We start from the raw sequence: 55913 nt of genomic DNA on the forward strand, positions 1-55913 counted from the left end.
ACCAGGTCCGGTCCATGGCGGCGATGTGCGCCTTCAGGCGCGGCCAGGTCGGCAGACCCAGCTCGCGTGCAATGACCAGCTGCGCCTCGCTCAAGCGCAGGGCTGCGTCCGGTGGCGCGGCCTGCTCATGATCCGGCCATCGGGGATGATGAATCCGAAAGCGGTGCCAAGCGCCGGCGTCGCCGGTCCGCAGTCCCTTGAGCAGCTCCTTCGCGCGTTTGCGCTGCTGCTCGAGGTTCAGGCGGAACGGGGAGGCGGCGCGCCGGGCTCCGGACGCAGGTGCGGTGCTGGATGGATCGGACAAGGCAAGCCCCTTCCTCGTGTCTGCGTCCGCCGATCAGACCGGAAAGGGTGGATGGAAAACCGGGCCGCTCTTCATGAACGTGGGCGCAGCCCTTCCCGCGGACACGGAGGCTCCGAGCAAGCCTGCCCCGCAGCCCAACAAACAATGCCCGGGCAGTCAAGAAGGGCAGGTCTGGCCAGGAGCCGCCTTCAGCAGCGCCATGCCATGTCACACGCGGCCCGCTCGCCTCGTCACTGCTGGATCGGCGGCGGCAGGCGGGCGATGATGCGGCACATGACGATACAGGACGGCGCGACGGTACTGTTCGAGGCGCACCGGCGGCGGCTGGTGCGGCTGGCCTACCGGATGCTGGGCTCGGCGGCCGAGGCCGAGGACATTGTGCAGGATGCCTGGCTGCGCTGGCAGCAGGTGGAGCCAGGGACGGTGCGGGAGCCCGGCGCGTATCTCACCCGCACCGTCACCCGGCTGTGCCTGGATGCGCTGAAATCGGCGCGGGCCCGGCGGGAGACCTATGTGGGGAGCTGGCTGCCGGAGCCGATCGTCGAGGAGCCGGAGGAAGCGGTGGCGGCCGACGAGCTGACACTCTCGCTGATGCTGGCACTGGAACGGCTCTCGCCGCTGGAGCGCGCGGCCTTCCTCCTCCACGACGTGTTCGACGTGGCGCTGGACGAGATCGCCCGCACGCTGGGGCGCGAGCCGGCGGCGGTGCGGCAACTGGCGGTGCGCGCGCGGCGCCACGTCCAGGCGGCACGCCCGCGCTTCCCGGTGACGCGCGAGGAGGGCAGCCGGATCGCAAAAGCCTTCTTCACCGCCGTGCAGAGCGGCGACCTGGCCACCCTGCAGTCCATGCTGGCGGAGGACGTGGTGCTGCGCTCGGACGGCGGCGGCAAGGTGCTGGCCTTCCTCAATCCGGTGGCCGGCATGGCGCGGGTGCTGCGGCTGTACCGCGGCCTTTACCGCAAGTACGGCGCACATTCGGGGACGTGGCTGCGGCCGGCCTGGATCGACGGCCTGCCGGGTTATCTCAGCCGCGAGCGCGGCGGCGTGCTGCAGACCACGGCGCTGGCGATCGAGGGTGGCCGGATCGCCGAGATCTACATCACCCGCAACCCGGACAAGCTGGGGGAGGTGGTGAAGCTGCTCGAAACGGGGGCGGGGCCGAACGCGGCGGCATGAGGATTGGCAGGCACGCCCGCCCTTTCCGGGTGGCGTGCCTGCCGGATCCACACGACCGCCGCCTCGGGCGATCGCGGCTGGGGGCTCATGTCGGCCGGGTTGCGGGGAAGGGCTGTGCCGACCGGGCAGGGTGTAACGCGAGATCTGTTACTTGGTTCCGTAGAAGCTGTACTCGCCGGGACTGTCCAGGTCGGAGCGGGTGGCAAAGGAACCGCTCATGCGCATGGGCCGGCCTACCTGCTGCTGGGAAACATTCGCCCGGTAGAACTGGCTCGCCTCCTTGGCGGCATTGCGATAGCGGTGGAAGGTGACGGTGCCGGCACCCAGGCAATAGGAGCCCTGGATCTGGGCGCCGAAAATGGTGCCGGTGATCCGCTTGCAGGTGCCGGCCCCCGCCTGGGAGATCACCAGCTGGCCGGAGGTCTGGTTGGCGACGACGCTCCAGGTGCCGGCGATGCTCGACGGCCAGCCGTCCGCCAGGGCGCCGCTGGCCCATCCGACCGTCGCGGCGCAGGCAAGTGTCGCGGCGATGTGTCGAATTCTGCTGCTGATCATGTACTTCATGGCACGCTCCTCATCAAAGTCATGGCGATGGCGTAGGTGCCTCCATGCACGCTTTGACCAATGAAGCTCGTGCTCGGCTTCTTCATGCCAGGGTTTTGGCAGTGCCTAATCTATCACATGTTCGTGTGCGCGGATGTGACGGAGATCACCTCGGCAAGTATAGTCGGAAATTGTTCTTGCGGTAATTGAAGTGGTGGCCGGGGTGGTTCCCGGCCATTCCCTCAGGCAAAGGGCACGCCGGTCAGGCGAGGGCGATGGTCCGGTCGGTGAAGACCAGGAACTCGATCTGGTGCAGGACGTCGGTGCCATCGCCGCCGGCCAGGTGTGCGACCCTCCAGCCACCATCGGCCTGCTGGCTCACCGCGTAGTCGGCGAAGGCACCGGAGAACAGGGCGGCGTCGCTGCCCTCGCCGCCATCCAGCACGTCGTCGCCCGCCCCGCCGATCAGGCCATCGTCGCCGGCACCACCGATCAGCTGGTCCTGGCCGTCGCCGCCGAAGAGCACGTCCTCGCCATCCTGGCCAGCCAGCACGTCGTCGCCCTCGCCGCCATGCAGCTCGTCGTCGCCGCTGCCGCCGGACAGGCGGTCGCTGCCGTCGTCGCCGAACAACATGTCGTCGCCGGCACCGCCATTCAGATAGTCGCTGCCGCCGTCGCCGGTGAGGATGTCGTGGCCGTCGCCACCAGCCAGTCGGTCGCGGCCATCGCCGCCATAGAGGCGGTCCTGGCCGTCGCCGCCGATCAGATAGTCGTTGCCCACCTCGCCATAGAGCTCGTCATGGCCGCTGCCGCCATGCAGCCAGTCATGGCCGGCGCCGCCATTGAGATAGTCGTCACCGGATCCGCCCACGAGGCGGTCATCGCCGTCGCCGCCGAACAGGATGTCGAGGCCCCGGCCGCCATCCAGGAGATCGTCGCCGTCACCACCGTTCAGCCGGTCGTCGCCGGCCTCGCCGGCCATGACGTCGTCGCCCTCTTCAGCGAGGAAGACCGCCTGGCCGTCCGCATCGGTCCCGAACCCGATCACATCGTCACCGGCATCGCCCAGGATCGTGTCGGCCACCTTCGTGCCACGCAGGAGGTCGCCTTCTTCCGTCCCAGAAATCATGTTCATGATGCGTCCTCCCCTGGCGTGCCGTGGCGCGAACGGGCCGAATCCCTGGCGGTTCCATTGCCACTCGTCCGATCTTGTTCAAATAAAACATGAATGCGGCTACATGTATCTTCCATGTGGGTGTAGGCGGGCATGGCTGTCAGCGTTCCAGCGCTGGGGCTTGTCTCGATCGGTGACGGGATTGTCCAGTCCCTGATCAATTCGCAGCAGGCCGGGCGGCGCCGTCGTTTCGGGGTCGTGCGCAAGCAGGGAGCCGCCGGACCCTCGTCCAGCATGCAGCCGCGGGCTGGCCCGTGATATAGTCCCGGCCCGGCATGGGGCTGCCGGAGCCAGGGGAGGCGGCATGGACATCGGCGTCTGGCTGGATGGCCTTGGCCTCGGGCATTACGGACCTGCCTTCCATGACGCCGCGATCGACGTCGAGACGCTGGTCGAGCTGCGCGACGAGCATTTGCGAGAACTGGGCCTGCCGCTCGGCCACCGGATGAAGCTCCTCAAGGCCATCGCGCAGCTGCGTGATGCGGCGGTGGTGCCGGCATCCCCTCCAGCGCCGGCGGCGGCAGGGCCGGATGTCGTCGTTGCCGGCCCGCAGGCCGAGCGCCGGCAGCTCACCGTGATGTTCGTGGACTTGGCGGGATCGACCGAGCTCAGCTGCCGGCTCGATGCCGAGGACATGCGTGAGGTCATCCGCAGCTATCAGGACGCCGTGGCGGGCGAGGTGGTGCGCTTCGGCGGCCATGTCGGCAAGTTCATGGGCGATGGCGTGCTGGCCTATTTCGGTTGGCCAAGGGCGCATGAAGATGCCGCGGAGCGCGCGGTGCAGGCGGGTCTCGCCATTGCCAGCGTGGTCTCGGCGCTCCGGGCACCGGGCGGGCAGCCGCTCGCCGCCCGCGTCGGCATCGCCACCGGCGTGGTCGTGGTCGGTGACCTGATCGGGCAGGGAACGTCTCGCGAGGAGGCGGTGGTCGGCGAGACGCCGAACCTCGCCGCGAGGCTGCAGGCGAGCGCGCCGCCCGGGAAGGTGGTGATCGCAGCCAGGACCAGATGGCTCCTGGGCAACCGCTTCCAGCTGGCGGGGTTGGGCATGGTCACGCTGAAGGGCCTGCCGGAGCCGGTACCCTGCTGGCAGGTAGAGGCGGACCGGAGCGCCATCACCAGGTTCGAGGCGCGGCAGGCGGTGCGGCTGGCACCAATGGTCGGCCGCGACCAGGAACTGGCACTCCTGCTCGACCGCTGGGAGCGCGCCCGAATGGGCGAGGGGCAGGCCATCATGGTGCTGGGCGAGGCGGGCATCGGCAAGTCGCGGCTCGCCGTGGCCCTGGCCGGTGCCCTGGTGGGGCAGGATCATCTCGCCCTGCGCTACCAGTGCTCGCCCCAGCACAAGGACAGCCCGCTCTGGCCGGTGGCGGAGCAGCTTCGCTGGTCGGCCAGGTTTGCCCGGCAAAGCGACGAGCAGGGGCGGCTCGCCAGCCTGGAAGCCCTGCTCCGGCGTGCCGTTCCCGATCCGGGCGAGGCGCTACCCCTCCTGGCCGAACTGCTGGGCATCGTCTCGAACGATGCTCCGGTCATGCTGACCGCCCAGCAGAAGCGCAGCCGCATGCTGACCGCACTGGTCGACCAGCTGCTGGGGCTTGCGCGGCAAAGGCCGGTGCTGCTCCTGTTCGAGGACGTGCACTGGATCGATCCGACGACGCTGGATCTCGCCGAGCAGGTGCTGGGTGCCATCAGCGAGGCGCGGGTACTGGTGCTGCTGACCAGTCGGACCGAAGGACAGCCGGTGCTGGCTGGTCACCCGCATCTGACGCGCATCACCCTCAGCCGGCTGGACCGGGAAGCCGCCCGGGCAATCGTGACGGGCCTCGCCGCGGACCGGCCACTGGATGATGGCGTCTGCTCCGCGATCCTGGCGCGCGCCGAGGGCGTGCCGCTGTTCCTAGAGGAGGTCACCCGGGCGATGCTGGACGGCGATGCCACCGCCGAGACCATTCCGGGATCGCTGCACGACTGGTTGATGGCGCGGCTGGACCGCTCGCCTGTGGCCCACCGGATCGCCCAGGTCGCAGCCTGCATCGGCCGCGAGTTCGGGCACGACCTGCTGGCAGCGGTGGCCGATGTCCCCGAGCCGGAGCTGACCCGTGCGCTGAACGAGCTGATCCAGGCGGAGCTGGTGTTCCGTCGGGGGCAGGCACCGGATGCCATCTACAGCTTCAAGCATGCCCTGCTGCGCGATGCGGCACATGGCAGCCTGCTCAGGAGCCGGCGCCGTGCGGTCCATGCCCGGATCGCCCAGGTGCTGGTGGAGCAGTTCCCCGGGCTGGCGCAGGCAACGCCCGAGGTGATCGCGCGCCACTGGGCAGAAAGTGGGCAGATGGCGGAGGCGGCCGCCTGGCACCAGCGGGCCGGCGAGCAGGCCCTGGTCCGCTCCGCGACGCGGGAGGCGATGGCGCAGCTTCATGCCGGGCTGGAGGCGCTGCGCAGCCTGCCCGAGGGGGAGGAACGGCAGCGCCGCGAGCTGGAACTCCAGGCGGCACTGGGTGCGGCCCTGTTCGCGGCGAAGGGGCAGGCGGCCGGCGAGACCGCCATCGCCTATAAGCGCGCCCGCGAGCTGTGCCGGCGCCTGGGCGAGAGCCGTCGCCTCGTCCCGGTGCTGTTCGGGCTCTGGGCCTCGCACAACACCCGCGCGGAACTCACCCCGGCCGAGGCCATCGCGGGCGAGCTGCTGCAACTGGCGAAGGCGCAGGACGACCGGCTGGCCCAGCTTCTGGGGCTGCGGGCGCGCGGCACGACCCTCCTGTTCCTGGCGCGGTTGCAGGAGGCCCGCGCGCAGCTGGAGACGTTGCTGGAGCTGGCGGGAAGCGACGGCCCGTTCGGTGCGTCGCTCTATCCGACCGATCCGCGAGTGACCGGCCGGGGCTTCCTCGCCTGGATCCTGCTGATGATGGGACATTCCGACCAAGCCGTGCCGCTGGTCGAGCGCGCCCTGGCCGAGGCGCGCGCGCTCGGGCACCAGCCTACGCTGGCGGTGGTGCTGCAATGCCGATGCACGGTGGCGCAGTTCCTGGACGACCATCCTGCCGTGGCGCTGCACGCGGAAGCCATGCTTGGTGCCTGCGCCAGCCAGGGCTTCGCGTTCTGGTCGGCGATGGGCGAGATCTTCCGTGGCTGGGCGCTGGCACGCGGCGGCAACGTCGCGGCCGGAACCCGCCATATCCAGGCTGGCATCGCCGCGCACCAGGCCACCGAGGCGAAGCTGCTGTCACCGCACTATCTGGCCCTGCTGGCCGAGGTGCAGCTCGCCGCTGGCCGGGCGGACGAGGCGGGCGCCACCCTGGCATCGGCGCTCTCCGACTCGGCGCGCACCGGCGAATGCTGGTTCAACGCGGAGTTGCTCCGGCGCCAGGGCGAGTTGCTGGCTGGGAGCGACCTGATCCGGGCCGAGGACTGCCTGCGCCAGGCACTTCTGCTGGCGGGCAGCCAGGGGGTAAAGCTCTGGGAGCTGCGGGCAGCCACCTCGCTGGCGCAGTTCCGGGCCGGCCGTGACGGTCGCGACGGGCGCGACGCTGGCCGCGCTCTTCTGGCGCCGATCGTGGCGTCGTTCGGGGACGACCAGGAAATACCGGACCTGTGGCAGGCACGGGCGCTGCTCGACCGGCTGGCTTGACCCTGTTCCGTGCGCATCCGGATGGGATGCCCTCTGTCGGGATGGCTTCGCCGCGGCTAGGTTCCCTGCCCATGAGCACTGCATCCCGCCTCGTCCTGGTCGATGGTTCCGGCTACATCTTCCGGGCGTTCTTCGCGCTGCCGCCGATGACAAGGCCGGACGGCACGCCGGTCAATGCCGTGTTCGGCTTCGCGTCCATGCTGTTCAAGCTGATGACCGACCGGGCGGAGGACGACCTGCTGGTCGTGTTCGACCATTCGCGGCTGTCGTTCCGCAACGAGATGTACGACGCCTACAAGGCGAACCGGGCGGAGCCGCCCCCGGAGCTTCGGCCGCAGTTCTCGCTGGTGCGCGATGCGGCGCGGGCGTTCGGCCTGCCGGTGGTGGAGCTGGAAGGCTACGAGGCGGACGACCTGATCGCGTCCTATGCCAGGGCGGCCAGGGCGGAAGGGCGAGTGGTCGAGATCGTCAGCTCCGACAAGGACCTGATGCAGCTGGTCGCCGACGGCGTGTTCATGTTCGACCCGATGAAGAACAAGAACATCGGCCATGACGAGGTGGTCGAGCGGTTCGGTGTGGGCCCGGAGCGGGTGCGCGACGTGCTGGCGCTGGCGGGCGACACCTCGGACAACGTGCCGGGCGTGCCGGGCATCGGGGTGAAGACGGCGGCACAGCTGATCACCGAGTATGGCTCCCTGGAGGAACTGCTGGCGTCCACGGCGAAGATCAAGCAGCCCAAGCGGCGCGAGACGCTGGAAACCAACGCGGACAAGGCACGTCTGTCCTACGAGCTGGTGGGGCTGAAGCACGACGCGCCGCTGCCGCTGACCTTCGCCGAGATCGGCCGCGCCTCGATCGACCCCGGCACGCTGCTGCCCTTCCTCCAGGAGAACGGCTTCAAGACGCTGATCTCCCGGGTGGGCCTGCTGGCCGAGGCCGCGGCGGTGCACCAGGAGGTGGCGGTCAAGCGTGAGCTGCGCTACCGGGCGATCACCGACTTCACCGAGCTGGACGGGTTCCTGGCGCGGGCGAAGGCCGGCGGCTACCTGGCGATCGACACCGAGACCACCTCGCTCAGCATCATGGACGCGACCCTGGTCGGGCTGTCCATGGCGGTGGACGAGGAGGAGGGGGTCTATGTGCCCCTTTGCCACGAGGACGCGTTCGGCCAGCGCTGCGAGGGGCAGCTCGAGACGGATGCGGTGATCGACCGGCTCCGGCCGATCCTGGAGGATCCATCGATCCTCAAGATCGGGCACAACCTGAAATACGACATGGGTGTGCTGGCCAAGTACCGGACCACGATCAGCCCTTATGACGACACGCTGCTGATCAGCTACGTGCTGGACGGGGCCCGGCACGGCCATGGCATGGACGAGCTGGCCAAGCGCCATCTGGACCACGACACGATCAGCTACGATTCGCTGACCGGCACCGGCAAGTCGCGGATCGGCTTCGCCAAGGTCGAGGTCACGAAGGCCACCGACTATGCGGCCGAGGACGCGCTGGTCACCTATCGCCTCTGGAAAGTGCTGAAGAAGCGCCTGGTCGAGGAGAGGATGGTCCGGGTCTACGAGGAGCTGGACCGGCCGCTGCCGGCGGTGGTGGCGCAGATGGAACTGCACGGGGTGGCGGTCGACCGCGATCTGCTGCGGCGGATGTCCGGCGAGTTCGGCCAGCGCATGGCGGCCTACGAGGCCGAGGCGGCAAAGCTGGTGGGCCACAGCTTCAACATCGGCTCGCCCAAGCAGCTGGGCGAGGTGCTGTTCGACGAGATGGGCATTCCCGGCGGCAAGAAGGGCAAGGCCGGGGCCTATGTCACCGATGCGGACGTCCTGGAGCAGCTGGCCGAGCAGGGCCACGAGCTGCCGAAGGTGGTGCTGCAGTGGCGCCAGCTGCAGAAGCTGACCCGCACCTATACCGATGCGCTGATCGAGCAGATCAGCCCGGTCGATGGGCGGGTGCACACCTCCTACATGCTGGCGTCCACCTCGACCGGGCGGCTCAGCTCGACCGAGCCCAACCTGCAGAACATCCCGATCCGCACCGAGGAAGGGCGGCGGATCCGGGAGGCGTTCATCGCGGAGCCTGGCCACGTGCTGATGTCGGCCGACTATTCGCAGGTCGAGCTGCGCATCCTGGCGCACATGGCGGAGCTGGCGACGCTGAAGGAGGCGTTCGCCAACGGCATCGACATCCACCGGCTAACCGCAGCGCAGATGTTCGGCCTGCCGGTGGAGGAGGTGAGCGGCGACCTGCGCCGCAGCGCCAAGACCATCAATTACGGCATCGTGTACGGGATCGGCGCGTTCGGCCTGGCGCAGCGCCTGGGCATCCCGCACGCCCAAGCCAAGGACTATATCGAGCGCTATTTCGAGCAGTATCCGGGCATCCGCGAATACATGGACCAGACCAAGGCGGAGGCGCGCGAGAAGGGCTATGTGCTGACCGTAGACGGGCGGCGCTGCTGGGTGCCGGAGATCCTGTCCAAGCTGCCCTCCCGCCGGGCCTATGCCGAGCGCGCCGCGATCAACGCGCCGATCCAGGGGACGGCCGCCGACATCATGAAGCGGGCGATGCTGCGGCTGGCCAGACGGCTCGCCGATGAGCGGGCGGGCGCGCGCCTCCTGCTCCAGGTCCATGACGAGTTGCTGCTGGAGGTGCCGCAGAGCGAGGTCGAGCCGACAGCGGCGCTGGTGCGGGCGGCGATGGAGGGGGCGGCGTCGTTGAGCGTGCCGCTGGAGGTGGAGGTCGGCACCGGGCACAGCTGGGGGGCGGCGCACTAGACGGGCGTGACTGCCACCGGCTGCAGGCTTTGGCGCTCGCCGCAGGTTCTGCGGAGCTAGTGCCCGTCACTCCGCCGAACCCTGTCCAGCCGTGCGCCGGACAAGCTCACCTTGCGCCGACTTCGAATGCCGGGGTCCCCTTGGTCGTCTTTACGGTCCACGAGCCGCTCTGCCGGAATGAGCTTGCCGATGCGTAGGTGTCTTCCATGAACTGGAAGTAGACCATCTTGCCGTCACGGACCTTGGCGTGGATCGAGAAGGGCGAGGTGAAGACATGGCCTACTTCGACCGAGCGATAGGTGAACTTGCCGAAAATGGCGACATCCTCGGCTGAAGCCAGCTTGTCGGTGATCGTGAAGTCCTCGATCTGCCAATATTCTGCGACCCGAAGGAAGGTGCTGCTGTACGCGCCAGGGCCCGTGGCAGTCCCCGCCCACGGCTCGATCTTCTTCAGTTCGGGGTTGTCGAAGTTCAGCGATACGTAAACGGCGTCGGGCGCTACGAGGCGGGCGGCCGCAGCTTCGACCTTGTCCGGGGCCGTGTTGGCCAGGAAATCCATGACGACGGCCAGGGACGCGGCGGACTGATCCGGCGAACTCGTTGCCTGCGCTGCGGCAGGCGGGCCCATCGCAAGTGCAGCTGCGAGAACTGCCTTGGGAAGATCGAGAACCGTCATGTGCTTGTTCCTTGCGCTGTTCAGGTTTCTGTCTGCGGCGGTTCGGGACGGCGGGATCGTCCGGCCTCAGCCCTTGGCCGCTTTCTCGGCTGCCTTCTCGGGATTGAACCCGTCGAAACTGTCGAAGACGCCCATGAAGCCGGGCACCGTCGCCTCACGCGCCCAGTCGCGCTGAAGCTCGCAATACATCTGCACACGGCTGATGAGCCTCCCGCCAGCCTGCTCGATGCGACGCAGCGCCGCCTCGTGCGCGGCCAGCGAGGTGCCGCCCACCGCATCGACCGGCACATAGACCTCATAGCCTTCCTGGATTGCGTCGAGTGCCGGGAAGGTCAGGCACGCCTCGGTCCAGAGGGCGGTCATGATGAGCTTGCGCCGGCCGATCGCCTTGACCGCCTGCTTGAAGCCGGTGTCCTCCCAGCTGTTGATCGACGTGCGGTCGTAGGTCGGCAGGTGGCCGAGCACGTCCTGCAGTTCCTGGATCGGTGGCTTGTTGCGGCCGGTCGCGACATTGACGGTCGAGTGGACGATCGGAAGATTGTAGTTCACCGCCGCCTTCGCGGTGCTCACGATGTTGAACACCAGCTCTTCGCGGGGCATCGAGCGGATCGAGGAGACCTGGATCGGCTGATAGTCGATGATGATGAAAAGCGAATTCTCTGGCGTGAGCAGATGGTCGGTCTGCACGTTGCGGATCGTTTCACTGGCCATTGGTAGGCCTCCTGCCGTGATGGGACATATTGCGCTGGAGGCGGTCCGCAGCCTCGACCAGACGGGCGGGCGAGCGCGTGCCATCCTCGGGAAACTGGAAGCCGACCTTGTCCGGTCCGGCCCTTGTCGGGGTCGCAACCCATCGTGATTGCGTGGGCCAGAGATAAAAGCGCAACGATGATGTAGAAAGCTTGCCCGGTACGACGCAGCGTCCTACCGTCAGGACGATGCGGGACCTCAACGATCTCTACTACTTCGCGGCCGTGGTCGATCACGGCGGCTTCTCAGCGGCCGGGCGCGCGCTCGGCATCCAGAAATCGCGGCTGAGCCGCCGGGTCCTGCTCCTCGAAGAGCGCCTCGGCGTTCGCCTCCTCAACCGGTCGTCGCGCCGCTTCTCGGTGACCGAGATCGGGCGTGACTTCTACGAGCGCTGCGTCGCGATGATCGTCGAAGCAGAGGCGGCCGAACAGATCGCCGCGGCGATCCAGGTGGAGCCGCGGGGCCTGGTGCGGATGAGCTGTCCGACCGGGCTCCTGTCCTTTCAGTTCGGCGAGCTGATCGCCCGCTTCATGATGCAGAACCCTGCCATCCAGATACAGCTGGAGAGCACGAACCGCCGCGTCGATGTGATCGCCGAAGGGCTCGACCTGGCGATTCGCGTGCGGTTTCCGCCGTTGGAGCCGACCGACCTGGTCATGAGGCGACTGGACGAGAGCGTCCAGTGCCTCGTTGCGGCGCCTGGCCTGGCCGACCGCACCATCCAGTCGCCCACGGATCTCCGCATGCTGCCGAGCCTGGATCAGCAGTGGCCGCATCGGGACCATGTCTGGACCCTGCATCACGTTGATGGTCGGGTGGCGACGGTCCCGCACGCACCCCGCCTGGTCACGGACGACCTGTCGGTGCTGCGGAACGCGGCGATCGCAGGGGCGGGCGTCGTGCAGCTGCCGACCATCTTCGTCTGGGATGATATCCGTGCGACCCGGCTCGTCCACGTACTTCCCGACTGGCGACCACAGTCGGGAATCGTCCATGCGGTCTTCCCCTCCCGGCGTGGACTGCTTCCGTCCGTGCGGGCGCTGGTCGATTTCATGGTCCGCGAATGCGCCATCCAGCGGGCCCAGGCTGACCAGGTCGTGCCACCGATACCGACGTCGCCATGATCGTTTCACCCAGGAGCTGCGAGGCCGAGAACGAGGCTGCGCCTGGTTGTGGCGGCTGCTTGCTGGATCGGGGCGAATGATCTACATAATACATTAGTGTATATCCGTATTGGAGGCGAGCCATGCAGATCGCGCGCTGGGGCAACAGCCTGGCCGTCCGGCTGCCTGCCAAGCTGGTCGAGGAAATGGGGCTGAAGGAAGGCGACCAGATCGAGCTGACGAGGGTCGAGGGTGGCCTTGCCGTCTTCCGGCGTCTCAAGGCTGAGGAGGCATTGGAGCGCCTGATCCGGCTCGCTAAGGAGAAGCCGGCGTTGCCGGAGGACTACCGGTTTCGACCGGGACGAGGCGAATGCCCGGTAGTTTTGCCGACAGCAATGTCGTGCTCTACGCGCTCACCATCGGCTCGAAGGCGGAGCGGGCCTGGGAGATCCTACGGACCCGCCCGACCATCAACGTCCAGGTGCTGCACGTCCTGCGCCTCAAGCAGCGCCTGACCTGGGCCGAGATCGAGGAGCGCATGGGTCTGATCCGCGAGCTCCTGCCCGAGCGGGACCTGACCGTCCGGGTTCACGATCTTGGCCGCGCCATGGCGGCCCATCATGGGTTCAGGACGTATGATGCGATGATCGTCGCTGCCGCCCTGGATGCCGGCTGCGCTACCCTGTGGAGCGAGGACATGCAGGACGGGATGGTGGTTGTCGGGCAGTTGACCATCCGCAATCCGTTCCAGTGAACGGCTACCGCCGCTTCAGCCTCGCGCCGTCGTGTCGCGGGAGAAACGGCGACATAACATAGTATAATGGTTGAAAATCTCCCCGCATCCTTGGCAATACTCTTTGCCTGAGCCCGCCGCCGCAGGTGCCGCCATGGCCGAGACGCTGCTGGATGTCGTCGCCGAGAGTTCACCCTTGCCGCTCGCGGTGCTGGATCCGGCGGGGGGCGTGGTGCTCGCGAACCGGGCGCTGCGGCTGCTGGTGGACGAGGCGGTGCTCCACGGCCGGGTGGCGCTGGAGGAGCGGGACGGGCGCGTGCTGCTGCCGGCCCGCCATGGTGGTGCGGTGGCGCTAGAGGTGATCGAGCCGGCCGGGGGCGGGGGCAGGCGGGTGCTGCGCGGGGAGACGCGCCGCCCGCCTGCGGGCCTGCGTGAGGAAGCAGGGGGCTTTCAGTTCGCAGCCGGCGATGACCTGTCGCCGCTGGGGGAGCGGCTCCTGCATGCGGCGCGCAGAGCCGTGGAGCAGGACCGGGCGGTGGCGCTGCTGCTGCTGGAGCCGCTGGGCGTCGGGCTTCTGGCGGCCGCGTTCGGCCTTGCCGCGGCCGATGCCGTGCTCGCCAGGCTGGATGAGCGGCTGCGTGCCAGCCTGCGCACCGTCGACCATCTCCTACCGCAGGAGGACGGGCTGCGTGCGGTGGTGGCGGTGGTGAGCGGGGCCGAGGGGGCGCAGACGCTGGCGGCCCGGCTGTCGGCCGTGCTGGCGCAGCCGCTAGAGATGGCAGGTGCCGAGCGCTGGCTCGGCGTGCGCATCGGCTTGGCGCATGCCCGGGTACCCGACCTCACTGCAATGCTGCCGGCGGCGCGCGCGGCGCTGGCGCAGGCAACATCGGCCGACGAACGTTTCATTTCCCTGGCGAGCCGGGCCCTGTCGTAAGCACTGCCGGGCCGGCTTGTCGCCCCTTCAGCCCTGGGATACCTGTGCAGCATGAATGACCGGGTTCTGCTTCCCCTGATCGGCGTCACCGCCTGCCTGCGCGAGAGCGAGGACGGGCTCGGCAGCCATCAGGTCGGCGCCAAGTACACGAATGCGGTGGCCCAGGCCTGCCAGGCGATGCCGGTCGTGATCCCGGCGATCGGCCATGCCGCGGACGCCGACCTGCTGGTGGAGCGGCTGGACGGGCTGCTGCTCACCGGCAGCCCGAGCAATGTCGGGCCGGAGCATTATGCCGGGCCGCCGCCGCGCGAGGGCAACATCGCCGATGCCGCGCGTGACGCCACCACCCTGCCGCTGATCCGCCGGGCGATCGAGGCGGGCCTGCCGATCTTCGCGATCTGCCGGGGCTTCCAGGAGCTGAACGTGGCGCTGGGCGGCACGCTGCACCAGCACCTGCACGAGGTCGAGGGCCGCTTCGACCACCGCTCGCTAAAAGACCGGCCGCCGGCCATGCGCTACGACCCGCGCCACGAGATCCGGCTGACCCCGGGCGGCCTGCTCCAGCGGATCCTGGACGGTGCGGAGACGACCAGTGTGAACACGCTGCACGGCCAGGGTCTGGACCGGGTGGCGGCACGCCTGCGGGTCGAGGCGGTCGCCCCGGACGGCACGCCGGAGGCGGCGACCGTGCCGGACGCGCCGGGCTTCGTGCTGGGCGTGCAGTGGCATCCGGAATGGCGGGCGATGGAGAATCCGGACAGCGTCAGAATGTTCCGGGCGTTCGGGGATGCCTGCCGTGCCCGGGCGCAAACCAGGGTGCAGCATGGTCGATATCGCCGCGTGGCTTGAGGAACGGCACATCACCGAGGTCGAGTGCCTGATCGTCGACATCAACGGCATCGGCCGGGGCAAGGTGCTGCCGGCCTACAAGTTCCTGAAGTCGCTGGAAGACGACACGCTGCGCATCCCGGAAAGCGTGTTCATCCAGACCGTGACCGGCGACTATCCGGAAGAGGACGTGATCGACCCGGCCGACCGGGACGTGCGGATGCGGCCGGATCACGATTCCCTGCGCATGGTGCCCTGGTACGACGAGCCGACCGCGCAGGTGATCTGCGACGTTCATCACCATGACGGCCAGCCGGTGACGATCGCAGCCCGCCAGGTGCTGCGCCGGGTGGTGGGGCTCTACCAGGAGCGCGGCTGGAAACCGGTGGTGGCGCCGGAGCTGGAATTCTTCCTCACCAAGATCAACACCGACCCGGACTATCCGCTGGAGCCGCCGATCGGCCGCTCGCGCCGGCCCGAGACCGGGCGGCAGAGCTTCGGCATCGACGCGCTCAATGAGTTCGACCCGATCTTCGAGGACGTCTACGCTTGGTGCGAGGCGCAGGAGATCGACGTGGACGGCATGACCCATGAATCGGGCGCCGCCCAGATGGAGATCAACTTCGCCCATGGCGATCCCTTGGACCTCGCCGACGAGGCGTTCCTGTTCAAGCGCACGCTCCGCCATGCCGCGCTGAAGCACGACATCTACGCAACCTTCATGGCCAAGCCCATGGAGCGGGAGCCAGGCTCTTCCATGCATATCCACCAGTCGGTGGTGGACGTCCGGACCGGGCAGAACCTGTTCGCCGAGGGCGACGAGGGCTATGCCGACCTGTTCCTGGCGCACATCGCGGGCCTGCAGAAATACCTGCCGCAATGCATGCCGCTGCTGGCGCCCAACGTGAACAGCTACCGGCGGCTGCGCCGCTTCTCGACCGCGCCGATCAACGTCCACTGGGGTACCGAGAACCGCACGGTCGGCCTGCGCGTGCCGGCCAGCGCCCCGGAATCGCGGAGGATCGAGAACCGGATCGCGGGTGCCGACGCCAATCCCTATCTGGCGATCGCCGCGTCGCTGGCCTGCGGCTATCTCGGCATGGTCCAGGGGCTGGAGCCGACCAAGCCGATCACCGGCAGCGCCTACCGCCTGTCCCACTCGCTCCCCACCCAGCTGGGCGAGGGGCTGGAGAAGCTGGCGGCATCCAAGACGATGCGCGAGGTCTTAGGCGAGGAGTTCGTCGAGGTGATGCTGGCGGTCAAGGAGACCGAGCATGCCGCCTACCAGTCGGTGATCTCTTCCTGGGAGCGCGAGCACCTGCTGCTGAACGTGTAGGACGCGCGAGGGAGCGCGCCGCTGGAGGGGCGAAGCCGGTCCGGTGCGTCGGCAGCGGCGCGGGCGCTGGCTACTGGTCAGGGAAGGCCAGCTCGATGGAAGCCGGCGATCAATCGCTCGCGGGCCGGCTGCGCATACAGGGCTGCAAGGTCCTCCGATGCGAAGAAGGGATTGAGCCTCAGCACCCTGGCTGTGGCGTCCTGCGCCTGTGCCGTGCGGCCCAGTTCCGTGGCAGCGGCCGCCAGCACGGCCCAGGCCAGTATCCGGTCCGGCCTGCGGCCGATGTTGCGCTCCAGGATGCCCAGCGCGTCCTGAGGGCGGCCGGCGACGTAGTAGACGACGCCCAGTTCCATCCATGCGGGGTCATGGACCGGATCGAAGGATAGGGCAGCCTCGAACTCGCGGATCGCATCGTCCAGGTTGCCGCTGGCGAGGTAGATCGAACCCCGCTGAGCCCGGACGTCCGGATCGCCCGGATTGAGCTCGATGGCCCGGTCGATCTCGGCGGTCGCGAGGTCGAAACGGCCCTCATAGTCGTACAGCCAGCTGAGCAAGGCGTGCCCGCCTGCATCCTCGTCATCGAGCTCGACCGCCTTCTCCGCGAACTCCTTGGCGCTCTGCAGCGCCCTGGTCGGCCATTCGGTCCAGCCGAACAAGGCCGCATCGAGATAGGCCCGACCGAGGCCGGCCTGGGCGGTCGCATAAGCCGGATCCAATTCGATGGCCTTGCGAAAGAACTCGCGTGCCTCAGCGTTGCCACTGCGGGTGCGCCGCCCCAGCTGCTCGTGGCCGCGCAGGACATAGTCATAGGCGGCGAGATCGCCTGGCGGCTTGGCCAGGGCGCGCTCCTGCTCGGCCTTGGTTACCCGCATGGCCAAGGTACCGACCAGACGCTGGATGATCGCGTCCTGGACAGCGAACACATCGGCCAGGTTCTCCTCGTACCGCTCCGACCAGAGCAGGAGCCCGTCGCGCGTGTCGGTGAGCTGGACGCTGATCCGGACCCGCTGGTCGGCGCGGCGGACGCTGCCTTCGACGACATAGCGGGCACCCAGTTCCCGCTCGATTCGGGCCGGATCGGCGGCCTTATCCTTGTAGCTGAAGGTCGTGCCACGGCCGACCACGCCCAGGCTGGAGAAGCGGCCCAACGCCGCGATCAGGTCCTCGGTGATCCCGTCGCTCAGATACTCCTGGCTCGGGTCGCCGCTCTGGTTGGCGAACGGCAGGACCGCGATGACGGGCCTGGCGATGATGCCTGGACCGGCAGGCGCGGCACGCTCCTCCTGTCGGTCGCCCAAGGTTCGGCCGGCAAACCAGAGGCCGGCGCCGGCCAGGGCCAGGAGCAGCAGCAATGCGGTCGTGATCCGGGCCGGCCTGGCGTGCAGGAGCGGATGCTTCGGCCGCTCCGGCGAAGGGGCGCCGGACCCGTCCAGGCGCACGCGGAACGTGGCGATCGGCTCGGGAATGTTCTTGAACCGGTGCCTGCCCAGCGGCTCGAAGGCGAAGTCGAGCTTGCCGCGGACATGGTTGTGGACTGTCTGCGAGACCAGGATGCCGCCCGGCTCGGCAAGCTGCTGCAGGCGCGCCGCGATGTTGACGCCATCGCCATAGATGTCCGCGCCGTCGACGATCACGTCGCCGAGGTTGATGCCGACGCGGAACTCGAGCCGCTGATCGGGTGGGAGCGCAGCGTTGTGCCGGCGGAGAACCTGCTGGATGTCCACCGCGCAGTGGAGCGCCTCGACCACGCTCGGGAAGTCGGCCAGGACGCTGTCGCCGGCCGAGCCCACGACCCGACCGTCATGATTCATGACCAGCCGATCGATGATCTCGCGGCTGGAGCGCAGGCGCAGATGCGTGCCCGCCTCGTCCTCGTGCATCTGGCGCGAGAAGCCGGCCGCGTCGGCGCTCAGGATCGCGGCCAGCTTGCGCCGACGGCCGTGTGCTGCACCTTCAGGTGATGCGTCCGCGGGTCCAGCCACCATTCCGTGTCCCATCGACGGCGGTAGGCCCGTAGCGTCCCGCGCGGCCAAGGGGTAGAACGTGCGATGGACATAGTGAGGGTTTGCGGGAGGTGCCGCAATGAACCTCGACCTGAGCGTCACCCGTCGGATCCGGGGCGCCGCCGTCTGCGCCATCCTCCTGGCGGCCGCCACCGCCGCTGCGGGCGAGCGGATCAACAAGGACGCCGACAACCTCGCCATCCGCGGCTACGACACGGTCGCCTACTTCACTGACGGGCGGCTGGTCAGGGGCAAGCCCGAATTCGCCTATACCTGGCAGGATGCACGGTGGCAGTTCGCCAGTGCCGAGCATCGGGACCTGTTCGCGGGCGAACCCGACCGCTACGCCCCGCAGTTCGGCGGCTTCTGCACCGGAGGCGTGGGGCTGGGCCGGCTGGTGCCCATCGATCCCGACGCCTGGGTCATCGTCGACGGGCGGCTCTACCTTCACTACGACCGGGCGGGCCGGGACGAGACCTCGGCCCATCCCGAGGCCCAGATCGCCGCTGCCACGGAGCAGTGGAAGGAACTGGGCCGCACCCCATGAAGCAGAGGTAGGACGCGCAGCGCCGGCCGCCCGGCCAGGGAAGCGGCGCCGGTGCCATGATGAGCAGCCAGGTTCTACTCGACGGTCTCGCCGCTCCGGCAGATGGGGGAGTCCAGGTCGGCGAAGGTGCCGGCCTCGGCGGTCGAGGTCGGCCAAAGCGAGGGCAGGTCGAGGCCGGCGACGTCGCGCAGCTTGTCCCAGACCTGCTCGGCCGCAGTGCGGCGGGGCATGACGCGGATGTTGGCCATCATCCCGGCGTCCTCATGCTGCACCAGATGGCAGTGATAGACGAAGTCGCCGGCGATGATCGGGTTGGTGAACGGGATGATGATCTCGGCGAAGCCGGGCTTGCCGTTCTTCGCATAGGGGATGTTGACCACGTCGCGCAGGCCGCCGCCCAGCGTCTCGTCCGGGTCGCCGGAGAAGCGCTTGATCAGGAACTCCGTCTGGTGAAGGTGGAAGACGTGGTATTCCTGGGTGAAGTTGCGCACGATCCAGCGCTCGACCTGGCCCACCCGGGTAAGCGTGTCGATCCGGTCGTCCCGGTAGGTCTTCTTGTTGATGAAGAAGGTGTTGCCGTCGGCACTCTCGGAGAAGTCGACATAGCGGGTCCGGTCGACCTTCAGCTCGGCGATCTCGGCGGCGCTGGGCCGGATCAGGCCCGGGCGGGCCGGGCCCTCGTTCAGCCGCTTCAGGAAGCGCCTGGCATGCCGGGGCTCGCCCTCGACGATGAAGGTGCCGAGCTGGACCGCCGGGTTGGGGTCGCCCGCGGGCCCGGTGTCGACCTTGCGGTGGCGGAAGGCGTAGCGCCCGGCCTTGCCCGCCTCGACCACGATCGTGGCCCGCGCACCCGGCGGCAGGAAGACGTGGTCGAGCCGTACCGGCTTGGCGAGCAGGTTGCCGTCGCGCTCGAGCAGCCAGACCTTGTGGCCATCGAGCTGCATGTCGAAGAAGGCGTCCGCACCCAGATTGCCCAGCTGCCAGACCTGGAATTCGCCAGGGCGCGCGCGGATCGGCGGGTCGGCCAGGCCGTTCAGCGACTTGGCGCGGGCGTCGCCGTCCTTGAAGCCGGGGAAGGTGAAGTCCTTGAGGACCATGACCCGCCGGCGCAGCTTGGCCAATTCCGGGTACTGGGTCTCGAACGTGCCGTCCACGATCAGCATGCCGGAGATGCCGGAGCCGATCTGGTCGTCGACATAGTGATGGACGTGGGCGTGGTACCAGTGCAGGCCCAGCGGATGGTCGGGCGGCACGGCCACATCGTAGCGCAGGTCGCGGCCCGGGTTGATCCGCAGGAACACGTTGTCGCCGTTCGGGCGCCTGGGCGAGACGTCCATGCCGTGGAAGTGGATGTTGGTCGGCTGCGGCCGGGTGATGTTCACCTGCGACGGCCCGATCTCGTTGACCGCCTTGACCTGGATCGTGTCGCCCGGGCGGATGCGCAGGGTCGGCGCCAGGTAGCCGCCGTTGACCACGTTGGCGCGGACCTTGCGGCCGCGCACGGTGATCTCGGCTGGCCTGATCCTGAGGGTGGCGCGCAGCACCCCGTCCTTGCTGCGCAGTTCCGGCGGGTTGGGCAGGTCGTCGATCGCCTGGGTGGCCTGGACCCGGGCCGGCGCGGGCCCGGCCGACCGGGCCGGCAGTGCGCCGGACAGGAGCATGGCTGCCAGCGCGGCAGCACCGCCCAGGCCGCTGGCCAGTCGCGATCGAATCATCGACGTTCTCCGTCATCATGAGGCCTGCAGGCCGAAGTATCCGCGACCCTGCAAGGCGCGCCCACCTTCCCAGGCTCGAAGGTGCGGTGCGATCAAGAGCGCGTCAATCACGATCAGGACTGGCTCCGGTGCCGGGCGACGTTGTCGCAGACCACCGGCCGCATCCGGTCGTCGGAATGTTCGAATACTTCATGCTTTGGGACAGCTCGTTCTACTGGACAGTGACTGATACGCCCGGTGGCCGCATACCTGGCTAAGCGGAACAACGGTTGACGCTTCCTGATTGAGTAGGTGGCACGCTGCAGTAGTATCGGTACTTTCCATGACTATTTTTCTCGAATGAACGATCAGTATCCGGAAAACGTCTTGCGGGAGAACGGCTGTAATGCCTCTACGTCATCCTGGTCGTGGTGCTGGGCAGCCCGAGCCTGCGCCACATCCTGTTGTCGGTTAGCACCAGAGCACATAATCGAACGGGGAGAGGATGCCTGTCTTCTTCGGTACACTTGAAATGACCGCCTGACCGGCACTGGTGCCAAGGACACGATCTACGGCAGGGTCGGTGACGACGTGGTGCTCGCCGGCCTGGGCAACGACCGGGTGTTCGGCGCCAACGGCGACGACGTGGTCGAGGGCGGGCAGGGGAACGACGAACTGCATGACGGGCAGGGTACCGATCATCTGGTCGGCGGCGACGGCGACGACCGGATCTACGGCCTGATCGAGGAGCTGTACTATATCGCCCATCCCTCCGGGCGGCCGCCACTCGGCCAGGACACGGGCATGGCCGCGGCCCTGGCGCAGGATTACGGCGATGGCAGCGACCTCATCGAGGGCGGCAACGGCGACACTGGCTGTTCAGTGGGAATGGTGCGGATACCGTGCAGGGCGGCAACGAGGCAGATTCGCTGTACGGCGGGACCAGTGACGACGTCCTGCACGGCAATCTCGGCAACGATACCCTGACCGGCGGGATCGGCCACGACCGGATCTTCGGCGGCTCCGGCGCCGATCTGCTCCAGGGCGATCTCGGCACCGGGTTCGGCTATGAGGGCAGTCCCGGCGACGATCTGCTCGACGGCGGAGCGGGCCTGCCTGGCTGGCCAGCGCAGGCGACGATCTGCTGGAGGCGACGGCCTGTTCCATGGCGGCAATGACCTGCTGATCGGCGGCGAGGGTCGCGACATCTTCCAGATGCGGGTGGCCTTATCGACGACTTCTCGCCGTTCCTGGTCGACGACCAGGGGGGCGGCGTCGACCTCGCCGCCGACTTCACCCAAGACGAGGACCGGCTGCGCCTGTTCCAGGTGAACCTGGATGACCGGGGCCCTACCTGGGGCTGGGCGAACTCGACGCGGACGGGAACGGCCGGGTCGATGGCAACGACGCGGCAGCCGACCTCGTGCAGCTGACCCTGGATGGAACGACCGAGAGCTCGCTGTCGATCGATCTCGGCAAGGTGGACGCGATCACGGTCGATTCCGAGTTCATCTTCCGGCCGTTCGTCGCGACGCTCCAGCTGTTCGGCGTGACCAGCCTGGGGACGGAGGATTTCGACCAGGGGTGAACCGGAGACCCGACGGGGTGGCAGGCGCGCGGTCCAGCGTCCGGCCCGTTCCGGTGGGTACCTGCCGAGCAAGCGTGCACAGGTCGAAGGAAGGTCGGTCCGTGTCTGGCGGCCTGTCAGTGCAGTGTCGCGGTGGTGCCCGGCGCGTCCAGGGAGAAGGCCGGGATGCGGACGTCGAACTCCTCGCCCTGGTCGTTCACCATCTGATAGCTGCCGAGCATCATCCCGGTCGGCGTGGTGAGCGGGGTGCCCGAGGTGTATTCGAACGTGTCACCCGGCTCCAGGCGCGGCTGCTCGCCGACCACACCTTCACCGCGCACCTCGACCATCCGGCCGCGCGCATCGGTGATCCGCCAGTGCCGGCCGAGCAGCTGCACGCGCTCGGCACCCTGGTTGGCGATCCTCACCCGATAGCCGAACACCCAGCGCTGTTCCTCGGGGCGGGACTGGTCTTCGACGAAGAATGGCTCGACCGAGACGGCGATCGACCGGGTCGTGGCACTGTACATGAGGGCGGCCCACCCATTCTGCAATGAGGCGACAACCGGAGCTTGAGCGGCAGGTTCCCGCCTGTCCAGGCTGTCTTGTGGTGTGGCGGTCCGGCCTGTGCCCGGCCGGACGCACCTGCCGGAAGATCCAGACAGGTGCGTGCATAAGAATGGTTGAATTAAACTTATGGTGGAATTAGATTGGTATCGTTCAGACATGGACGGTACGACATGGGCATTGATGAAGTCCGGCGTGACAGTGGCCGGGCCGACGACGCGATGAAGGCGGCTTTCGCCCAGCGTCTGCTGATGGTGATGCGCGAGCGGGGCTGGACCCAGTCGGAGCTGGCCAGGCGTGCCCGGATCGGCCGCGACAATGTCAGCGGCTATATCCGCGGCAAGAACCTGCCTGGGCCCGCGATCCTCAACCGGCTGGCCGCGGCCCTGTCGGTCGGGCCCGAGGAGCTGATCCCGATGCCGGAGCAGGACATCCCGAACGGCCGCAGGGCGCACGGCTTCACGTTGCGCCACCTCGCCGATGACGGCAACCGGGTCTGGCTGCAGGTCGAGCAGGCGCTGCCCTGGGACCAAGCCGAGGCGATCCTGCGCATCCTGGGCCATTCCCTGCAGCGCCCGCCGGTCCTGCCGAACGAGCCGCGCGTCGCCTGAAGCTGACGGGCCGCCGTCGGAAACGGCCAGGCTTCGTCAGAAATGGGTCCAGCTTCGGCCGGACAGGGTGAGCAGGGCGCCGGCCGAATCCAGCACCTCGGTCCCGCCGCCGCTGCGGATCTCGCCGATCACCGCGACCGGCACGGGCAGCTCCGCGAGCCTGTCCCGGTGCCGGGGCGGCAAGGTGAACAGGAGCTCGTAGTCGTCGCCCCCGGTCAGTGCCGCTTCCAAGGCGCCGGGCAGCGTGGCGGCGGCCGGTGAGAGCGGCAGGTCGCCCGCGCGGACCAGGGCGCCCAGCTCGCCTCCGGACCCCGAGGTCGCCAGGATATGGCCGAGATCGCCCAGGAGGCCGTCCGACACATCCAGGCAAGCGCTGGCTAGGCCACGCAACGCCTGGCCCAGCGCCAGGCGCGGCTCGGGCACCCGGTAGCGGCCGGCGAGATAGGCGGCCGAGTCGGCAGGGGCGGCGATCCGGCCTTCCAGGACGGCCAAGCCCAGGGCACTGTCGCCCAGCGTGCCGGACACGCAGACGAGGTCGCCCGGCTTGGCACCGGCCCGGGTGAGCGCAGCGCCGGCCGGTACCCGGCCCAGAACGGTCAGCGAGAAGAACAGCGGGCCCCGCGTCGACACGGTGTCGCCACCCAACAGATGGATGCCGAACCGGGCCTGGTCCTCTGCCAGGCCAGCGACGAAGGCTTCCAGCCAGCCCTCGGGGAGGTCCCGGCGCAGGCCGAACGCGGTGAGATAGCCCACGGGCTCCGCACCCATGGCGGCGAGGTCGGACAGGTTCTGGCGCAGGAGCTTCTGCGCCACCGTGCCCGGCGGGTCCTCCTTGCGGAAATGCACGGCCTCGACGATCGCGTCCTTGGCGAGCACCAGCTGAGTGCCGGGCTGCTGCGCCAGCAGTGCGGCGTCGTCGGTGAGCCCGAGCGCCCCAGGACAGCCGGCCGCCAGCGGCTTGAGCAGCCGGTCGATCATCTGGAACTCGCCGAGAGCCATCCGGCAGCCTCCTTCCGGGCTCAGACGGTCGGGCCGGCCGGACGCAGCACCCGGGAGAGTCGGTCCAGGATCGCGTTGACGAAGCCGGGCTCGCCGCCCTCGAAGAAGCCGAACGCCAGCTCGACATATTCGTCGACCACCACGTTGGTCGGCACGTCGGTGCGGTGCGCCAGCTCGAACCCGGCGCAGTGCAGCAGCGCACGCATCGGCGCCGACAGCCGCTCGATCGTCCAGCCGCTGCTGAGCAGGGGGGCGATCTGCCGGTCCAGCGCATCGGCATGCTCGGCAGCGCCCAGCACCACGAGCTTGAACCACTCGCGGTCGACCTCGGGTGCCGGCTCGTCGGGCAGGAACGGCTCGAACAGGGTGGAGAGCCGGTGGTCGTCGAACTCGGCGGCCACCGCCGAGGGCTTCGCGCCCATCAGCTCGATCTGGTAGAGGGCCTGAATCGCGGCGAAGCGGGCGGCGCGACGCTTGGTGATCGGCTTGTTGGTCTTCTTGCGGGTCATCCTCGGAATCTGTCTCGCAACGCGATCAGGTGCAAGGCGGCGAGCGCAGCACCTCCGCCCTTGTCCATCTGGGCCGGATCGGCCCGCACGATCGCCTGCTGCTCGTTCTCCACGGTAAGGATGCCGTTGCCGATCAGGCGCTGCTCGCGCACGGCGAGGTCGGTGATCCCGCGCGAGCTCTCATAGGCCACCGTGTCATAATGGGTAGTCTCGCCGCGGATCACCACGCCGATGGCCACGAACCCGTCATAGCTCTTGGGTGCCAGTGCGATCGCCGCCGGGATCTCGAGAGCACCCGGGACCACCACATGCTCGACCCGGTTGACCCGGGCGCGTTCCAGCATCCGCCGCACACCGGCCAGGAGCATGTCGTTGATGTGGGCGTGGTAGCGCGCCTCCACGATCAGGATGCGCGCGCGCGTCAGCACGGGGATGGAGAGTTGGTCGCCGCTGCCGGCCATGAAGGTTCCTCAATCGATTGCGCGGGTTTCGACGACCCGCAGCCCCCATCCGTCGAGCGCGATGATCGAACGGCCGGTGTTGGAAAGCAGGATCATGTCCTGGACACCCAGGTCCACCAGGATCTGGGCGCCGACGCCATAGACGCGCAGGTCGCCCGGCGGCGCGGCCTTCTGGCCGAGGCTGACCAGGACCCGCTCGGAGATCGCGTTGGGGGTGGGCTCGCGCAGGAGTACGACCACGCCGCGCCCAGCCCGGCCGATCTGCTCCATCGCCCGGTGGAGCTGGTCGCCGCGCCCGCTCTCGCCGGCACCCAGCAGGTCCTCCAGGATGTGGACGGAGTGCATGCGCACCAGGACCGGCTCGCCCGTGCGCACGTCGCCCTTGACCAGGGCCACGTGCTCGACCTTGTCCATCGCCGACTTGTAGACCTGCAGGCGCCACTGGCCGCCATAGCGGCTCTCGAAGCTGGTCACCACGTCGCGCTCGACCAGCCGGTCGTGACGCAGGCGGTGGCTCACCAGGTCGGCGATCTTGCCGATCTTGAGGCCGTGGAGCTGGGCGAAGGCGACGAGGTCCGGCAGGCGGGCCATGGTCCCGTCGTCGTTCATGATCTCGCAGATCACGCCTGCCGGGTAGAGGCCGGCCAGCCGGCAGATGTCGACCGCGGCCTCGGTATGGCCGGTGCGGACCAGCACGCCGCCTTCGCGCGCCATCAGCGGGAAGATGTGGCCAGGGGCGACCAGGTCGCGCCGGTCGGCGGCCGGATCGATGCAGACCGCGATGGTGCGCGCCCGGTCGGCCGCGGAGATCCCGGTGGTCACCCCGGTGCGCGCCTCGACGCTCACCGTGAACGCGGTGCTGATCCGGGCCTCGTTGCCCTGCGCCATCAGCGGCAGGCCCAGCTCCTCGCAGCGCTGGCGCTGCAGCGCCAGGCAGATCAGGCCGCGGCCGTGCTTGGCCATGAAGTTGACCGCGACCGCGTCGCAGAACTGGGCCGGGATGACCAGGTCGCCCTCGTTCTCCCGGTCCTCGTCGTCGACCAGGATGAACATCCGGCCGTTGCGGGCATCTTCCAGCACCTCGTCGATCGAGGCGAGATAGTCCGAATAGCTGGACAGGTCGTCGGGGCTCATCGCTTCTGCCCGAGCTGGCGGGCGACGTAGCGTGCCAGCATGTCGGCCTCCAGGTTGACCAGGTCGCCTGGCCGACGATCGGACAGGGTGGTGTGGGTCCAGCTGTGCGGGATGATCGCGACCGCGAAGCTCTGGTCGTCCACCTCGGTGACGGTCAGCGAGATCCCGTCCACGGTGATCGAGCCCTTGACCGCGAGCAGCGGGGCCAGCTCGGGCGGCAGGGTGAAGCGCAGCCGGTAGCCCTCGCCCTCGGGCTCGATCGATTCCACTGTACCAAGCCCGTCGACATGGCCGAACACGAGATGGCCGCCCAGCTCGTCCCCTAGGCGCAGCGAGCGCTCGAGGTTGATCCGGGTTCCCGCCTGCCAGCCACCGATCGTGGTGAGCCGCAGGGTCTCGGGCGAGGCATGGACCTTCCAGCCGTCGGCGGTGCGCTCGGTGACGGTCAGGCAGACGCCGGAATGGGCGATCGAGGCGCCCAGCGGGATAGCGGCCGGATCGAAGCCGCTCTGGACGGTCAGCTCGACCCCGCCGCCCGCGGATCCGCTTGGCCGGGCGGCGACGATCTTGCCGATGTCGGTGACGATGCCGGTGAACATCGACAGGTCCTCAAAGATTGCCCGGTGAATCCAGCTCCACCAGGCGGTCGCCGTCCAGGGTACGCTCCGCCATGATCCGCCAGCGGCGGGCATCGGCCAGCCGGCGCACGCCGAACGGAGCCAAGCCCGCCACGCCGTCGCCGCCGATCAGGAGCGGGGCGCGTAGGAAGTGCAGCCGATCCACCAGATGTTCCCGCATCAGGCTGGCCGCAAGCACGGCACCTCCTTCGACGAGCAGGCGGGTGATACCGCGCTCGGCGAGCCGCGCCAAGACGGGGACGAGTGCCACTCCGCCGGTGGAGGCGGCCGGCACCTGCTCGATGCGCACACCCTGGTCGATCAGGGTCCGCGCCTTGGCCCGGTCGTGGTCTGGTGCGGTGAACAGCCAGGTGGGCGTCTGCCAGGCGGTCCGCACCAGGGTGGCATCCTCGGCGATGCGCAGCCTGGCATCCAGCACCACCCGCACCGGCGAGCGGGCGGCAAGGCCCGGCAGCCGGCAGGTCAGCGCCGGGTCGTCGGCGAGACCCGTGCCGCTGCCGACCATGATCGCGTCGTGGGTGGCGCGCAGGTGATGGCCATAGGCGCGGGCCTCTGGCCCGGTGATCCACTGGCTCTCGCCGGTGGCGGTAGCGATCCTGCCATCCAGCGAGGTCGCGAGCTTGAGGGCCACGAGCGGCCGGCCACGCCGGACCCGGGCGAAGAAGCCGGCATGGTCGCGCTCGGCCTCGGCCGCCAGCACGCCCTCGGTGACCTCGATCCCGGCCTGGCGCAGCCGGCGCACGCCGCGCCCCGACACGCGCGGGTCCGGATCGCCGCAGGCCACCACCACCCGGGCCACGCCGGCGGCGATCAGCGCATCGGCGCAGGGCGGGGTGCGGCCGACATGGGCGCAGGGCTCCAAGCTGACATAGGCGGTGGCACCACGGGCGGCTTCGCCGGCCTGGCGCAGCGCCTCGGTCTCGGCATGGGGGCGCCCGCCGCTGCCGGTCACCGCTCGGGCCAGCACCATGCGGTCGCGGACGATCACGCAGCCCACCGAAGGATTGGGCCAGGTGGCGCCCAGGCCCAATGCGGCGAGGTCGATCGCCATGCGCATCCATCGCTGATCGCGTTCCGGATCGGCCGACAAGGCACTCAGTCCGGGCGGCGGGTCAGCTGGCCGATGAAGGTCTGGAAGTCCTCCGGGCCGGCGAAGTCGCGATAAACCGAGGCGAAGCGCACGTAGGCGACCGGGTCCAGGTCGGCCAAGCTCTCCATCGCCAGCTCGCCCAGCCGGGTCGAGGGAATCTCGCTCTCGCCGGATGCCTCGAGCTGGCGGATGATCCCGGCCACGATCCGGTCGATCTGCTCCTCGTCGATGCCGCGCTTGCGGGTCGCGATCCGGATCGAGCGGGCGAGCTTCTCCCGCTCGAAGGTGACCCGCCGCCCATCCTTCTTCACCACGGTCAGCTCGCGGATCTGCACCCGCTCGATCGTGGAGAACCGGCCGCCGCAGCCGGGGCAGGAGCGGCGCCGGCGGATCGCGGCGCCGTCCTCGATCGGCCGGCTGTCCTTTACCGAGGTGTCCTCGTAGCCGCAGAACGGGCAGCGCATGGTCGGATCATCGCCTCTCGGTCAAGCGTGGCGGCGTCAGCGCCGGTAGATCGGGAACCGCCGGCACAGTTCCTCGACCTTGTGCCGGGTCGCCTGCTCGACCTGGGCGTCGCCCTCGGGGTTGCGGGCCAGGCCGTCCAGCACGTCGGAGATCAGGTGGCCGATCGTCTGGAACTCGGCGGTGCCGAAGCCGCGCGTGGTGCCGGCCGGCGTGCCCAGGCGGATGCCGGAGGTGACCGCGGGCTTTTCCGGGTCGAACGGGATGCCGTTCTTGTTGCAGGTGATCCCGGCCCGCTCCAGGGCCTTGTCGGCGACGTTGCCCTTGACCCCCTTGGGCCGCATGTCGACCAGCATCAGATGCGTGTCGGTGCCGCCCGAGACCAGGGCGCAGCCGCGCTCGGTCATCACCCCGGCCAGCGCCCTGGCATTGTCGACCACTTGGCGGGCATAGGCCTTGAACTCGGGCGTGAGCGCCTCGCCGAATGCCACGGCCTTGGCGGCCACGACATGCATCAGCGGGCCGCCCTGCGAGCCCGGGAACACCGCGCTGTTGAACTTCTTCGCCAGCGCCTCGTCATTGGTCAGGATCAGGCCGCCGCGCGGGCCGCGCAGGGTCTTGTGCGTGGTCGAGGTGACGACATGGGCGTGCGGGACCGGCGAGGGATGCACGCCGCCCGCCACCAGCCCGGCGAAATGGGCCATGTCCACCATCAGGATCGCGCCGACGCTGTCGGCGATCTGGCGGAAGCGGGCGAAGTCGAGAACCCGGGGATAGGCGGAGCCGCCGGCGATGATCAGCTTCGGCCGGGCTTCCAGGGCCTGGCGCTGCAGCTCGTCATAGTCGATCAGGTGGTCGTCCTCGCGGACCCCGTAGCGGACCACGTTGAACCACTTGCCGGACACGGCGGCAGGCGCCCCGTGGGTCAGATGCCCACCGGCGGCGAGCGACAGGCCCATGATCGTGTCGCCCGGCTGGAGCAGGGCCAGAAGGACCGCGAAATTGGCCTGCGCCCCGCTGTGCGGCTGGACGTTGGCGAAGCCGCAGCCGAACAGCTCCTTCACCCGGTCGATCGCGAGCTGCTCGACCACGTCGGCGAACTCGCAGCCGCCATAATAGCGCTTGCCCGGGTAGCCTTCGGCATACTTGTTGGTGAACACCGAGCCCTGGGCGTCCAGCACCGCCTGGCTGACGATGTTCTCGGACGCGATCAGCTCGATCTGGTCCTGCTGGCGGTGCAACTCGTCCTGGATGGCGCCGAACACGGCGGGGTCGGCACTGGCCAGCCCGCTCGTGAAGAAGCCGGCGGAACGGGTCCGGGGAAGATCGGTGGATGCGGCCATGGGTTCTCTTCCGGATCGGGCGGGCTAGAGGTCGGTCAGTTTGGCGATGCGGCCAGCGTGGCGGCCGCCCTCGAACGGGGTCGCGAGCCAGGCTTCCAGGCAGTCCAACGCCACCTGGGGGCCGATCACCCGCGCACCCAGCGCCAGCACGTTGGCGTCGTTGTGCAGCCGGGTCAGCCTGGCGGTGGTCACGTCGTGGGCCAGGGCGCAGCGGATGTGACGAAAGCGGTTGGCGGCGATCGAGATGCCGATCCCGGTGCCACAGATCAGCACGCCGCGCGCTGCCCGACCTTCGCCGATCGCGGTGCAGACCGCCTGGGCGATGTCCGGATAGTCGACCGGGGCCGGCCCGTGCGTGCCCAGATCGAGCGTCGGATGGCCCTGCTTCTCCGCCGCTGCCACGAGCAGCGCCTTCAGCTCGAAGCCGCCATGATCCGCGCCGAACGCGATCGTCGCCTTGCCCACGCGTAGGTTTCCCTGCCTTGCTGCGGCCGCGCAGATAGCATGACCCGCCCGCCTGCGCACCATCGGCCGACCGCTCCCTAAACGGTGCCAGCGGTTGGCAGGGCACGGCTCCGTGTACATATCAGGGCGAACGTTTCCCGGAGTGCCCGACCGGTGCCAGCCTTCTCCGTGCTCGACCTCGCCCACATCGTGGAAGGGTCGACCGCCGCCGACGCGTTCCGCAACTCGCTCGACCTCGCCCGCCATGTCGAGCAGCTGGGCTATCGCCGCTTCTGGCTGGCCGAGCATCACAACATGATCGGGATCGCCAGTGCGGCGACCTCGGTGGTGATCGGCCATGTCGCGGCGGGTACCAGCACGATCCGAGTGGGGTCCGGCGGCGTGATGCTGCCGAACCATTCGCCGCTCGTGATCGCCGAGCAGTTCGGCACGCTCGCCACCCTGTTCCCCGGCCGGATCGACCTGGGCCTGGGCCGGGCCCCCGGCTCGGACATGCGCACCTTCCAGGCGATGCGCCGCTCGCCGGACAGTGCCGACCGCTTCCCGCAGGACGTGGTCGAGCTGCAGGCCCTGCTCGGGCCCGAGCGGCCCGGCCAGACGCTGCGGGCGGTACCGGGCGTCGGCACCGAGGTGCCCTTGTGGATCCTGGGCTCCAGCCTGTTCGGCGCCCAGCTCGCCGCGGCGCTCGGCCTGCCGTTCGCCTTCGCCTCGCATTTCGCCCCGGATGCGCTGATGCAGGCGCTGGAGATCTACCGGGCGCGCTTCGAGCCGTCCGCGCAGCTGGCCGAGCCTTATGCCATGGTCGCGGCCAACGTGGTGGTGGCCGAGACCGACGAGCGGGCCCGCTATCTGTTCACCTCGATCCAGCAGCAGTTCGCCCATCTGCAGCGCGGCGACCCCGGTCGGCTGCGCCCGCCGGTCGAGGACATCGACGCCTACTGGACGCCGCACGAGAAGATGCGGGCCCAGCACATGCTGGCCTGCTCGTTCGTGGGTGAGCCCGGCACGGTAAGGAATGGCCTGGCCGCCTTCCTGGAGCGCACGCGAGCCGACGAGGTGATGGTGGCAGCACCTCTCTATGATCACTCGGCGCGCAAGGCCTCCTTCACCCTGCTCGCCGACATTGCCGCCAAGCTGAACGGGACCGGCTCATGACCGACCAGAGCAACGACCTGCCCGCCACGCCCAAGGTCCGGGGGCGGCTCGCCGAGATCAAGCAGGGCTGGGCCGAGAGCGGCCGGTTCCTGACCGGCGAGCACCGCCCGGCTGGCGAGCGCCTGCCACCCGGCCAGCATGTCGTCACCAACTGGCCGATCCTGGACCTGGGCACCCGGCCGAATGTGGCGCCTGAGCGCTGGCAGCTGCGGGTGTTCGGCCTGGTCGAGGAGGCCTTCACCTGGGACTGGCAGACGATGCTGGCCCAGCCGCAGACCCGCACCGTCTCGGACATCCACTGCGTCACCACTTGGTCGCGCTACGACAATCAATGGGACGGTGTCGCCACGAGCGTGATCCTGGCCCAGGCAAAGCCCAAGCCCGAGGCGCGCTTCGTCGTGCTGCACAGCTATGACGACTATACGACCAACCTGCCGCTCGCCGACTTCGCCTCGCCGGACGCGCTCCTGGCGCATAGCTGGGAGGGCGAGCCCCTGCCGGTCGAGCATGGCGGGCCGATCCGGCTGGTCGTGCCGCACCTCTACTTCTGGAAGAGTGCCAAGTGGCTGCGCCGGATCGAGTTCGTGGCCGAGGACCGGCGTGGCTTCTGGGAGGAGCGCGGCTACCATGACCGCGGCGACCCCTGGGCCGAGCAGCGCTACCACGACGAAGAGGGCTGAGCGGGAGGGCTGAACCGGCTGGGCCGGAACTGCCAGGCACGGCAGGGGTTGTCCTCACGCGCCGGTCGGGTTTCCCTAGGGCCAAAGGCATGGCAGCGGCCGGGCCTTTCCGGAAACGACCAAAGCACGTGCGGACGACGAACTTGATCCAACCAGCGGCGAAGCTGCCGACTCTTCCGCTCAACCAGATGGCGCTGTTCCTCGACGTGGACGGCACCCTGCTCGACATTGCGCCCACGCCCGATGCGGTGGTGGTGAACGACGAGCTCAAGGCGGTGCTGGCCGAGCTGTTCATCCGGGCCGGAGGTGCGGTGGCGCTGGTGAGCGGACGGACGGTGGCCGACCTGGACCGGCTGTTCCAGCCGCTGCGCCTGCCCATGGCGGGCCAGCACGGCGCGGAATGGCGGATCGCGGCCGATGGCAGCACCGGCCGGATCAGCACTGTGCCCGACCGGCTGCGTGACCTGGCGGTGGCCCTGGCCGGGCAGCATCCCGGCATGCTGGTCGAGGACAAGGGTGGTGCGGTGGCGCTGCATGTCCGGGCCCGGCCGGAGCTGGAGGGCGAGATCGCGCAGGCGGTCGAGCGGATCGTGGCCGACTTCCCGGACTATGAGGTGCTGCACGGCAAGGCGGTGTTCGAGTTCCGCCGGAAGGGCGTTCACAAGGGGGCCGCGGTGGCGACCCTGGCCGAGCAGCCGCCGTTCTCCGGCCGTACGCAGGTCTTCATCGGCGACGACACGACCGACCTGGACGCGATCGACACGGTGCAGCGCAGCGGCGGGTATGGCCTGCTGGTAGGTCCGGCAGGACCCCTGCGCCGCCCGCACGACGTCCGGACCTGGCTGGCCGGCCTCCTGCGAAGCGGCGGGCCAAGTGAGGGAGAGAGCCCGTGAGCGGGCTCGACCTGGGCGTGATCGGCAACGGCACGATCGCGTCCCTGATCGACGAGCAGGGCCGCCATGTCTGGACCTGCTGGCCCAGGCTGGACGGTGATCCGATCTTCCACGCGCTGTTGGGCGGCGAAGGCGGCTTCTGGTCGGTCGAGCCAACCCGCCCCGCGACCGCGCGTCGGCGCTATGTCGGCAACACCGCGATCCTGGAGACCGAGCTCGAGGACGAGACCGGGGCGGTGATCCGGATCACCGACCTGGCACCGCGCTGCCGCCGCTTCGGCCGGATGTTCCGCCCGGCCACGCTCCTGCGCCGGATCGAGCCGGTGCAGGGCCGCTTCCCCTGCACGGTGCGCCTGCGGGCGAACAGCCGCTATGGCGCCGAGCCGATGCGCCCGGTGGCGCTCAGCAACAGCCTGCGCCTGATCTCTGGTGACGAGGCGATCCGGCTGACCACCGACATGTCGGTGGCCTGCATCGCCGAGGAACTGCCGATCGTGGTCCATGCCCCGATCCACATGATCCTGAGCGCCGACACCTCGGTGCTGGAATCACCGGCCCAGGTGTTCCGCGAGCTCTACGAGGAGACCCTGTTCTACTGGCAGGAATGGTCGCGCTACCTGTCGGTGCCGTTCGAGTACCAGGACGTGGTGCTGCGCGCGGCGATCACGCTGAAGCTGTGCGCCTTCGAGGAAACCGGTGGCGTGGTCGCGGCGCTGACCACCTCCATTCCCGAGGCGCCCGATTCCGGGCGCAACTGGGACTACCGGTTCTGCTGGCTGCGCGACACCTACTTCACGGTCCACGCGCTCAACCGGTTGGGCGCCACCCGGACCATGGAGGACTATCTGCGCTACATCACCACGGTGGTGACCCTGTCCGAGGACGGCACGCTCCTACCGCTCTACCCGATCCTGCCGGGCAGCACGCCCGACGAGACCGAGGCGCCGGCACTGTCGGGCTATCGGGGCATGGGCCCGGTCCGAGTCGGCAACGCCGCCTGGTTCCAGCGCCAGCACGACGTCTATGGCAGCGTGGTGATGGCGGCCGCCCAGATGTTCTACGACCACCGCCTGCCGGTGCGGGGCGACCTGGAGCTGTTCCAGCTCCTGGAGCGGCTGGGCGAGCAGGCGGCGCGCCTGGCGCTGGAGCCGGATGCCGGCATCTGGGAGTATCGCGGCCGCGAGCGGGTCCACACCCATTCCGCCCTGATGTGCTGGGTGGCCTGTTCCCGGCTCGCCAAGATCGCGGGCGTGCTGGGGCTGCCGGAGGAGCGGGGCGACTACTGGCGCGCCCATGCCGCCCGGATCCGCCGGGCGATCCTGGAGGAGGCGTGGGACGCGGAGCGGCAGACCTTCGTCGAGAGCTTCGGCGGCAAGGATCTGGATGCTGCACTGCTGCTCATGCACGAGGTGGGCTTCCTGGCCGCCGACGACCCGCGCTTCGTCGGCACGGTGGAGGCGATCGAGCGGGATCTGCGCCGGGGCAACCATCTGTTCCGCTACAAGGCCCCGGACGATTTCGGCGAACCGGAGAACGCCTTCACCGTTTGTACGTTCTGGTTTCTCGATGCGCTGGCGGCGATCGGCCGGAAGGACGAGGCGCGCGCCATCTATGAGGAGCTGATCTCCTGCCGTAATTCGTTGGGGCTCTTGTCCGAGGACGTGAACCCGCTGACCAAGGAACTCTGGGGGAACATCCCGCAGAGCTACTCGATGGTGGGGTTGATCATTTCCGGCATGCGCCTGTCAAAGACCTGGGAGGAAGCGTTTTGGCGCGACTCGTGATCGTCTCCAACCGCGTCAGCGTGCCGACGGGCCGGCGCGTCGAAGCCGGTGGACTGACGGTGGTCCTGCGCGACGGGCTGCGTAAGGCCGACGGGCTGTGGTTCGGCTGGAGCGGCGAGTTCGCCGAGAAGCCCGGTCCTGCCAAGGTGACCAGCCGCGGCCGCATGAGCTACGCGCTGCTCGACCTGAACCAGTCGGACTACAAGGGCTTCTATTACGGCTTCGCCAACGGCTCGCTCTGGCCGCTGTTCCACTACCGACTGGGTCTGGTCGACTGGAAGGCCGAGAGCTACCGGACCTATCGCAAGGTCAACGCGCAGTTCGCCGCCGAACTCTTCCGCCTGCTCAAGCCGGACGACCATGTCTGGGTGCACGACTACCAGTTGATCCCGCTGGGCGAGGAACTGCGCAAGCTGGGCTTCAAGGGTGCCATCGGCTTCTATCTCCACGTGCCGTTCCCCTCGGGCGACATTGTCGAGGTGCTGCCGGCCCATGCCGAGCTCGGCCAGGCCCTGCTGGCCTATGATCTGATCGGGCTGCAGACCGACCGCTCGCACCACGACCTGCTCGACTTCCTGGAGCGCTGGTGCGGCGCCGAGCGCGACGGTGACACGCTGATCCACCAGGGTCACCGGATCGCGACCGGGGTCTACCGGGCGGCGATCGACACGGTAGGCTTCGCCAAGGAGGCGGCCGCCTCGTATCAGACCCCGGAGGTGCGCAATCTCGAGGAGTCCTTGGGCGGCCGGACCCTGATGCTGGGCGTGGAACGTCTGGACTATACCAAAGGTCTGCCGTTGCGCTTTGCCGCGTATGAGCATCTCCTGGCTCATTACGAGGAATGGCTGCACAACGTGGTCATGCTGCAGATCGCCCCGGTCAGTCGGGGCGAGCTGGCCCAGTACCGTGCCCTGCGCTCCGACCTGGAGCGCGCCACCGGGCGCATCGCCGGCCGGTTCGCCTCGCCCGACTGGAATCCGATCCGCTATGTGAACCAGCCGGTGCCACGCAAGGTGCTGGCCGGCTTCCTGCGGGTCGCCCAGGTGGGCCTGGTGACGCCGCTGCGCGACGGCATGAATCTGGTGGCCAAGGAATATGTCGCGGCCCAGGACCCGGACGATCCGGGCGTGCTGGTGCTGTCGCGCTTTGCCGGCGCGGTGGAGGAACTGGGCGAGGGCGCCCTGCTGGTGAACCCGCTGGACATCGAGCACACGGCGCTGGCGATGCGCAACGCGCTGGCCATGTCCAAGGACGAGCGGATCGACCGCTGGCGGCGCTGCCTGGAGCCGCTCCAGGCCTGGACCGCGCGCACCTGGTACGACGCCTTCGTCCACAAGCTGGACGAGGTCGCCAAGGCCAAGGGCGAGCTGCCCACCGCCGCCTGAGCGGCTCCCGGCCGGCTGCTCAGGGGGCCGGGCGCGGCCAGTTGTCCAGCAGCCGGGCGGGAGCGAGCGCGAAGCGCAGCCCGTGGGCCAGAGCGACTGGAACCACCGAGGCATGGTCCTCATGGGCCAGCTCCTCGTAGCGCACCCGGAAGGAGGGGCCGGCCAGGGCATCCAGCCGCCGGGCGAAGGCCCGGGCCCGGTCGACCATGCCGCGCTCGGCACGGCGGCTGGCCATGGCGGGGGCGTCTGCCTCCGCCGCCTGCCAGGGGGCCAGACCCTGTTCCCAGCCGCCTACCGCGACCATGACCCGCAGCTCGCAGGGCGGTACCGCCACGAACGCCGCCAGCGCCGCGAAGCCCTGCTCCAGCCGCTCCGGGTCCGCCCAGATCGAGGGGCTGGCCGCGATCCAGCGCGTGAACAGGCCGGGCCTGGCCTGGAGCACGTGCAGCACGAAACAGCCGGCCAGCGAATGGCCGAACAGGGTGCGCTGGCTCTGGTCGATCGAAAAGTGCCGGGCAATGGCCGGCAGCACGTCCCCTTCCAGGCAGGCCAAGAACGGGGCGGCACTGGCTGGCAGGAAGTCGCGCCGGCGCGGATCGGCGCCGTCCGGCTCCGGCAGCGGCCGGATCCCGGCGATGACCGCCGGACTGACTCCGGTGGCGCTCGGCCGGTGGCAGGACCGGCGCAAGGCCTCCACGGCCGTGCCGAACAGGTGATCCGCGTCCAGGACCAGGAACAGCGGGTAGCCGCAGGGCGGCGGCGGGCCGGGCGGTGCCGCCAGCAGCACTTCGTAGCGGCGCCCTCCGGCAGAGGCCGTCACCGTCTGCCGGGACGTGCGGGCCAGCCGAAACTCACCGGATGGGACGGCGCTGCCGGTGGCGTTGGCGGAGGTGGCTGCGGGCTCGGTCAAGATGGTTTCCCGTTGCGGCAAGTCGCGGCCAGGGCATGATCCGCATTCAAGATCTATAATAAATCTAAACTAGTCTTTTGGATCCGGACGTCATCTTGACGCGATTGCCTGACGCATCGTGGTGACGTGAGCTTGACATCGCAGTCGTCCCGGGCGCAAAGGCGCGCCAGCATTATGCATTCTCCAGCAACGACATGGAACCGACGCATGCGGGTGGCCCGGGCGGCATGGCAGCTGGTGCTGGCGGCGATGCTGGTGGCATCACCGCTCTGCGCCCGTGCCGAGCTGGCGATCACCGACGTCACCGGGCGGGAGGTCCGGCTGGACGGGCCGGTGGACCGGCTGCTGATCGACGATGCGCGGGTGCTGATCGCCCTCTCTTTGCTCGACCCTGATCCGGTGGCGCGGCTGGCCGCCTGGCCGAAGGACATCCACCGGATCGGCCAGATCGTCTACGAGCGCTACATGGAGCGCTTCCCGGCCCTGGCCGACCTGCCGGCAGGTCCCAGCTCGGCCGGGGACTTCTCGACCGAGCTGGTGATCGCGACCGCGCCGGATGCCGCAGTGTTCACCGTCGGCACCGGTCCGACGCCGGAGCAGGTGGCGCAGGTCGAGGCCGCCGGCATCCCGGTCGTGTTCATCGACTTCTTCTCCCACCCGCTGCGCAACCTGGCGCCCAGCCTGCGCATCCTGGGCCAGCTGATCGGCCGGGAGCAGGCGGCGGCGGACTTCATCGCCTTTCGCGACGAGCACCTGGCTGCCATCACGAAGCGGGTGCTGGGCCTGGCCGAGGCGGACCGGCCGAAAGTGTTCGTCGAGGTGCATGCCGGCATGTCCGATGACTGCTGCAGCTCGCCGGGCAAGGGCAATCTCGGCGACTATGTCGAGCTGGCGGGCGGCCACAATATCGGCGCGGACGTGCTGGACCGGCCGTTCGGCCGTCTCAACCTCGAATATGTCATCGCCGCCGCACCGGACGTCTACATTGCCACCGGTGGGCCGCACCTGGAGAAGGCCGGCGGCCTGGTGATCGGACCGGGCTATACGGCGGCGCAGGCCCAGGAGGCGCTGGCCCGCCTGGCAGCAAGGCCGGGCATCGCCCAGCTTCCGGCGGTGACGGAGCGCCGCGCCCATGCCCTGTCCCATCAGCTCCTGAACTCGCCGTTGGACATACTGGCGGTCGAGGTGCTGGCCAAATGGATCCAGCCCGACCTGTTCGCCGACCTCGACCCGGCGGCCACCCAGGAGACCATCAACCGGAAGTTCCTGGCGGTCCCGCAGGACGGGATTTTCTGGGCCAACCTCCCGTGACCGAGCGCTTCGCCTCAAGGACGAAAGGAAACCGCATCGTGCCGCGCCTAGCCCTCCTGCGCCGCCAGCTCCTGGCCGCCTCCTTCCTGGGCCTGATGGCCGTCCTGTCCGGCCCGGGTGCGGCCGGGGCGGCGCCCGCCGTCGAGCAGAGCCGCAAGATCGCCGACGGGCTCTACCAGATCGTCGTGAGCGACAGCCAGGACCGGCTCTATGTCGCGAGCGCCGGCCGGCGCGGCGAGAACAACGCCAGGATCCTGGCGCTCGACCCCAAGTCCCTGGACACGGTCGGCACGATCGACGTCTCGGACAATCCGGCCTTCGGCCTTGGCCTGAACGACCGGACCGGCACGCTGTACGCCACCGCCACCCGCGGCGGTGAGGTCCTGGCGATCGACGTGAAGTCCGGCCAGGTGGTCGCCACGGTGAGCCATGGCGAGAAGGCCCATGTCCGCGAGGTGCTGGTCGAGCCGGAGAGCAACAAGGTCTATGTCTCGGTGTTCGGCGGCCGCGACGGCGAGCCGGGTGCCATCTGGGTGATCGACGGCGCCACGAACAAGCTGGAGCGGGTGATCGAGAACCCGGGCAGCGGGATCTCCGGCATCGCGATCGATCCCGCGCGGGGCGAGCTCTATGCCGCGGACATGGTCACGAACGAGGTGGTGCTGATCGACCTGGCCGAGGGGGCGGTGGCGGCGAAATATGCCGCCGGCGGCGAGGCGCCGATCAACCTGGCGATCGATACGGCCGGCCACCGGCTGTTCGTCGCCAACCAGAAGTCCGGCGACGTCAGCGTGCTGGACATCGAGAACGACCGGCTGGTCACCAGGATCTCCACGGGCGAGGGTGCGCTGGGCCTGGCCTACAACCCGGCCAACCGGCTGCTCTACGTGGGCAACCGTCAGGCTGGCACGGTGTCGGTGGTCGACACCGACAAGCTGGAGGTGATCGCCAGCCTGCCGACCGGTACCCATCCGCAGACGGTCGCCATCGATCCCGAGACGAACGTCGTGTACGTGACCAACAAGGCGAAGTCGGCCGGCCGTGGCAAGCCGCCGATCGACGACCCGAACGGCGACACGGTCTCCATCATCACGCCCTGATCCAGGCGATCGCCGTGCCCGCTCCCCGGGCGGCCAGGGGCGGGTGCGGCTGCGGTTTCTCGAGGTTCTCATGGTTCCGGTGCAACAGGTCTGGCCCGAGGAGTTCGCGCGGCGCTACCGCGAGCGGGGCTACTGGCAGGGCGAGACGTTCGGCGGGTTCCTGCGGCAGCGGGCGCGCCAGCTCCCCGACCGGGTCGCGGTGGTGGGCGGCGGCGATCGCTGGACCTATGCCGAACTGGACCTCCTGGCCGACCGGGTGGCCGCCGGCCTGCTCGCCGCCGGGCTGGAGGCGGGTGACCGGGTGGTCGTGCAGCTGCCGAACGTGGCCGCGTTCTTTCCGCTGGTGTTCGGCATGTTCCGCGCCGGCATCCTGCCGGTGTTCGCGCTGCCGGCCCACCGGCAGACCGAGATCGTCCACCTGGCGCAGCGCTCGGAGGCATGCGCCTACGTGATCGCCGAGCGCCAGGACGGCTTCGACTATCGCACGCTCGCCCGCACCGTCCTGGCCGAGGTCCCGGCGATCCGCCGGGTCGTGGTGGTGGGGGAGCCCGGCGACCTGCCGGGTGCCATTTCCTTCGCGGAACTGGCGGCGACCACGCCCGGCGCGCCTTTGCCGGAGCCCAGCCCCTCCGCGGTCGCCTTCATGCAGATCTCGGGCGGCAGCACCGGCCTGTCCAAGCTGATCCCGCGCACCCATGACGACTATATCTACAGCTTCCGCGCCAGCGCAGAGATCTGCCAGCTCGACCCGAACAGCGTGTACCTGACCGTGCTGCCGGTGGCGCATAATTTCCCGATGAGCTCGCCCGGCGTGTTCGGCGTGCTCCATGCCGGCGGGCGGGTGGTGCTGAGCCCGTCGCCGAGCCCCGACGTGGCCTTCCCGCTGATCGAGCAGGAGCGTGTCACCATCACCGGGATGGTGCCGCCTCTGGCGCTGCTCTGGCTGCAGGCCGCCGCCAGCCGCACGGCCGACCTGTCCAGCCTGAAGCTCCTGCAGGTGGGTGGCGCCAAGTTGGCCCCGGAGATCGCGCGGCGCATCGGGCCGACGCTCGGTGTGCGGCTCCAGCAGGTGTTCGGCATGGCCGAGGGCCTGGTCAACTATACCCGCCACGACGATCCCGACGAGCTGGTGATCAACACCCAGGGCCGGCCGATCAGCCCGGACGACGAGGTGCTGGTGGTGGACGACCAGGGGCGGCCGGTGCCGGACGGCGAGCCCGGCCATCTTTTGACCCGCGGCCCCTACACGATCCGTGGCTACCACAACGACCCGGGGGCGAATGCCCGCGCGTTTACCGAGGACGGCTTCTACCGCACCGGCGACATCGTGCGCCGGCTGCCCAGCGGCCATCTGGAGGTCCAGGGCCGCGCCACCGACCACATTAACCGGGCGGGCGAGAAGATCTCGGCGGAGGAGATCGAGGACCATCTCCTGGCGCATCCCGACGTGTTCGACGCGGCCGTGGTGTCGGTGCCCGACGAGTATCTGGGCGAGCGGAGCTGCGCCTTCATCATCCCGAACGGGCGCCAGCCCAGGGCGGTCGAGATCAAGGCCTGGATCCGCAGCCGGGGCCTGGCCGAGTTCAAGGTGCCGGACCAGGTCGTGTTCGTGGGGGAGTTCACCGCCACGGCCGTGGGCAAGATCAGCCGAAGGGAGCTGCGGGCGATCCTGCGCCAGCGGCTGGCCGAGGCGGACCGGTAGGACATAGAGCGATGGGCGAGGAACGGGCGAGGTCGGCCGCCGAGCTGACCCTGGAGGGCATGCGCCGGGAGATCGCGGCGCTGCTGCACGACGATCCCGAGGAGATCGGCACGGACGACAGCCTGATCGATCTCGGGCTGGATTCGATGCGGGCCATGGCGCTGGTGCGCCGCTGGCAGGAGGCCGGGGTGCGGGCCGAGTTCGCCGCGTTCGCCGAGACGCCCACGCTCGGGCACTGGTGGGACGTGGTGCGAAGGTCGCGCGGCTGATGCAGGATGCTGGCTCGCCCCTCACCGGGGCCCAGGAAGGCCTGTGGTTCGCCCAGCGCCTCGATCCCGCCAACCCGATCTTCCTGACCGGGCAGGCGATCGTCATCGACGGGCCGCTCGACCGGACCCGGTTCCTGGCGGCGCTGGATGGGGCCATGCAGGAGGCGGACGGGCTGGCGCTGCGCTTTGCCGACGGGCCGGACAGGCCACGCCAGTGGCTGGATGAGACGGCAAGGCCGCGGCCGGAGCTGGTCGACCTGCGCCATCTGGCCGATCCCGATGACGCCTGGCGGGCCGAAGTGGACGCCGACATGGCCACCCCGGTCGACCTGGAGACGGGCAGGCTGGTCGCCCAGCGCCTGTTCGTGCTCTCCGATGCGCGCCATGTCTGGTACCAGCGCATCCACCATCTCCTGGTGGACGGGTACGGTACCGACCTGCTGACTAGGCGGGTGGGCCAGCTCTATGCAGGGGGCGGCGAGTCGTTCGGCCGGTTCTCCGCAGTGCTGGCCGAGGCAGCGGCCTATGCCGGCTCGGAGCGCGCGGCGGCCGACCGCCGCTTCTGGCTGGAAGCGTTCGCCGACCGGCCGGACGTGGCGCCGATGGCACCAGGGCCTGCGGTGAGCGGGCACTGCTTTCACCGGGTCGTCCGGCCCCTGGACCCGGCACTCGCGGCCCGGCTGCTGGCGCGCGCCGAGGCAGCGGGCGTCACTTGGCCGGACGTGCTGGCGGCCCTGGTCGCGGCCTATGTGCAGCGCCATGCCGGCGGGCCGGAGGCGATCCTGGGTGTGCCGCATATGGGCCGCTTCGGCAGTGCCGCCGCGAACGTGCCGGCCATGGTGATGAACGTCCTGCCGGTGCGCTTCGCGATCGACGAGGACCAGGAGCTCGACGCCTTCCTGGCCGGTGCAGCGCGGGCGCTGCGCCAGGCGCGGCGGCACGGCCGCTATCGCAGCGAGCAACTGCGCCGCGACCTGGGCCTCCTGGGCGGCAGCCGCCGGCTCCATGGGCCGCTCGTCAACGTGCTGCCGTTCGAGGCGTCGCTCGTCCTGGAGGGGCTTACGACCGAGCTGATCGTGCTCGGCACCGGCCCGGTCGACGATCTGACCTTCACCTTCCGCGGTGATCCGGACCGGGCGGGGCTGCGGCTGGAGCTGGACAGCAATCCTGGCCTGTTCGACCTGGCCGAGACCGAGGCCCATGCCGACCGGCTGGCCTGCTTTCTCCAGAACGCACTGGTCGCTGGGCGACTGGCCGACGTGCCGACCCTGACGCCGGCGGAGACCCGGCACTGGCTGGTCGAGGTCAATCAGACCACGCACCCGGTCGAGGACACCACGCTCACAGCCCTGATCGAGCGGCAGCTGGCGGCCGACCCGCAGGTACCGGCGGTTCGGTTCGGCGAGCAGGTGCTGGATCGCGGCGCGCTGGACCGACAGAGCGCCCGGCTAGCCGGGCGGCTGGCCGCTATGGGCGTCGGCCCCGGCAGCGTGGTGGCGGTGGCGCTGCCGCGCTCGCCCGAGCTGGTCGTAGCGCTGACCGCGATCCTGCGCGCGGGCGGCGCCTATCTGCCGCTCGACCTGGCGCAGCCCAAGGAGCGGCTGCGGCGGATGCTGGCGACCGCGAAGCCTTCGCTCGTCCTGACCTTCTCCGACCGGCACGACCTTCTGCCGGATGGCTGGCCGCTGCTCGACCTGGACCGGGCGGATGATGGCGGGGAGAGGGCGGCGGTCCGGCCGCCAGCACCCGGCGATGCTGCCTATGTCATCTTCACCTCGGGCTCGACCGGCGAGCCCAAGGGCGTGGTCAACGAGCATGCCGGCATCGTAAACCGGCTGTGCTGGATGCAGGCGCACTACGGGATCGGGCCAGGCGACCGCATCCTGCAGAAGACCCCGGTCACCTTCGACGTCTCGGTCTGGGAACTGTTCCTGCCGCTGATCTCGGGTGCCGAGCTGGTGATCGCCCCGCCCGAGGCACACAAGGACCCGGCCTGGCTCGTCCGGATCATCCGGGAGCAGGATGTCACCACGCTCCATTTCGTGCCCTCGATGCTGGCGGCGTTCCTGGAGGAGCCGGCCTGCCGAGGCTTGAGCCTGCGCCAGGTCTTCTGCAGCGGTGAGGAGCTGCCGGCGGCCCTGCGCGACCGGTTCCACGCCCGGATCCTGGCGGAGCTGCACAATCTCTACGGCCCCACCGAGGCGGCGGTGGATGTCAGCTACTGGCCGGCCGGGCCGGACGACCGCTCCAGCCCGGTGCCGATCGGTTTCCCGGTCTGGAACACCGCCCTCTACGTGCTGGACGAGCGGATGCGCCCGGTGCCGTCCGGCGTGGCAGGCCATCTCTATCTCGGCGGCCGGCAGATCGCGCGTGGCTACCTCGGCCGCCCCGACCTCACCGCCGAGCGGTTCGGCCCGGACCCGTTCCGGCCGGGCGAGCGGCTCTACCGGACCGGTGACCTCGCCCGCTGGCGGCCGGATGGGGCATGCGAGTTCCTCGGCCGCTCCGACCATCAGGTGAAGATCCGCGGGCTCCGGATCGAGCTGGGCGAGATCGAGGCGGCGCTGCAGGCCTGCCCGGAGGTCGGCCAGGCAGTTGTGCTGGCGCGGCCGGGCCAGGACGGTGAGCCTGCGCTGGTCGCCTATGTCACGCCCGCCGCCGGCGCCATGCCCGAGCCGGCGGCCCTGCGCGCCGACCTGGCCCGGCAGCTGCCGGACTACATGCTGCCCGCCAGCTTCGTGATGCTGCCGAGCCTGCCCACCAACGCGAACGGCAAGCTCGACCGCTCGGCCCTGCCGGCACCCGAGCTGGCACCGGCCGCCGGCCGGGCACCCGCCGGGCCCGCCGAGGAGCGGCTGGCCCGGCTGTTCGCCGAGGTGCTGGGCCGCGAGGTCGGGGCGGAGGACGACTTCTTTCTGGCGGGCGGCCATTCGCTGCTGGCGGTGCGGCTGGCCCGGCAGATCCGGGCGGCGTGGCGGCTGGAGGTCGGTCTGGGCTTGGTGTTCGAGCACCCGACGATCGCCCGGCTGGCCCGCCAGCTCGAGCAGATGGCTGCTGTCCCCGACGCCCGGTCCGGCAACGGGCTCGGCCCCTGCATCCGGCTGGGTGCCGATGGGGGAGACGGGCTGCCGCCCTTGTTCTGCATCCACCCGGCTGGCGGAATCGCCTGGTGCTATGGCGGGCTGGCCCGTGCCCTGGGAGGATCGCGGCCGGTCTTCGGGCTGCAGGCGGACGGGCTCGACCCGGCGGCACCGTTGCCGGCCAGCCTGGACGAGATGGCGGAGACCTATCTGGCGCGGATCCGGGCGATCCGGCCAGACGGGCCAATCCACCTGCTGGGCTGGTCGGTGGGCGGCATCGTGGCCCAGGCGATTGCGGCCAGGCTCGGCGCCGAGGCCGGTCTCCTGGCGATGCTGGATTCCTATCCCTGCGAGCGCTGGCGCGAAGAGCTGCCGCCGGCGGCCGATGCCGCGCTGAAGGCGCTGCTCTACATCGCCGGCCAGGATCCCGAGCGGATGGCGGGCCTGGAACTGACCCGCGACGCGGTGGTGGCCTTCCTGCGCGACAGCGGTCACCCGCTGGGCGGGCTGGACGACCGGGCGCTCGACGGCGTGCTGCGGGTGGTCGCGGCCAATGACCGGCTGGTGCGCGGGCACCGGCACCGTCCTTTCGCCGGCCGGCTCGACCATTTCCGCGCCACGGAAGGCAACGAGGCCCGCGGCCTCGACCCGCTGGCCTGGCGCCCCCATGTCGGCCAGATCGCGGTCCATGACGTGCGGAGCGTGCATGGTCACATGCTGACCGGGCCGGCGCTCGGCCGGATCGTGCCGGTGCTGGAGGCGCGCATGGCCGAGCTCGAGCGGGTCGATCTGGCCGTGTCGGCCTAGCCGCGCTCCGGCCTGGCGAAGATCAGCACGACGAAGAAGGGCACCCCGATCAAGGACGTGACGATGCCGACCGGCAGGAGTGCTCCCGGCACCAGGGTCTTGCTGGCGACCGAGGCCAACGACATCACCAGGGCGCCGCACAGGACGCTGGCCGGCAGGAAGAAGCGGTGGTCCTCGCCCACCAGGAGGCGCGCCAGATGAGGCCCCACCAGGCCGACGAAGCCGATCGTGCCGACGAACGCCACGGCGGTCGCGGCCAGCAGGCTCGCCCGGAACAGGGACAGAAAGCGCAGCCGGCCGACATTCACCCCGAAGCTGTAGGCCCGGTCCGAGCCCAGCCGGAGGGCGGTCATCTGCCAGGAGGCGGCCAGGGAGAAGGGCAGCACGAGAGCCAGCACCAGGGCGGCCACCAGGATCTTCTCCCAGCTCGCCCGGGCGAGGCTGCCGAGGTTCCAGAACACCAGCTGCTGCAGCGCTTCCTGGCTGGCGACGTACTGGATCAGCGCCACCAGCGCGTTGAAGGTGAAGACCAGGGCAATCCCGAACAGGACCAGCGTCTCCACCCCGGTGCCGCGCAGCCTCGCCAGGAACTGCAGGAGCAGCACCGAGCCGAAGGCGAACAGGAAGGCGTTGCCCGACAGGATCCAGCTGGCCGGCACGCCCGGGACGCCCAGGCCCAGCACGATCGCCAGCGCCGCCCCCAGCGAGGCCGCCGAGGACACGCCCAGCGTGAACGGGCTGGCCAGCGGGTTGTTCAGCGTGGTCTGCATCTCGGCACCGGCCAGCGCCAGGGCGCCGCCGACCAGCAGGGCCAGCAGCGCCTGGGGCAGGCGGACCTGCCAGACGATCACCTCCAGCGCCGGTGTCAGCTCGCCCAGGCCCAGGAGGGCGCGCAGCCCGTCCAGCACCGGCAGGGACGAGGGGCCGGTCACCAGGTCCAGCAGGAAGGCCAGGGCCACGCCCAGCAACAGCACCAGGAGGGCCGCCATGCGCCGACGCAGCTGGGACGCATAGGCGGCAAGCGGTGCCGCGAGGGCGGTGGGATCGGCCAAGGCTGGAACCAGTCGACGATGAGAGGTGCGCGGGGCCGCGGCGGCGCCCGCGGCCCCGGCTCTACCATCCAGGCCCCCTCACTTGAATATCCGGCTCATCCCATGGGAGGATTCTGCGCTTGATGACGACCGACGGCGTCGGGCGGCCGAGCCTGGCCGGAACGGAACAAGGACCGAGAGCGGAGGTGCTGCCGGAGGCGAGGCAGGGGACAGGACCGGAACAGGGCTTGGTCATCCAGGACGTGCATGCGGGCTATCGCGGCCGGCCAGTGATCCAGGGGCTTAGCCTGGCTCCAATCTCTGCCGGCAGCGTGACCAGCCTGGTCGGGCCCAACGGGGCCGGCAAGTCGACACTGCTGCGCGGCCTTGCAGGGCTGTTGCCGGCCAGGGGCAGCATCCGCTTCGCCGGCCAGGAATTGGGCGGCCTGTCGTTCGCCGACCGGGCCAGGCTCGCCACCTACATGCCGCAGACCCTGCCGGCCGGCACGGCGCTCAGCGTTCTGGAAACCGTGCTGGGCGCACTGCGTGCCTCGCCGGCAGGCCCGACGCGGTCGGATTGGGCCGGTGCCGCGCCGGCACCGGTTGCGGGCCGCGAGAGCGGTGCGGCCGCGCCGGAACGGGCGCTGGCGGCACTGCAGCGCCTGCAGGTGGCGGACGTCGCCATGGAGCCGCTGGACCGCCTCTCGGGAGGGCAGCGCCAGATGGTGGCGCTGGCCCAGGCAGTGGTGCGCGGCACCGGCCTCCTGCTGCTGGACGAACCCACCAGCGCCCTGGACCTGCGCCACCAGGTCGAGGTGATGGCGGTGGTCCGCACACTGGCTGCGGAGGGGCGCACCATCCTCATGGTGCTGCACGACCTCGCACTGGCCGGCCGCTGGTCGGACCGGATCGTGGTGCTCGATCGCGGTCGGCTCCATGCCGACGGCCCACCTGCCGAGGTCATCCGGCCCGACATGCTGGCCCGGGTCTATGGCGTGCACGGACGGGTCGAGCGTTGCTCCGCGGGCCATCTTCAGGTCGCGGTCGACAGTCCGCTGGCCCAGCCCTGAGCCATCCGCCACTATCCTAACCGGGCGGGGCACGGCAGCAGCCTGCCGCCATTCCGGTCAGACGCGGCAAACCGCCGGCAGCCCGCGACACCAAGCGGTCGGCAACAGGCGTCCGACCGAACGATCGCCGCACGGCACAACGACCAGCCTTGCCGCAGTCGCCTGCAGCATGCGGCAAGGCTGGTCGGGCGGCAGCCGATCCGGCAGGGCCAGCCAATGCGGGGCGGAGAAGAGGCAGTCTCAGCGCCAGACCGGCTTGCCCAGGTCCACGTCGTCCTCGTCGGTCAGGACACCGGCAGCGCCGCCGGCTGCACCGCCGATGGCGGCACCGCCCAGGATGCTGCCGCCGGTGACGGCACTGGTGGCAGCGCCCACGCCAGCACCGATGCCGGCACCGCTCAGGCCCCGATCCGTCTTGGTCTCGCCACAGGCCGCCAGCAGCAGGGCGAACGGCAAGAGCAGTATCAGACTACGCATGATTTCGTCCTCCAAGCTCCGGCCGACACCCAGTCGGCCGAGAATCTTGAAAGGACAACCGCAGTGCCGTCCTGATGGTTCCGAAGATGTCAAGCATCCTCACCAGTGGCGAGCAGGAAAGAAATCAGGGCGGTCTGCTCCTCTTCGTTGCAGTTGAACAGGAGATGGGTGCGATAACGACTGACGCTGAGGATCCGGGCACGCAGGCGCCGGCGCGGGTACAGGGCCGTGATCTCCAGCTCGACCGGCGCGCCGACCAGGGCCGGGAACGCGGGTGCCAGGCCGGCCCCGCCCAGCGACAGGTCCATGATCGTCACCGCCCGCACGGCACCGTCCACGTCGATATAGGCGGACAGGCCGCTGGGATAGCGGCGGTGGTAGCGGCGCTCGGCCAAGGGCGGGATGAACTCGCCGCCGATCTCGTCGTCCATCTCGATGTGATCCATGGCTCGCTGCCTCGTGCGCTGTCCTGGTGCCGCGCATCCTAGGCCCATGGCAGTTAACAAAACTTTGCCGCGCCGCTGTGCCCCGCAGCCGCTCGCCAGTGTCAGGCTGATCGTCGAGAATGCCGGCTGGAGCGGGCTTGCGGCTGCGCTGCCCGGTTCCGCCTGCGTGCCTCTTGGTCTAGACCCTGCGGTCACCAACTCCGAACCCGACATACCAGAAGACGATGGCCGGCCATTCCCACGCCAAGAATGTCATGCACCGCAAGGGCCGCGCGAACGCGGCCAAGTCGGCGCTGTTCACCCGCCTGATGAAGGAGATCCAAGTCGCGGCGAAGTCCGGTCTGCCGGATCCCGCGGCGAACCCGAGGCTGCGCATGGCGGTGCAGGCGGCCCGCCAGGCCAACGTGCCGAAGGACAATATCGAGCGGGCAATCAAGCGAAGCCAGGGCAGCGACGCCGAGAACTACGAAGAGGTCCGCTACGAGGGTTACGGCCCGGGGGGTGTGGCGATCATCGTCGAAGCGCTCACCGACAACCGCAACCGCACCGCGGCCGACGTGCGCTCCGCCTTCACCAAGCATGGCGGGGCGCTGGGCGAGAGCAACAGCGTGAGCTTCCAGTTCGAGCGGATCGGCAAGATCCGATTCGACGTGGCGCTCGCCGATGCCGACACGGTGATGGAGGCGGCGATCGAGGCGGGGGCGCAGGACGTCGAGAGCGACGAGGAGAACCACGAGATCTGGTGCGCGCCGGACGAGCTCAACGCAGTCCTGCAGGCTATGGAAGCCAGGCTCGGCTCGGCCAGTGAGGCGATCCTGACTTGGCGGCCGCAGAACAGCGTGCCGGTCGACGACGACAAGGCCGACACGCTGCTCAGCCTGCTGGAGGTGCTGGACGAGAACGACGACGTCCAGCGGGTGGTCGCCAATCACGAGGTCTCGGACGAGACGCTGGCCAGGCTGAGCGCCGCCTGATGCTGGTGCTGGGCCTCGATCCCGGTCTCAGGCATACCGGCTGGGGCGTGATCGAGGCTGCCGGCAGCCGGCTGCGCTTCGTCGCGGCCGGCGTGGTCGACACCAACACGGCCGACGACCTGGCGGTGCGCCTGGTCACGCTGCATGACGGGCTGGCCCAGGTCCTGTCCCGCTACAGCCCGGCGGTAGCTGCGGTCGAGCACACGGTGGTCAACAAGAATGCCGGCTCCTCGCTCAAGCTGGGCCATGCGCGCGGCGTGGTCATGTTCACCGCGGCCGCGGCCGGGCTGCCGGTCACGGAGTATCTGCCAATGGCGGTGAAGCGGGCAGTGGTCGGTACCGGTGCTGCGGACAAGGTGCAGGTCGCGGCGATGATCCGCCTCCTCCTGCCGGGCTCCGGGACCTACCGCTCGGACGCCACCGACGCACTGGCCGTGGCGGTCTGCCATGCCAACCGTACCGCCACCATCGGCGCGATCAGCCGGGGCATGCGTGCCTCGATCGGAGGACCGGCATGATCGCGCGGCTGCGCGGCCGGGTGCTGGAGCAACTCGACGACGGGATCGTCCTGGACGTCAACGGGGTCGGCTACCTGGTGCTCTGTCCCGCCCGGGTGCTGGCGCTGCTCGGGCGGACCGGCGAAATCGTCGACCTGTTCGTCGAGACCCAGGTGCGCGAGGACGCGATCACCCTGTTCGGCTTCGCCGAGGCGGCGGAGCGGACCTGGTTCAAGGCGCTGCAGGCGGTCCAGGGGGTGGGCGCGCGCTCGGCCCTGGCGATCCTGGGCGTGCACGACCCAGCCCGGCTGGCAGCGGTGATCGCAGCACAGGACAAGGCGGCGCTGACCCGGGCACCGGGGGTGGGGCCGAAGCTCGCCGCCCGGATCTGTGCGGAGCTGAAGGACAAGGCGGCCATGCTCGGCATCGGCCGCGCGGTCGCGACGGCACCGGAGGCGGGCGGGGCCGCGGCACCGGCCGGGCCGGTCGAAGATGCGCTCTCGGCTCTGGCCAATCTGGGCTATGGTCGGGCGGAAGCCTATGCCGCGCTTCAGGCGGTGCTGGCCACGCAGCAGGAGGAGATGGCACTGCAGCAACTGCTCACGCTGGCGCTCAAGGAACTGGCCCGATGAGCGAGCGGCTGATCGACGCGCTGGAGCAGGTCGACGACCTGGACCGCTCCTTGCGTCCGCAGCGCCTGGCCGAGTTCGTGGGCCAAGCCCGCCAGCGCGCCAACCTGGAAGTGTTCATCGAGGCGGCCAAGACGCGGCGCGACCCGCTGGACCACGTCCTGTTCGCAGGACCCCCCGGGCTCGGCAAGACCACGCTGGCCCAGATCCTGGCGGCCGAGCTGGGCGTGGGCTTCCGCATGACCAGCGGACCGATCATCGCCAGGGCCGGCGACCTGGCAGCCCTGCTCACCAACCTCCAGCCGCGCGACGTCCTGTTCATCGACGAGATCCACCGGCTCTCCCCGGCGATCGAGGAGGTGCTCTATCCGGCGATGGAGGATTTCCAGCTCGACCTGATGATCGGCGAGGGGCCATCGGCCCGCTCGGTGCGCATCGACGTGCAGCCCTTCACCCTGGTGGGTGCCACCACCCGCTCCGGCCTGTTGACCACGCCCCTGCGCGACCGGTTCGGGATCCAGGCACGCCTCGAGTTCTACACGATCGAGGAGCTGGTCTCGATCCTGCGCCGCGGTGCCAGGCTGCTGGGCTTCGACCTGGCCGAGGACGGGGCGGTCGAGATCGCCCGGCGGGCCCGCGGCACGCCCCGCGTCGCCACCCGCCTTTTGCGCCGGGTGCGCGACTTCGCCACGGTCGAGCGGGCCAAGTCGGTCGACCGGGCGCTCGCCGACCGGGCGCTCCTGCGCCTGGACGTCGACCGGCTGGGGCTGGATACGCTGGACCGGCGCTATCTCAAGATGATCGCCCAGGCCTATGGCGGCGGCCCGGTCGGGATCGAGACGCTGTCGGCGGCGCTTGCCGAGGAGCGCGACACGATCGAGGAGACGGTCGAGCCGTTCCTGATCCAGCAGGGCTTGGTCCAGCGCACGCCGCGCGGGCGGATGCTCACCCGGCCGGCCTGGCTGCACCTGGGCGAGACGCCGCCGGCCAGCATCGAGCAGCCCAGCATGTTCGACGAGCCGGCGCCATGAACGGGGCGCACCGCCTGGCGATCCGGGTCTATTACGAGGACACGGATGCAGGTGGCATCGTCTACCATGCCAACTATCTGCGCTTTGCCGAGCGCGCCCGGACCGAATGGCTGCGCGCCCGCGGCTTCGACCATCCGGCCCTGCTGGAGCGCTTCGGCCTCCTGTTCACCGTGCGGCGCTGCGACGCGGTGTTTCTGGCGCCGGCCAGGCTCGACGACGAGATCGAGATCGAGACTGTTCCCCAGGGCATCGAGGGTGCTCGGATCCTGCTGCGTCAGCGGGTCCTCGAGGGCGGGCGGGAACTCGTGACCCTGGCGCTGGAGCTGGTCCTGGTGAACCGTGCGATGCGCCCGGTGCGCGCCCCGCCGCCCTTGCGCGCGATCCTGTCCGCACCGGCCGGATCGTGATGGGCAGCCCGCCGGATATCTCGCGTGGTGCGCGAGAGTTCCGCTTGACACCACATCACGCGTATGGTGCAGGTGCAGACGGAGAAAGTCAGTCGGCTTCATTGTCTTAGCTGAAGTTCCTGACCTCCTTTCCTGCTTGCCGCGACTGCTGCCGCACCCCGCCCTTCGGCTGGATCACCAGAACCATGGATCCCAATCTCGTCACCGCCGCTCCGATCGCGACGCCGGAGGCCGCGCTATCCGTGTGGTCGCTGGTCATGCAGGCCGACCTGGTGGTGAAGTCGGTGATGCTGATCCTGGCACTCGCCTCCTTGTGGTGCTGGGCGGTGATCTTCGAGAAGGTCTGGCGGCTGGCCGCGCTCAAGCGCCGCACCGCCGGGTTCGAGCGGGCGTTCTGGTCCGGCGCACCGCTGGAGGAACTCTACCGCAGGTTGGCCAAGCGGCCCGATCATCCCATGGCGATGATGTTCGCGACCGCGATGGAGGAGTGGCGCGAGGCGCCACGCAATGCGCTGCGCGACGGCGGCAGCCACCTGCTCGACCGGATCGGCCGGGTGATGCGCCTGGCCATGGACCGCGAGCTGGTGGCGTTGGAGCGCAGCGTGCCCTCGCTCGCGACCATCGGCTCGGTGGCACCGTTCCTGGGACTGTTCGGTACGGTCTGGGGCATCATGAACAGCTTCACCGCGATCGCAGTGTCGAAGAACACCACGCTCACCGTGGTGGCGCCCGGCATCGCCGAGGCCCTGTTCGCCACGGCGGTGGGGCTGGCCGCGGCGATCCCGGCCGTGGTCGCCTACAACAAGCTGTCCGGCGAGATCGACCGCTATGCCGAGCGCCTGGAAAGCTTCGGCGAGGAGTTCCAGGTGGTGCTGGCGCGGGAGATCGAGGCGAGCGGGGCCGCCTGAGCATGGCCGGGACCTCGTTCAACCCGGCAGGGTCGGGGCGCCGGGGCCGGCGGCGGCGCCGGCAGATGTCCGAGCCGAACGTCACGCCGCTGGTCGACGTGATGCTGGTGCTGCTGATCGTGTTCATGGTGGCGGCCCCGCTGCTCACCGTGGGCGTGGCGGTGGACCTGCCGGAGACGGCGAGCTCGCCGCTGCCGGGACAGGACGAGCCGCTGGCGGTGACGGTGGGTCGCGACGGCAAGGTCTACCTGCAGGACAGCGAGATCACGGTGGCGCAGCTGGGCCCCCGCCTCCAGGCGATCACCCAGCGCAACGCCGAGGCCCGGATCTTCGTGCGCGGCGACCAGGCGGTGAACTATGGCCAGGTCATGGCGGTGATGGGAGCGATCCATTCGGCGGGCTTCACCAAGGTGGCGCTCTTGACCCAGACGCCGGACGAGACCGGCCCGCTCGCTGGCGGCGACACATGACCGGCAGCCAGGCTGGCGGGTGAGGGGGGATGCGCAAGTACCTGCTCGCCTCGGCCGGCTTCCATGCCCTGATCGCCGGCCTGCTCTGGTTCGGCCTGCCGGAGTGGGGCCAGCCCCTGCCGGAGGATGGCGGCATCGCCGTCGAGCTGGTGAGCGAGGCGCCGGACCTGCCGCCGCGCCCGCAGCCGGCTGCCCAGGCGCCGATCCCCGAGCGCAAGGCCGCCTCGCGCCAGGCACAGGCGACCGAGGAGAAGCCGAAGGAGCCGCCCAAGGCGCCGCCGGCACCCCCGCCGCCACCGCCACCGCCGGCACCATCCCCACCGGCACCGCCGCCCCCGGCGCCGCCACCACCTCCTCCTCCGCCGCCTCCGGCACCCGTGCCGGAGGTGAAGCCGGCGCCGGCCGAGACCCCGCTGCCCGAGCCGAAGCCGCCCGCACCACCGCCGCCACCTCCACCACCGCCGCCGCCTCCGCCGGCAGCACCGCCGCCTGCCCCGCCGCCGCCCGCTCCACCGGCCGCGGCGCCGGCACCGCCCAAGGCCAAGCCCAGGCCGGCCAAGCAGGCGCCGGCCCCGGAGAAGCCGCCGACACCGGCGCAGCCCGAGGACGACTTCGCGGCACTGCTCAAGAGCGTGGAGAACCTGGACCCACGGGTGAACGCGCCGAAAAAGCGCGACGGGCGCGGCCAGGTGGCTGGGGACGAGCCGGCGCGCTCGGCCCAGCCGGGAACCTCCGCCGCACGGCTGGGTGCCGCGGGGCTGGGCGCCATGGTCCGCGAGCAGATCCAGCCCTGCTGGAACATCCCGGTGGCGGCACAGGGCCTGTCCGGCATGGTGGTTCCGGTCAATATCCGGATGGCGCCGGACGGCACCGTGCAGAGCGCGGCACCGGTGGATGTGGCCCGGATGGGGTCGGACCCGGTCTATCGTGCGGTGGCCGAGAGTGCGGTACGGGCGACCCGCGCCTGCTCACCGCTCAAGCTGCCGCGCGAGAACTATGACGACTGGCGCGACATCATCATGAATTTCCGCCCCGACCAGATGGGTTGAGCCTGAATGGCTGACCTTGGGGTCGGCAGGGAGGTTGATCTCGTGATGCAGTTCCTCGATCCGCGACGTGACCAGCCGGTGCGCATCCGGCCCCTGCCAGGCCTGATGCAGATCGGCCGGCGCGGCCTGCTCGGTGCGGGTGCCGCCGGCCTTCTGCTCGGTGCCGGCGGCAAGGCGTTCGGCCAGCTCGCGGTCGACATCACCCAGGGCGTGGTCGAGCCGATCCCGATCGCGATCAGCCCGTTCGCGGCCGGCGGCGGCCAGTCGGCGACGCTGGCCGGCCAGATCCCCGACGTGATCTCGGCGAACCTGGACGGCTCCGGCCTGTTCCGCACCATCGACCGGCAGGCCTACATCCAGGGACCCGAGGAGCTGCGCGGCCTGCCGCGCTTTGCCGACTGGCGGCAGATCAACGCCCAGGCGCTGGTGAGCGGCGTGGTGGAGGAGACGCCGGCCGGGATCGGGGTCGAGTTCCGCCTGTGGGACGTCCTGGGCGGCCAGCAGATGACCGGTCTGCGCATCGACGCGCCGGCCGCCTCGTGGCGGCGCATCGCGCACCGCATCTCGGACGCGATCTACGAGCGGATCACCGGCGAGAAGGGCTATTTCGACACGCGCATCGTCTATGTCAGCGAGACCGGGCCCAAGGCCAAGCGGATCACCCGCATCGCATTGATGGACCAGGACGGGGCCAATCATCGCTTCCTGACCGACGGACGCGAGCTCACCTTCGGCCCACGCTTCTCGCCGGACGGCCGGCGGGTCGCCTACCTGCTCTACCGGGGCATGCGGCCCAGGGTCTACATGCGCGACATCGAGGGCGGCCGGGAGCAGGTGCTGATCGACACGCCCGGGATGAACTTCGCGCCGCGCTTCTCGCCGGACGGGCAGACCGCGCTGGTCACCGTCAACGAGGACGGCGACTTCAACATCGTGGCGGTTGACCTCGCCACCCGGCAGCAGCGCCGGATCACCAGCGGCGGCGGCATCTCCACCTCGCCGTCCTTCTCGCCGGACGGAAGCCGTATCGTGTTCAACAGCGACCGCTCCGGCCGGCCGCACCTGTTCGTGACCAGTGCCCAGGGCGGACCGGCGGAGCGGATCTCCTACGGCGACGGCCAGTATGGCAGCCCTGCCTGGTCGCCGCGCGGCGACCTGATCGCGTTCGTCAACATCAAGCAGCGCTATTTCCATATCGGTGTGATGCGCCCCGATGGTAGTGACGAGCGGCTGATCACGCGGAGCTGGCAGGACGAGGCACCGACCTGGGCACCCAATGGCCGTGTCGTCATCTTTCAGCGGACCGAGCCTGGCGGAACAACCAAGCGGCTCTACGCCATCGATGTCTCCGGATACAATGAACGTCTGGTGCCGACACCTCTGGATGCTTCAGATCCCGATTGGTCCGGCTTGCTTCCTTAATCAATTGACAGTAGAAGATCCGGCATGGTCGCAGTCACGGCACTGGCCGTGGTTCGTCCGCGCGCCATGAACTGTCGCGGCGCCAAGTCGTCCTGGGAACTACCGATGAAGCTCTCTCTCCTTCCGGTCGCTGCGACGGCCCTGCTGCTCGCGGCCTGCAGCTCGACCCCGTCCTCGGATGAGACCGCCGGTGCCGGCGGCATGACCACCAGCGACGCCTCCTCGCTGACCAGTGGCCCGGTGGCCGGCAGCCAAGCCGACCTCGAGCAGAATGTCGGTGACCGCGTCTATTTCGGCTTCGACAGCTCGACCCTGGACGAGACCGCACGGAGCACACTACAGCGCCAGGCGACCTGGCTGCAGCAGTTTCC

54 protein-coding genes and 2 pseudogenes (1 of these 56 running past the window's edge) are annotated in these 55913 nt (G+C 69.7%); 35 read left to right on the top strand and 21 right to left on the bottom strand.

The features are described from left to right. Positions 1–304 (bottom strand): annotated as a pseudogene (locus VNS22_RS05880) (hypothetical protein); the annotation flags it as partial. 273 nt (positions 305–577) lie between these two features. On the opposite strand from VNS22_RS05880, the gene VNS22_RS05885 reads away from it, so the two are divergent. Next, positions 578–1480, top strand: coding sequence for a sigma-70 family RNA polymerase sigma factor (locus VNS22_RS05885; protein ID WP_325730553.1), 903 nt, complete (start codon positions 578–580; stop codon positions 1478–1480). Between the two features lie 147 nt (positions 1481–1627). Here VNS22_RS05885 and VNS22_RS05890 read toward each other — a convergent pair whose 3' ends face one another. Next, positions 1628–2044 (bottom strand): hypothetical protein, encoded by a 417-nt coding sequence (locus tag VNS22_RS05890; protein WP_325730555.1) that lies wholly within the window; start codon positions 2042–2044, stop codon positions 1628–1630. 241 nt (positions 2045–2285) lie between these two features. Then, complete coding sequence (locus VNS22_RS05895; protein ID WP_325730557.1) at positions 2286–3158, bottom strand: calcium-binding protein; 873 nt, start codon at positions 3156–3158, stop codon at positions 2286–2288. Positions 3159–3501: 343 nt separating this feature from the next. Here VNS22_RS05895 and VNS22_RS05900 point away from each other — a divergent pair, with 343 nt between their 5' ends. After that, positions 3502–6819, top strand: coding sequence for an AAA family ATPase (locus VNS22_RS05900; protein ID WP_325730559.1), 3318 nt, complete (start codon positions 3502–3504; stop codon positions 6817–6819). Positions 6820–6890: 71 nt separating this feature from the next. Further along, positions 6891–9605 (top strand): DNA polymerase I, encoded by a 2715-nt coding sequence (polA, locus tag VNS22_RS05905; protein WP_325730561.1) that lies wholly within the window; start codon positions 6891–6893, stop codon positions 9603–9605. A gap of 106 nt (positions 9606–9711) precedes the next feature. Here polA and VNS22_RS05910 read toward each other — a convergent pair whose 3' ends face one another. Together VNS22_RS05910 and VNS22_RS05915 are read right to left on the bottom strand one after the other, a co-directional pair. Beyond that, complete coding sequence (locus tag VNS22_RS05910; RefSeq protein ID WP_325730563.1) at positions 9712–10281, bottom strand: nuclear transport factor 2 family protein; 570 nt, start codon at positions 10279–10281, stop codon at positions 9712–9714. Positions 10282–10347: 66 nt separating this feature from the next. After that, the gene (locus VNS22_RS05915) at positions 10348–10992 is read right to left on the bottom strand and encodes a hydrolase (RefSeq protein ID WP_325730565.1); all 645 of its coding nucleotides are present in this window, start codon (positions 10990–10992) and stop codon (positions 10348–10350) included. A 227-nt stretch (positions 10993–11219) separates the two neighbouring features. On the opposite strand from VNS22_RS05915, the gene VNS22_RS05920 reads away from it, so the two are divergent. The 6 genes and pseudogenes from VNS22_RS05920 (at position 11220) to VNS22_RS05945 (ending at position 15965) form a co-directional block, all read left to right on the top strand. Continuing rightward, positions 11220–12155, top strand: a complete 936-nt coding sequence (locus tag VNS22_RS05920) for a LysR substrate-binding domain-containing protein (RefSeq protein WP_325730567.1) — start codon at positions 11220–11222, stop codon at positions 12153–12155. A 122-nt stretch (positions 12156–12277) separates the two neighbouring features. Then, positions 12278–12445, top strand: a pseudogene (locus VNS22_RS28505) (AbrB/MazE/SpoVT family DNA-binding domain-containing protein); the annotation flags it as partial. Between the two features lie 59 nt (positions 12446–12504). Beyond that, entirely contained in the window at positions 12505–12888 is a 384-nt protein-coding gene (locus tag VNS22_RS05930; RefSeq protein WP_325730569.1) for a PIN domain-containing protein, read from the top strand. Positions 12889–13021: 133 nt separating this feature from the next. Next, positions 13022–13801, top strand: coding sequence for a hypothetical protein (locus tag VNS22_RS05935; protein WP_325730571.1), 780 nt, complete (start codon positions 13022–13024; stop codon positions 13799–13801). Positions 13802–13852: 51 nt separating this feature from the next. After that, positions 13853–14650, top strand: coding sequence for a gamma-glutamyl-gamma-aminobutyrate hydrolase family protein (locus VNS22_RS05940; protein WP_325730573.1), 798 nt, complete (start codon positions 13853–13855; stop codon positions 14648–14650). Further along, positions 14625–15965, top strand: coding sequence for a glutamine synthetase family protein (locus VNS22_RS05945; protein ID WP_325730575.1), 1341 nt, complete (start codon positions 14625–14627; stop codon positions 15963–15965). The genes VNS22_RS05940 and VNS22_RS05945 overlap by 26 nt, the downstream gene beginning before the upstream one ends. 77 nt (positions 15966–16042) lie before the next feature. Here VNS22_RS05945 and VNS22_RS05950 read toward each other — a convergent pair whose 3' ends face one another. Further along, a complete protein-coding gene (locus VNS22_RS05950; protein WP_325730577.1) occupies positions 16043–17950 on the bottom strand; it encodes an adenylate/guanylate cyclase domain-containing protein in 1908 nt (635 codons plus the stop codon). A 97-nt stretch (positions 17951–18047) separates the two neighbouring features. On the opposite strand from VNS22_RS05950, the gene VNS22_RS05955 reads away from it, so the two are divergent. After that, the gene (locus tag VNS22_RS05955) at positions 18048–18515 is read left to right on the top strand and encodes a YHS domain-containing (seleno)protein (protein WP_325730579.1); all 468 of its coding nucleotides are present in this window, start codon (positions 18048–18050) and stop codon (positions 18513–18515) included. A gap of 74 nt (positions 18516–18589) precedes the next feature. On the opposite strand, the gene VNS22_RS05960 is transcribed toward VNS22_RS05955, so the two are convergent. Then, positions 18590–20230 (bottom strand): multicopper oxidase family protein, encoded by a 1641-nt coding sequence (locus VNS22_RS05960; RefSeq protein ID WP_325730581.1) that lies wholly within the window; start codon positions 20228–20230, stop codon positions 18590–18592. A 546-nt stretch (positions 20231–20776) separates the two neighbouring features. On the opposite strand from VNS22_RS05960, the gene VNS22_RS28510 reads away from it, so the two are divergent. The 3 genes from VNS22_RS28510 (at position 20777) to VNS22_RS05975 (ending at position 21797) form a co-directional block, all read left to right on the top strand. Beyond that, complete coding sequence (locus tag VNS22_RS28510; protein WP_414653327.1) at positions 20777–21196, top strand: hypothetical protein; 420 nt, start codon at positions 20777–20779, stop codon at positions 21194–21196. Beyond that, the gene (locus tag VNS22_RS28515) at positions 21112–21387 is read left to right on the top strand and encodes a calcium-binding protein (RefSeq protein ID WP_414653322.1); all 276 of its coding nucleotides are present in this window, start codon (positions 21112–21114) and stop codon (positions 21385–21387) included. The genes VNS22_RS28510 and VNS22_RS28515 overlap by 85 nt, the downstream gene beginning before the upstream one ends. Positions 21388–21632: 245 nt before the next feature. Then, positions 21633–21797 carry a hypothetical protein gene (locus VNS22_RS05975; RefSeq protein ID WP_325730587.1) on the top strand — a complete coding sequence of 55 codons (165 nt, stop codon included), beginning with the start codon at positions 21633–21635 and terminating at the stop codon, positions 21795–21797. Between the two features lie 116 nt (positions 21798–21913). Here VNS22_RS05975 and apaG read toward each other — a convergent pair whose 3' ends face one another. Continuing rightward, positions 21914–22306, bottom strand: a complete 393-nt coding sequence (apaG, locus tag VNS22_RS05980; RefSeq protein WP_325730589.1) for a Co2+/Mg2+ efflux protein ApaG — start codon at positions 22304–22306, stop codon at positions 21914–21916. Positions 22307–22516: 210 nt separating this feature from the next. On the opposite strand from apaG, the gene VNS22_RS05985 reads away from it, so the two are divergent. After that, positions 22517–22954 (top strand): helix-turn-helix transcriptional regulator, encoded by a 438-nt coding sequence (locus VNS22_RS05985; RefSeq protein WP_325730591.1) that lies wholly within the window; start codon positions 22517–22519, stop codon positions 22952–22954. Positions 22955–22990: 36 nt separating this feature from the next. Here the strand turns inward: VNS22_RS05985 and thiL are convergent, their stop codons facing one another. From thiL to rpiB, 9 genes are read right to left on the bottom strand one after another with little or no spacing between them, the layout of a single operon-like run. Next, entirely contained in the window at positions 22991–23953 is a 963-nt protein-coding gene (gene thiL, locus VNS22_RS05990; RefSeq protein WP_325730593.1) for a thiamine-phosphate kinase, read from the bottom strand. Between the two features lie 20 nt (positions 23954–23973). Further along, positions 23974–24462, bottom strand: a complete 489-nt coding sequence (nusB, locus tag VNS22_RS05995) for a transcription antitermination factor NusB (RefSeq protein ID WP_325730595.1) — start codon at positions 24460–24462, stop codon at positions 23974–23976. After that, a complete protein-coding gene (gene ribH, locus VNS22_RS06000) occupies positions 24459–24923 on the bottom strand; it encodes a 6,7-dimethyl-8-ribityllumazine synthase (protein ID WP_325730597.1) in 465 nt (154 codons plus the stop codon). Before ribH ends, nusB begins: the two co-directional genes overlap by 4 nt. Before the next feature lie 9 nt (positions 24924–24932). Next, positions 24933–26057 (bottom strand): 3,4-dihydroxy-2-butanone-4-phosphate synthase, encoded by a 1125-nt coding sequence (gene ribB, locus VNS22_RS06005; protein ID WP_325730599.1) that lies wholly within the window; start codon positions 26055–26057, stop codon positions 24933–24935. Beyond that, a complete protein-coding gene (locus tag VNS22_RS06010) occupies positions 26054–26656 on the bottom strand; it encodes a riboflavin synthase (protein WP_325730601.1) in 603 nt (200 codons plus the stop codon). Before VNS22_RS06010 ends, ribB begins: the two co-directional genes overlap by 4 nt. A gap of 10 nt (positions 26657–26666) precedes the next feature. Then, positions 26667–27746, bottom strand: a complete 1080-nt coding sequence (ribD, locus tag VNS22_RS06015; RefSeq protein WP_414653323.1) for a bifunctional diaminohydroxyphosphoribosylaminopyrimidine deaminase/5-amino-6-(5-phosphoribosylamino)uracil reductase RibD — start codon at positions 27744–27746, stop codon at positions 26667–26669. Between the two features lie 44 nt (positions 27747–27790). Beyond that, entirely contained in the window at positions 27791–28249 is a 459-nt protein-coding gene (nrdR, locus tag VNS22_RS06020) for a transcriptional regulator NrdR (protein WP_325730604.1), read from the bottom strand. 36 nt (positions 28250–28285) lie between these two features. Beyond that, complete coding sequence (gene glyA / locus VNS22_RS06025) at positions 28286–29590, bottom strand: serine hydroxymethyltransferase (RefSeq protein ID WP_325730605.1); 1305 nt, start codon at positions 29588–29590, stop codon at positions 28286–28288. A gap of 24 nt (positions 29591–29614) precedes the next feature. Continuing rightward, positions 29615–30055 carry a ribose 5-phosphate isomerase B gene (gene rpiB, locus VNS22_RS06030; protein WP_325730606.1) on the bottom strand — a complete coding sequence of 147 codons (441 nt, stop codon included), beginning with the start codon at positions 30053–30055 and terminating at the stop codon, positions 29615–29617. 153 nt (positions 30056–30208) lie between these two features. On the opposite strand from rpiB, the gene VNS22_RS06035 reads away from it, so the two are divergent. The 5 genes from VNS22_RS06035 to VNS22_RS06055 all read left to right on the top strand — a co-directional run bounded on the left by VNS22_RS06035 (position 30209) and on the right by VNS22_RS06055 (position 35952). Beyond that, positions 30209–31210 carry an LLM class flavin-dependent oxidoreductase gene (locus tag VNS22_RS06035; protein ID WP_325730608.1) on the top strand — a complete coding sequence of 334 codons (1002 nt, stop codon included), beginning with the start codon at positions 30209–30211 and terminating at the stop codon, positions 31208–31210. Next, positions 31207–31890 carry a sulfite oxidase-like oxidoreductase gene (locus VNS22_RS06040; protein WP_325730609.1) on the top strand — a complete coding sequence of 228 codons (684 nt, stop codon included), beginning with the start codon at positions 31207–31209 and terminating at the stop codon, positions 31888–31890. Before VNS22_RS06035 ends, VNS22_RS06040 begins: the two co-directional genes overlap by 4 nt. 143 nt (positions 31891–32033) lie before the next feature. Then, positions 32034–32783, top strand: a complete 750-nt coding sequence (gene otsB / locus VNS22_RS06045; protein ID WP_325730611.1) for a trehalose-phosphatase — start codon at positions 32034–32036, stop codon at positions 32781–32783. After that, a complete protein-coding gene (locus VNS22_RS06050; RefSeq protein WP_325730613.1) occupies positions 32780–34567 on the top strand; it encodes a glycoside hydrolase family 15 protein in 1788 nt (595 codons plus the stop codon). Before otsB ends, VNS22_RS06050 begins: the two co-directional genes overlap by 4 nt. Then, complete coding sequence (locus VNS22_RS06055) at positions 34552–35952, top strand: alpha,alpha-trehalose-phosphate synthase (UDP-forming) (protein ID WP_325730615.1); 1401 nt, start codon at positions 34552–34554, stop codon at positions 35950–35952. Before VNS22_RS06050 ends, VNS22_RS06055 begins: the two co-directional genes overlap by 16 nt. Positions 35953–35971: 19 nt before the next feature. Here the strand turns inward: VNS22_RS06055 and VNS22_RS06060 are convergent, their stop codons facing one another. Beyond that, positions 35972–36862, bottom strand: coding sequence for an alpha/beta hydrolase (locus VNS22_RS06060; protein ID WP_325730617.1), 891 nt, complete (start codon positions 36860–36862; stop codon positions 35972–35974). A gap of 207 nt (positions 36863–37069) precedes the next feature. Here VNS22_RS06060 and VNS22_RS06065 point away from each other — a divergent pair, with 207 nt between their 5' ends. The 5 genes from VNS22_RS06065 to VNS22_RS06085 all read left to right on the top strand — a co-directional run bounded on the left by VNS22_RS06065 (position 37070) and on the right by VNS22_RS06085 (position 45131). Continuing rightward, positions 37070–38173, top strand: a complete 1104-nt coding sequence (locus tag VNS22_RS06065) for an ABC transporter substrate-binding protein (protein WP_325730619.1) — start codon at positions 37070–37072, stop codon at positions 38171–38173. A 38-nt stretch (positions 38174–38211) separates the two neighbouring features. Continuing rightward, a complete protein-coding gene (locus VNS22_RS06070) occupies positions 38212–39273 on the top strand; it encodes a YncE family protein (RefSeq protein ID WP_325730621.1) in 1062 nt (353 codons plus the stop codon). Positions 39274–39343: 70 nt separating this feature from the next. After that, positions 39344–40975 (top strand): (2,3-dihydroxybenzoyl)adenylate synthase, encoded by a 1632-nt coding sequence (locus tag VNS22_RS06075; protein ID WP_325730623.1) that lies wholly within the window; start codon positions 39344–39346, stop codon positions 40973–40975. An 11-nt stretch (positions 40976–40986) separates the two neighbouring features. Continuing rightward, positions 40987–41244 (top strand): phosphopantetheine-binding protein, encoded by a 258-nt coding sequence (locus VNS22_RS06080; RefSeq protein WP_325730625.1) that lies wholly within the window; start codon positions 40987–40989, stop codon positions 41242–41244. Next, on the top strand, positions 41244–45131 hold the full coding sequence (locus VNS22_RS06085; RefSeq protein ID WP_325730627.1) for an amino acid adenylation domain-containing protein: 3888 nt from the start codon (positions 41244–41246) through the stop codon (positions 45129–45131). The genes VNS22_RS06080 and VNS22_RS06085 overlap by 1 nt, the downstream gene beginning before the upstream one ends. Here VNS22_RS06085 and VNS22_RS06090 read toward each other — a convergent pair. Then, a complete protein-coding gene (locus VNS22_RS06090) occupies positions 45128–46120 on the bottom strand; it encodes an iron ABC transporter permease (RefSeq protein WP_349261719.1) in 993 nt (330 codons plus the stop codon). The two genes, VNS22_RS06085 and VNS22_RS06090, sit on opposite strands and share 4 nt — an antisense overlap. 185 nt (positions 46121–46305) lie before the next feature. Between VNS22_RS06090 and VNS22_RS06095 the strand changes: the two genes are divergently transcribed. Continuing rightward, positions 46306–47232 (top strand): ABC transporter ATP-binding protein, encoded by a 927-nt coding sequence (locus VNS22_RS06095; protein ID WP_325730631.1) that lies wholly within the window; start codon positions 46306–46308, stop codon positions 47230–47232. A 240-nt stretch (positions 47233–47472) separates the two neighbouring features. On the opposite strand, the gene VNS22_RS06100 is transcribed toward VNS22_RS06095, so the two are convergent. Both VNS22_RS06100 and VNS22_RS06105 read right to left on the bottom strand, forming a co-directional pair. Beyond that, positions 47473–47709 carry a hypothetical protein gene (locus VNS22_RS06100; protein ID WP_325730633.1) on the bottom strand — a complete coding sequence of 79 codons (237 nt, stop codon included), beginning with the start codon at positions 47707–47709 and terminating at the stop codon, positions 47473–47475. Positions 47710–47798: 89 nt separating this feature from the next. Further along, entirely contained in the window at positions 47799–48155 is a 357-nt protein-coding gene (locus VNS22_RS06105) for a PilZ domain-containing protein (RefSeq protein WP_325730635.1), read from the bottom strand. Positions 48156–48379: 224 nt separating this feature from the next. On the opposite strand from VNS22_RS06105, the gene VNS22_RS06110 reads away from it, so the two are divergent. From VNS22_RS06110 to pal, 10 genes are all read left to right on the top strand, one after another. Further along, positions 48380–49129, top strand: coding sequence for a YebC/PmpR family DNA-binding transcriptional regulator (locus VNS22_RS06110; protein ID WP_325730637.1), 750 nt, complete (start codon positions 48380–48382; stop codon positions 49127–49129). After that, positions 49126–49647, top strand: a complete 522-nt coding sequence (gene ruvC / locus VNS22_RS06115; protein WP_349261720.1) for a crossover junction endodeoxyribonuclease RuvC — start codon at positions 49126–49128, stop codon at positions 49645–49647. The genes VNS22_RS06110 and ruvC overlap by 4 nt, the downstream gene beginning before the upstream one ends. Then, on the top strand, positions 49644–50258 hold the full coding sequence (gene ruvA / locus VNS22_RS06120; protein WP_325730641.1) for a Holliday junction branch migration protein RuvA: 615 nt from the start codon (positions 49644–49646) through the stop codon (positions 50256–50258). Before ruvC ends, ruvA begins: the two co-directional genes overlap by 4 nt. Continuing rightward, complete coding sequence (gene ruvB / locus VNS22_RS06125; RefSeq protein ID WP_325730643.1) at positions 50255–51286, top strand: Holliday junction branch migration DNA helicase RuvB; 1032 nt, start codon at positions 50255–50257, stop codon at positions 51284–51286. Before ruvA ends, ruvB begins: the two co-directional genes overlap by 4 nt. Continuing rightward, on the top strand, positions 51283–51693 hold the full coding sequence (gene ybgC / locus VNS22_RS06130) for a tol-pal system-associated acyl-CoA thioesterase (RefSeq protein ID WP_325730645.1): 411 nt from the start codon (positions 51283–51285) through the stop codon (positions 51691–51693). Before ruvB ends, ybgC begins: the two co-directional genes overlap by 4 nt. Before the next feature lie 185 nt (positions 51694–51878). Beyond that, on the top strand, positions 51879–52601 hold the full coding sequence (tolQ, locus tag VNS22_RS06135) for a protein TolQ (RefSeq protein ID WP_325730647.1): 723 nt from the start codon (positions 51879–51881) through the stop codon (positions 52599–52601). A gap of 65 nt (positions 52602–52666) precedes the next feature. Next, the gene (gene tolR, locus VNS22_RS06140; protein WP_325730649.1) at positions 52667–53071 is read left to right on the top strand and encodes a protein TolR; all 405 of its coding nucleotides are present in this window, start codon (positions 52667–52669) and stop codon (positions 53069–53071) included. A 29-nt stretch (positions 53072–53100) separates the two neighbouring features. Further along, a complete protein-coding gene (locus VNS22_RS06145; protein ID WP_325730650.1) occupies positions 53101–54120 on the top strand; it encodes a cell envelope integrity protein TolA in 1020 nt (339 codons plus the stop codon). A gap of 105 nt (positions 54121–54225) precedes the next feature. Next, positions 54226–55542, top strand: coding sequence for a Tol-Pal system beta propeller repeat protein TolB (tolB, locus tag VNS22_RS06150; RefSeq protein WP_349261721.1), 1317 nt, complete (start codon positions 54226–54228; stop codon positions 55540–55542). Between the two features lie 24 nt (positions 55543–55566). Continuing rightward, positions 55567–55913: the 5' portion of a peptidoglycan-associated lipoprotein Pal gene (gene pal, locus VNS22_RS06155; protein WP_325730652.1), read on the top strand. The gene runs 238 nt beyond the window's last position; 347 of the gene's 585 nt are visible here — the first part of the coding sequence; it begins with the start codon at positions 55567–55569; the stop codon falls past the right edge of the window.

The organism is Geminicoccus sp. (genome assembly GCF_035556675.1).
Taxonomy (GTDB): domain Bacteria; phylum Pseudomonadota; class Alphaproteobacteria; order Geminicoccales; family Geminicoccaceae; genus Geminicoccus.

What these genes read in the sequence shown, in the direction of transcription:
- VNS22_RS05885 (WP_325730553.1), top strand. Translation starts at nt 578, where the DNA reads ATGACGATACAGGACGGCGCGACGGTACTGTTCGAGGCGCACCGGCGG.
- VNS22_RS05890 (WP_325730555.1), bottom strand. Translation starts at nt 2,044, where the DNA reads ATGAAGTACATGATCAGCAGCAGAATTCGACACATCGCCGCGACACTT.
- VNS22_RS05895 (WP_325730557.1), bottom strand. Translation starts at nt 3,158, where the DNA reads ATGAACATGATTTCTGGGACGGAAGAAGGCGACCTCCTGCGTGGCACG.
- VNS22_RS05900 (WP_325730559.1), top strand. Translation starts at nt 3,502, where the DNA reads ATGGACATCGGCGTCTGGCTGGATGGCCTTGGCCTCGGGCATTACGGA.
- polA (WP_325730561.1), top strand. Translation starts at nt 6,891, where the DNA reads ATGAGCACTGCATCCCGCCTCGTCCTGGTCGATGGTTCCGGCTACATC.
- VNS22_RS05910 (WP_325730563.1), bottom strand. Translation starts at nt 10,281, where the DNA reads ATGACGGTTCTCGATCTTCCCAAGGCAGTTCTCGCAGCTGCACTTGCG.
- VNS22_RS05915 (WP_325730565.1), bottom strand. Translation starts at nt 10,992, where the DNA reads ATGGCCAGTGAAACGATCCGCAACGTGCAGACCGACCATCTGCTCACG.
- VNS22_RS05920 (WP_325730567.1), top strand. Translation starts at nt 11,220, where the DNA reads ATGCGGGACCTCAACGATCTCTACTACTTCGCGGCCGTGGTCGATCAC.
- VNS22_RS05930 (WP_325730569.1), top strand. Translation starts at nt 12,505, where the DNA reads ATGCCCGGTAGTTTTGCCGACAGCAATGTCGTGCTCTACGCGCTCACC.
- VNS22_RS05935 (WP_325730571.1), top strand. Translation starts at nt 13,022, where the DNA reads ATGGCCGAGACGCTGCTGGATGTCGTCGCCGAGAGTTCACCCTTGCCG.
- VNS22_RS05940 (WP_325730573.1), top strand. Translation starts at nt 13,853, where the DNA reads ATGAATGACCGGGTTCTGCTTCCCCTGATCGGCGTCACCGCCTGCCTG.
- VNS22_RS05945 (WP_325730575.1), top strand. Translation starts at nt 14,625, where the DNA reads ATGGTCGATATCGCCGCGTGGCTTGAGGAACGGCACATCACCGAGGTC.
- VNS22_RS05950 (WP_325730577.1), bottom strand. Translation starts at nt 17,950, where the DNA reads ATGGTGGCTGGACCCGCGGACGCATCACCTGAAGGTGCAGCACACGGC.
- VNS22_RS05955 (WP_325730579.1), top strand. Translation starts at nt 18,048, where the DNA reads ATGAACCTCGACCTGAGCGTCACCCGTCGGATCCGGGGCGCCGCCGTC.
- VNS22_RS05960 (WP_325730581.1), bottom strand. Translation starts at nt 20,230, where the DNA reads ATGATTCGATCGCGACTGGCCAGCGGCCTGGGCGGTGCTGCCGCGCTG.
- apaG (WP_325730589.1), bottom strand. Translation starts at nt 22,306, where the DNA reads ATGTACAGTGCCACGACCCGGTCGATCGCCGTCTCGGTCGAGCCATTC.
- VNS22_RS05985 (WP_325730591.1), top strand. Translation starts at nt 22,517, where the DNA reads ATGGGCATTGATGAAGTCCGGCGTGACAGTGGCCGGGCCGACGACGCG.
- thiL (WP_325730593.1), bottom strand. Translation starts at nt 23,953, where the DNA reads ATGGCTCTCGGCGAGTTCCAGATGATCGACCGGCTGCTCAAGCCGCTG.
- nusB (WP_325730595.1), bottom strand. Translation starts at nt 24,462, where the DNA reads ATGACCCGCAAGAAGACCAACAAGCCGATCACCAAGCGTCGCGCCGCC.
- ribH (WP_325730597.1), bottom strand. Translation starts at nt 24,923, where the DNA reads ATGGCCGGCAGCGGCGACCAACTCTCCATCCCCGTGCTGACGCGCGCG.
- ribB (WP_325730599.1), bottom strand. Translation starts at nt 26,057, where the DNA reads ATGAGCCCCGACGACCTGTCCAGCTATTCGGACTATCTCGCCTCGATC.
- VNS22_RS06010 (WP_325730601.1), bottom strand. Translation starts at nt 26,656, where the DNA reads ATGTTCACCGGCATCGTCACCGACATCGGCAAGATCGTCGCCGCCCGG.
- ribD (WP_414653323.1), bottom strand. Translation starts at nt 27,746, where the DNA reads ATGGCGATCGACCTCGCCGCATTGGGCCTGGGCGCCACCTGGCCCAAT.
- nrdR (WP_325730604.1), bottom strand. Translation starts at nt 28,249, where the DNA reads ATGCGCTGCCCGTTCTGCGGCTACGAGGACACCTCGGTAAAGGACAGC.
- glyA (WP_325730605.1), bottom strand. Translation starts at nt 29,590, where the DNA reads ATGGCCGCATCCACCGATCTTCCCCGGACCCGTTCCGCCGGCTTCTTC.
- VNS22_RS06040 (WP_325730609.1), top strand. Translation starts at nt 31,207, where the DNA reads ATGACCGACCAGAGCAACGACCTGCCCGCCACGCCCAAGGTCCGGGGG.
- VNS22_RS06065 (WP_325730619.1), top strand. Translation starts at nt 37,070, where the DNA reads ATGCGGGTGGCCCGGGCGGCATGGCAGCTGGTGCTGGCGGCGATGCTG.
- VNS22_RS06075 (WP_325730623.1), top strand. Translation starts at nt 39,344, where the DNA reads ATGGTTCCGGTGCAACAGGTCTGGCCCGAGGAGTTCGCGCGGCGCTAC.
- VNS22_RS06080 (WP_325730625.1), top strand. Translation starts at nt 40,987, where the DNA reads ATGGGCGAGGAACGGGCGAGGTCGGCCGCCGAGCTGACCCTGGAGGGC.
- VNS22_RS06085 (WP_325730627.1), top strand. Translation starts at nt 41,244, where the DNA reads ATGCAGGATGCTGGCTCGCCCCTCACCGGGGCCCAGGAAGGCCTGTGG.
- VNS22_RS06090 (WP_349261719.1), bottom strand. Translation starts at nt 46,120, where the DNA reads ATGGCGGCCCTCCTGGTGCTGTTGCTGGGCGTGGCCCTGGCCTTCCTG.
- VNS22_RS06095 (WP_325730631.1), top strand. Translation starts at nt 46,306, where the DNA reads ATGACGACCGACGGCGTCGGGCGGCCGAGCCTGGCCGGAACGGAACAA.
- VNS22_RS06100 (WP_325730633.1), bottom strand. Translation starts at nt 47,709, where the DNA reads ATGCGTAGTCTGATACTGCTCTTGCCGTTCGCCCTGCTGCTGGCGGCC.
- VNS22_RS06105 (WP_325730635.1), bottom strand. Translation starts at nt 48,155, where the DNA reads ATGGATCACATCGAGATGGACGACGAGATCGGCGGCGAGTTCATCCCG.
- VNS22_RS06110 (WP_325730637.1), top strand. Translation starts at nt 48,380, where the DNA reads ATGGCCGGCCATTCCCACGCCAAGAATGTCATGCACCGCAAGGGCCGC.
- ruvA (WP_325730641.1), top strand. Translation starts at nt 49,644, where the DNA reads ATGATCGCGCGGCTGCGCGGCCGGGTGCTGGAGCAACTCGACGACGGG.
- ruvB (WP_325730643.1), top strand. Translation starts at nt 50,255, where the DNA reads ATGAGCGAGCGGCTGATCGACGCGCTGGAGCAGGTCGACGACCTGGAC.
- ybgC (WP_325730645.1), top strand. Translation starts at nt 51,283, where the DNA reads ATGAACGGGGCGCACCGCCTGGCGATCCGGGTCTATTACGAGGACACG.
- tolQ (WP_325730647.1), top strand. Translation starts at nt 51,879, where the DNA reads ATGGATCCCAATCTCGTCACCGCCGCTCCGATCGCGACGCCGGAGGCC.
- tolR (WP_325730649.1), top strand. Translation starts at nt 52,667, where the DNA reads ATGTCCGAGCCGAACGTCACGCCGCTGGTCGACGTGATGCTGGTGCTG.
- VNS22_RS06145 (WP_325730650.1), top strand. Translation starts at nt 53,101, where the DNA reads ATGCGCAAGTACCTGCTCGCCTCGGCCGGCTTCCATGCCCTGATCGCC.
- tolB (WP_349261721.1), top strand. Translation starts at nt 54,226, where the DNA reads ATGCAGATCGGCCGGCGCGGCCTGCTCGGTGCGGGTGCCGCCGGCCTT.